The 57671-nt window shown below is 40.9% G+C and carries 53 protein-coding genes and 2 pseudogenes (1 of these 55 running past the window's edge); 17 read left to right on the top strand and 38 right to left on the bottom strand.

The features are described 5' to 3' along the window. The 6 genes from K4Z77_RS06620 to K4Z77_RS06595 all read right to left on the bottom strand — a co-directional run. On the bottom strand, positions 1 to 664 hold the 5' portion of the coding sequence (locus K4Z77_RS06620; RefSeq protein WP_033679879.1) for a glycosyltransferase. Its footprint begins 287 nt before the window's first position; only the first 664 of its 951 coding nucleotides appear in the window; the start codon lies at positions 662 to 664; the stop codon falls past the left edge of the window. Position 665: 1 nt separating this feature from the next. Further along, on the bottom strand, positions 666 to 1685 hold the full coding sequence (gene galE, locus K4Z77_RS06615; protein ID WP_033679878.1) for a UDP-glucose 4-epimerase GalE: 1020 nt from the start codon (positions 1683 to 1685) through the stop codon (positions 666 to 668). 101 nt (positions 1686 to 1786) lie between these two features. Next, a complete protein-coding gene (locus tag K4Z77_RS06610) occupies positions 1787 to 2890 on the bottom strand; it encodes an NAD(P)/FAD-dependent oxidoreductase (RefSeq protein WP_033679877.1) in 1104 nt (367 codons plus the stop codon). 16 nt (positions 2891 to 2906) lie between these two features. Next, a complete protein-coding gene (locus K4Z77_RS06605; RefSeq protein ID WP_224218832.1) occupies positions 2907 to 3704 on the bottom strand; it encodes a Nif3-like dinuclear metal center hexameric protein in 798 nt (265 codons plus the stop codon). Then, positions 3691 to 4368, bottom strand: a complete 678-nt coding sequence (locus K4Z77_RS06600) for a tRNA (adenine(22)-N(1))-methyltransferase (protein WP_224218831.1) — start codon at positions 4366 to 4368, stop codon at positions 3691 to 3693. The genes K4Z77_RS06605 and K4Z77_RS06600 overlap by 14 nt, the downstream gene beginning before the upstream one ends. A gap of 101 nt (positions 4369 to 4469) precedes the next feature. Next, positions 4470 to 6806 (bottom strand): cation-translocating P-type ATPase, encoded by a 2337-nt coding sequence (locus K4Z77_RS06595; protein ID WP_224218830.1) that lies wholly within the window; start codon positions 6804 to 6806, stop codon positions 4470 to 4472. 132 nt (positions 6807 to 6938) lie between these two features. On the opposite strand from K4Z77_RS06595, the gene K4Z77_RS06590 reads away from it, so the two are divergent. Then, on the top strand, positions 6939 to 7688 hold the full coding sequence (locus K4Z77_RS06590; RefSeq protein ID WP_224218829.1) for a lysophospholipid acyltransferase family protein: 750 nt from the start codon (positions 6939 to 6941) through the stop codon (positions 7686 to 7688). A gap of 43 nt (positions 7689 to 7731) precedes the next feature. Here K4Z77_RS06590 and K4Z77_RS06585 read toward each other — a convergent pair whose 3' ends face one another. From K4Z77_RS06585 to rpsO, 6 genes are all read right to left on the bottom strand, one after another. Continuing rightward, entirely contained in the window at positions 7732 to 8424 is a 693-nt protein-coding gene (locus K4Z77_RS06585; RefSeq protein WP_224218828.1) for an alpha/beta hydrolase-fold protein, read from the bottom strand. Continuing rightward, complete coding sequence (locus K4Z77_RS06580; protein WP_224218827.1) at positions 8405 to 9415, bottom strand: ABC transporter substrate-binding protein; 1011 nt, start codon at positions 9413 to 9415, stop codon at positions 8405 to 8407. The genes K4Z77_RS06585 and K4Z77_RS06580 overlap by 20 nt, the downstream gene beginning before the upstream one ends. Before the next feature lie 19 nt (positions 9416 to 9434). Then, positions 9435 to 10190, bottom strand: a complete 756-nt coding sequence (locus tag K4Z77_RS06575; RefSeq protein WP_224218826.1) for an ABC transporter ATP-binding protein — start codon at positions 10188 to 10190, stop codon at positions 9435 to 9437. Between the two features lies 1 nt (position 10191). After that, positions 10192 to 11238 (bottom strand): FecCD family ABC transporter permease, encoded by a 1047-nt coding sequence (locus tag K4Z77_RS06570; RefSeq protein ID WP_224218825.1) that lies wholly within the window; start codon positions 11236 to 11238, stop codon positions 10192 to 10194. A 233-nt stretch (positions 11239 to 11471) separates the two neighbouring features. Next, complete coding sequence (locus K4Z77_RS06565) at positions 11472 to 12092, bottom strand: CadD family cadmium resistance transporter (protein ID WP_000531713.1); 621 nt, start codon at positions 12090 to 12092, stop codon at positions 11472 to 11474. 568 nt (positions 12093 to 12660) lie between these two features. Next, positions 12661 to 12930 (bottom strand): 30S ribosomal protein S15, encoded by a 270-nt coding sequence (rpsO, locus tag K4Z77_RS06560; protein ID WP_001018251.1) that lies wholly within the window; start codon positions 12928 to 12930, stop codon positions 12661 to 12663. Between the two features lie 503 nt (positions 12931 to 13433). On the opposite strand from rpsO, the gene K4Z77_RS06555 reads away from it, so the two are divergent. Both K4Z77_RS06555 and thrS read left to right on the top strand, forming a co-directional pair. Then, a complete protein-coding gene (locus tag K4Z77_RS06555; protein ID WP_033683301.1) occupies positions 13434 to 13757 on the top strand; it encodes a MazG-like protein in 324 nt (107 codons plus the stop codon). A gap of 53 nt (positions 13758 to 13810) precedes the next feature. After that, entirely contained in the window at positions 13811 to 15754 is a 1944-nt protein-coding gene (gene thrS / locus K4Z77_RS06550) for a threonine--tRNA ligase (protein ID WP_224218824.1), read from the top strand. Between the two features lie 150 nt (positions 15755 to 15904). On the opposite strand, the gene K4Z77_RS06545 is transcribed toward thrS, so the two are convergent. The 8 genes and pseudogenes from K4Z77_RS06545 to K4Z77_RS06510 form a co-directional block, all read right to left on the bottom strand. After that, positions 15905 to 16963, bottom strand: a complete 1059-nt coding sequence (locus K4Z77_RS06545; RefSeq protein WP_224218823.1) for a DUF389 domain-containing protein — start codon at positions 16961 to 16963, stop codon at positions 15905 to 15907. Continuing rightward, the gene (locus tag K4Z77_RS06540; RefSeq protein ID WP_001253404.1) at positions 16960 to 17283 is read right to left on the bottom strand and encodes a potassium channel family protein; all 324 of its coding nucleotides are present in this window, start codon (positions 17281 to 17283) and stop codon (positions 16960 to 16962) included. Before K4Z77_RS06540 ends, K4Z77_RS06545 begins: the two co-directional genes overlap by 4 nt. A 13-nt stretch (positions 17284 to 17296) precedes the next feature. After that, a complete protein-coding gene (locus K4Z77_RS06535; RefSeq protein ID WP_000397556.1) occupies positions 17297 to 17638 on the bottom strand; it encodes a hypothetical protein in 342 nt (113 codons plus the stop codon). Continuing rightward, positions 17563 to 17796, bottom strand: a pseudogene (locus K4Z77_RS06530) (TMEM175 family protein); the annotation flags it as partial. The gene K4Z77_RS06535 and the pseudogene K4Z77_RS06530, both read right to left, overlap by 76 nt. After that, positions 17795 to 18205: pseudogene (locus K4Z77_RS06525) on the bottom strand (DUF389 domain-containing protein); the annotation flags it as partial. The pseudogenes K4Z77_RS06530 and K4Z77_RS06525, both read right to left, overlap by 2 nt. 290 nt (positions 18206 to 18495) lie before the next feature. Next, positions 18496 to 20007: an ATP-binding cassette domain-containing protein gene (locus K4Z77_RS06520; protein ID WP_004242726.1), complete on the bottom strand. Its 1512-nt coding sequence runs from the start codon at positions 20005 to 20007 to the stop codon at positions 18496 to 18498. A gap of 798 nt (positions 20008 to 20805) precedes the next feature. After that, on the bottom strand, positions 20806 to 21780 hold the full coding sequence (locus K4Z77_RS06515) for a sensor histidine kinase (protein ID WP_224218822.1): 975 nt from the start codon (positions 21778 to 21780) through the stop codon (positions 20806 to 20808). Continuing rightward, positions 21773 to 22450: a response regulator transcription factor gene (locus tag K4Z77_RS06510; protein WP_084375216.1), complete on the bottom strand. Its 678-nt coding sequence runs from the start codon at positions 22448 to 22450 to the stop codon at positions 21773 to 21775. The genes K4Z77_RS06515 and K4Z77_RS06510 overlap by 8 nt, the downstream gene beginning before the upstream one ends. 415 nt (positions 22451 to 22865) lie before the next feature. Between K4Z77_RS06510 and K4Z77_RS06505 the strand changes: the two genes are divergently transcribed. From K4Z77_RS06505 to K4Z77_RS06495, 3 genes are all read left to right on the top strand, one after another. Next, entirely contained in the window at positions 22866 to 23435 is a 570-nt protein-coding gene (locus K4Z77_RS06505; RefSeq protein WP_101776789.1) for a TetR/AcrR family transcriptional regulator, read from the top strand. 88 nt (positions 23436 to 23523) lie between these two features. Beyond that, entirely contained in the window at positions 23524 to 24300 is a 777-nt protein-coding gene (locus K4Z77_RS06500) for a ferredoxin reductase domain-containing protein (RefSeq protein WP_224218821.1), read from the top strand. Positions 24301 to 24423: 123 nt separating this feature from the next. Continuing rightward, positions 24424 to 25497 (top strand): DUF2974 domain-containing protein, encoded by a 1074-nt coding sequence (locus K4Z77_RS06495; protein WP_224218820.1) that lies wholly within the window; start codon positions 24424 to 24426, stop codon positions 25495 to 25497. An 88-nt stretch (positions 25498 to 25585) separates the two neighbouring features. On the opposite strand, the gene K4Z77_RS06490 is transcribed toward K4Z77_RS06495, so the two are convergent. The 3 genes from K4Z77_RS06490 to K4Z77_RS06480 form a co-directional block, all read right to left on the bottom strand. Further along, positions 25586 to 26605, bottom strand: coding sequence for a YdcF family protein (locus tag K4Z77_RS06490; RefSeq protein WP_224218819.1), 1020 nt, complete (start codon positions 26603 to 26605; stop codon positions 25586 to 25588). A 68-nt stretch (positions 26606 to 26673) separates the two neighbouring features. Next, a complete protein-coding gene (locus tag K4Z77_RS06485; protein ID WP_224218818.1) occupies positions 26674 to 27111 on the bottom strand; it encodes an Rrf2 family transcriptional regulator in 438 nt (145 codons plus the stop codon). 75 nt (positions 27112 to 27186) lie between these two features. Further along, positions 27187 to 28029 (bottom strand): metallophosphoesterase family protein, encoded by an 843-nt coding sequence (locus tag K4Z77_RS06480; protein WP_224218817.1) that lies wholly within the window; start codon positions 28027 to 28029, stop codon positions 27187 to 27189. A 111-nt stretch (positions 28030 to 28140) separates the two neighbouring features. Here K4Z77_RS06480 and K4Z77_RS06475 point away from each other — a divergent pair, with 111 nt between their 5' ends. The 4 genes from K4Z77_RS06475 to K4Z77_RS06460 all read left to right on the top strand — a co-directional run bounded on the left by K4Z77_RS06475 (position 28141) and on the right by K4Z77_RS06460 (position 30586). Further along, on the top strand, positions 28141 to 28791 hold the full coding sequence (locus tag K4Z77_RS06475) for a metal-dependent transcriptional regulator (RefSeq protein ID WP_224218816.1): 651 nt from the start codon (positions 28141 to 28143) through the stop codon (positions 28789 to 28791). A 119-nt stretch (positions 28792 to 28910) separates the two neighbouring features. Next, on the top strand, positions 28911 to 29621 hold the full coding sequence (locus K4Z77_RS06470; protein WP_224218815.1) for a nicotinamide mononucleotide transporter: 711 nt from the start codon (positions 28911 to 28913) through the stop codon (positions 29619 to 29621). 119 nt (positions 29622 to 29740) lie between these two features. Continuing rightward, complete coding sequence (locus K4Z77_RS06465; RefSeq protein ID WP_224218814.1) at positions 29741 to 30154, top strand: hypothetical protein; 414 nt, start codon at positions 29741 to 29743, stop codon at positions 30152 to 30154. Between the two features lie 18 nt (positions 30155 to 30172). After that, the gene (locus K4Z77_RS06460; RefSeq protein WP_224218813.1) at positions 30173 to 30586 is read left to right on the top strand and encodes a hypothetical protein; all 414 of its coding nucleotides are present in this window, start codon (positions 30173 to 30175) and stop codon (positions 30584 to 30586) included. Between the two features lie 38 nt (positions 30587 to 30624). On the opposite strand, the gene dtd is transcribed toward K4Z77_RS06460, so the two are convergent. Beyond that, positions 30625 to 31068 (bottom strand): D-aminoacyl-tRNA deacylase, encoded by a 444-nt coding sequence (gene dtd / locus K4Z77_RS06455; RefSeq protein WP_004255596.1) that lies wholly within the window; start codon positions 31066 to 31068, stop codon positions 30625 to 30627. A 29-nt stretch (positions 31069 to 31097) separates the two neighbouring features. Then, positions 31098 to 33320, bottom strand: coding sequence for a RelA/SpoT family protein (locus K4Z77_RS06450; protein ID WP_224218812.1), 2223 nt, complete (start codon positions 33318 to 33320; stop codon positions 31098 to 31100). Positions 33321 to 33664: 344 nt separating this feature from the next. Between K4Z77_RS06450 and K4Z77_RS06445 the strand changes: the two genes are divergently transcribed. Together K4Z77_RS06445 and K4Z77_RS06440 are read left to right on the top strand one after the other, a co-directional pair. Next, entirely contained in the window at positions 33665 to 33928 is a 264-nt protein-coding gene (locus K4Z77_RS06445) for a hypothetical protein (protein ID WP_000750447.1), read from the top strand. 123 nt (positions 33929 to 34051) lie between these two features. After that, positions 34052 to 34681, top strand: coding sequence for an MBL fold metallo-hydrolase (locus K4Z77_RS06440; protein WP_224218811.1), 630 nt, complete (start codon positions 34052 to 34054; stop codon positions 34679 to 34681). A gap of 128 nt (positions 34682 to 34809) precedes the next feature. Here K4Z77_RS06440 and pepO read toward each other — a convergent pair whose 3' ends face one another. After that, on the bottom strand, positions 34810 to 36702 hold the full coding sequence (gene pepO / locus K4Z77_RS06435) for an endopeptidase PepO (protein WP_224218810.1): 1893 nt from the start codon (positions 36700 to 36702) through the stop codon (positions 34810 to 34812). A 177-nt stretch (positions 36703 to 36879) separates the two neighbouring features. On the opposite strand from pepO, the gene K4Z77_RS06430 reads away from it, so the two are divergent. The 4 genes from K4Z77_RS06430 to tpx all read left to right on the top strand — a co-directional run bounded on the left by K4Z77_RS06430 (position 36880) and on the right by tpx (position 40321). Beyond that, the gene (locus K4Z77_RS06430; RefSeq protein WP_101782551.1) at positions 36880 to 37602 is read left to right on the top strand and encodes a metal ABC transporter ATP-binding protein; all 723 of its coding nucleotides are present in this window, start codon (positions 36880 to 36882) and stop codon (positions 37600 to 37602) included. Next, positions 37599 to 38447: a metal ABC transporter permease gene (locus K4Z77_RS06425; RefSeq protein ID WP_049524593.1), complete on the top strand. Its 849-nt coding sequence runs from the start codon at positions 37599 to 37601 to the stop codon at positions 38445 to 38447. The genes K4Z77_RS06430 and K4Z77_RS06425 overlap by 4 nt, the downstream gene beginning before the upstream one ends. A gap of 31 nt (positions 38448 to 38478) precedes the next feature. Further along, positions 38479 to 39408 carry a metal ABC transporter substrate-binding lipoprotein/adhesin PsaA gene (gene psaA, locus K4Z77_RS06420; protein WP_045611179.1) on the top strand — a complete coding sequence of 310 codons (930 nt, stop codon included), beginning with the start codon at positions 38479 to 38481 and terminating at the stop codon, positions 39406 to 39408. A gap of 421 nt (positions 39409 to 39829) precedes the next feature. Next, positions 39830 to 40321, top strand: a complete 492-nt coding sequence (tpx, locus tag K4Z77_RS06415; protein ID WP_224218809.1) for a thiol peroxidase — start codon at positions 39830 to 39832, stop codon at positions 40319 to 40321. A gap of 95 nt (positions 40322 to 40416) precedes the next feature. On the opposite strand, the gene K4Z77_RS06410 is transcribed toward tpx, so the two are convergent. The 4 genes from K4Z77_RS06410 to K4Z77_RS06395 all read right to left on the bottom strand — a co-directional run bounded on the left by K4Z77_RS06410 (position 40417) and on the right by K4Z77_RS06395 (position 47115). Further along, positions 40417 to 43125: an FtsX-like permease family protein gene (locus K4Z77_RS06410; RefSeq protein ID WP_224218808.1), complete on the bottom strand. Its 2709-nt coding sequence runs from the start codon at positions 43123 to 43125 to the stop codon at positions 40417 to 40419. A 1-nt stretch (position 43126) separates the two neighbouring features. Then, the gene (locus K4Z77_RS06405; RefSeq protein ID WP_000323357.1) at positions 43127 to 43828 is read right to left on the bottom strand and encodes an ABC transporter ATP-binding protein; all 702 of its coding nucleotides are present in this window, start codon (positions 43826 to 43828) and stop codon (positions 43127 to 43129) included. A 130-nt stretch (positions 43829 to 43958) separates the two neighbouring features. After that, a complete protein-coding gene (locus K4Z77_RS06400; protein ID WP_224218807.1) occupies positions 43959 to 46370 on the bottom strand; it encodes a glycoside hydrolase family 95 protein in 2412 nt (803 codons plus the stop codon). 52 nt (positions 46371 to 46422) lie between these two features. Then, positions 46423 to 47115 carry a phosphoglycerate mutase gene (locus tag K4Z77_RS06395; RefSeq protein WP_000240129.1) on the bottom strand — a complete coding sequence of 231 codons (693 nt, stop codon included), beginning with the start codon at positions 47113 to 47115 and terminating at the stop codon, positions 46423 to 46425. Positions 47116 to 47343: 228 nt separating this feature from the next. Here K4Z77_RS06395 and K4Z77_RS06390 point away from each other — a divergent pair, with 228 nt between their 5' ends. Continuing rightward, a complete protein-coding gene (locus tag K4Z77_RS06390) occupies positions 47344 to 48135 on the top strand; it encodes a nucleotidyltransferase domain-containing protein (protein ID WP_224218806.1) in 792 nt (263 codons plus the stop codon). A 341-nt stretch (positions 48136 to 48476) separates the two neighbouring features. On the opposite strand, the gene ileS is transcribed toward K4Z77_RS06390, so the two are convergent. The 8 genes from ileS to ftsA all read right to left on the bottom strand — a co-directional run bounded on the left by ileS (position 48477) and on the right by ftsA (position 57337). Then, positions 48477 to 51269 carry an isoleucine--tRNA ligase gene (gene ileS, locus K4Z77_RS06385; RefSeq protein ID WP_224218805.1) on the bottom strand — a complete coding sequence of 931 codons (2793 nt, stop codon included), beginning with the start codon at positions 51267 to 51269 and terminating at the stop codon, positions 48477 to 48479. A gap of 252 nt (positions 51270 to 51521) precedes the next feature. Beyond that, the gene (locus K4Z77_RS06380) at positions 51522 to 52403 is read right to left on the bottom strand and encodes a DivIVA domain-containing protein (protein ID WP_343236529.1); all 882 of its coding nucleotides are present in this window, start codon (positions 52401 to 52403) and stop codon (positions 51522 to 51524) included. 8 nt (positions 52404 to 52411) lie between these two features. Continuing rightward, positions 52412 to 53197, bottom strand: a complete 786-nt coding sequence (locus K4Z77_RS06375; protein ID WP_001032421.1) for a YlmH family RNA-binding protein — start codon at positions 53195 to 53197, stop codon at positions 52412 to 52414. Then, complete coding sequence (locus K4Z77_RS06370; protein ID WP_000576507.1) at positions 53194 to 53457, bottom strand: YggT family protein; 264 nt, start codon at positions 53455 to 53457, stop codon at positions 53194 to 53196. The genes K4Z77_RS06375 and K4Z77_RS06370 overlap by 4 nt, the downstream gene beginning before the upstream one ends. Further along, positions 53457 to 54002 (bottom strand): cell division protein SepF, encoded by a 546-nt coding sequence (locus K4Z77_RS06365; protein WP_000053376.1) that lies wholly within the window; start codon positions 54000 to 54002, stop codon positions 53457 to 53459. Before K4Z77_RS06365 ends, K4Z77_RS06370 begins: the two co-directional genes overlap by 1 nt. 9 nt (positions 54003 to 54011) lie before the next feature. Next, a complete protein-coding gene (locus tag K4Z77_RS06360; protein ID WP_224218804.1) occupies positions 54012 to 54683 on the bottom strand; it encodes a YggS family pyridoxal phosphate-dependent enzyme in 672 nt (223 codons plus the stop codon). Positions 54684 to 54687: 4 nt separating this feature from the next. Beyond that, complete coding sequence (gene ftsZ / locus K4Z77_RS06355; RefSeq protein WP_224218803.1) at positions 54688 to 55947, bottom strand: cell division protein FtsZ; 1260 nt, start codon at positions 55945 to 55947, stop codon at positions 54688 to 54690. A gap of 16 nt (positions 55948 to 55963) precedes the next feature. After that, a complete protein-coding gene (gene ftsA, locus K4Z77_RS06350) occupies positions 55964 to 57337 on the bottom strand; it encodes a cell division protein FtsA (protein ID WP_224218802.1) in 1374 nt (457 codons plus the stop codon). Between the last annotated feature and the right edge of the window lie 334 nt (positions 57338 to 57671).

Here is a 57671-nt window from a genome sequence, read left to right as displayed (position 1 = left end):
TAACAATCCCTTCAATAGAGTAGAAAAAGAGTTGCCTAAAACTCCAACTGGTCTTGCCAGCCTGCCTTTCGACATTTGGATAGTCCAGATAGTGGGTTTTAAAGCCGATCCAGGCAAAAAGCCCCTTAGAAAAACGATTGGACTCAGTCAAGCTTAAAATAGCATCGACTACAGGCCTTCTCATCATGCGAAAATCACGAACACCTGAGGGCAAGGCTACTGGGCTAATTTTTTGCATAAGGCGGTAAAATATATTAGCACAGAAACTGCGAAAGAAGGGTTCCCCTTCTCGGCTGGTTCTCCGTGTTCCAACACAGTCCAAGTCTGCATTTTGGTCTAGTAAAGCTTTCATCTCAAGCAGCATACTAGGAGGATCTTGGAGGTCTGCATCCATCACCACCACCAGGTCTCCTGTCGCATATTGTAAGCCTGCATAGAGGGCTGCTTCTTTGCCAAAATTTCGCGAGAAAGAAATATAATGAACTGCCGGATTTTGCTCCCGATAGGTCTTTAAGAGTTCCAAAGTCCCATCACTTGATCCATCATCGACAAAGACATACTCGATTTCCGATCCCAAGTCTGGAAGTAAAGCTTCCAAAGCCTGATAAAAAAGAGGAAGTACTTCCTCTTCGTTTAAACAGGGGACAATGATTGACATCACCATCTTAGTCTTCAAATCCGTTTGGATGCTTGCTTTGCCAACGCCACGCGTCTTCACACATTTGGGTGATGCCGAGTTCTGCTTCCCAGCCGAGTTCTGCTTTGGCTTTTGCAGGATCTGAATAGCAGGCTGCAATATCACCTGGGCGACGGTCTACAATGCGGTAAGGAATTGGACGTCCAACCGCTTTTTCCATGTTTTGGATAATTTCAAGAACTGAGTAGCCTTTACCTGTTCCAAGGTTATAAATGTTTAGACCTGAGCCTTTGTGGATTTTTTTCAGAGCTGCAACGTGACCTTTAGCCAAATCGACAACGTGGATATAGTCACGAACACCAGTTCCGTCTTCAGTATCGTAATCATCTCCAAACACTTGCACTTGCTCTAGTTTTCCAACGGCTACTTGAGTCACATATGGCAAGAGGTTGTTTGGAATACCGTTTGGATTTTCTCCCAAATCACCACTCTCATGTGCTCCGATTGGGTTGAAGTAACGAAGCAAGACCACATTCCATTCTGAGTCTGCCTTGTAAATATCCGTCAAAATTTCCTCTAGCATGAGTTTAGTACGGCCATATGGATTGGTCACTGACAGTGGGAAATCTTCCAAGATTGGCACTGTATGAGGATCTCCGTAAACTGTCGCAGAAGAACTGAAAATGATGTTTTTACAGTTGTTTTCTTCCATGGCTTTTAGAAGACTGACAGTTCCAGCGATATTATTGTCATAATAAGCAAGAGGAATACGAGTAGATTCACCGACAGCCTTCAAACCAGCAAAGTGAATGACACCTGTTGGTTCTTCTTGCTTGAAAATATCTCTGAGGGTATCTGTATCACGGATATCAGCCTCATAGAAAGGCACTTCAACTCCTGTGATTTTCTCAACAACTTCTAAACTTTTTCGATTGCTGTTGACAAGGTTATCCACCACAACAACCTGATGACCTGCTTGGATTAACTCAATAACTGTGTGGGTTCCGATAAAACCTGCTCCACCCGTTACCAAAATCTTTTCTTGCATATTCTTTCCTCAATTCTTGGATTATTTTTTCTTATTTTACCATTTTTGATAGGGAATGTCATTTGCCATCCTAGAGGGTAGATAAAATTTCAGTAAAATTCTTATTCGCTTTTTACTCGTTTGACATAGTTTTCAATTGGGTAGTTTAGAGGGTCCAAGGTCAACTCCTTGTCTTGGATCAGTTGAGCTAGATGATAGCCAATGATAGGACCAGTTGTGAGACCTGATGAACCTAGTCCACTAGCAGCATAGACACCTGCCAATTCTGGCACCTGCCCAAAAAAAGGAGAGAAATCACTGGTATAAGCACGGATTCCCACACGCTCAGTTCTTGAAGTCGCTTTAGATAAAACTGGATAATGGGGTAAGGCTGCCTCCTCCATTTGTTGGAGCAAGGTTTCATCTACGGTCAAATCAAACCCCATGTCATTTTCATGAGTAGCACCTAAGGACAATTTCCCACCTGCAAAAGGAATCAAATCCCACTCCCCTTCTGGCATAACAACAGGGTAAGCTTCCATGTCTTGGCCAAGCTGATAATCTCGGAGTTGTCCTTTTTGAGGACGGACATCCACAGCATAACCCAAGGGTTCTAACAAGTCACCTAACCAAGCTCCAGTCGCCAAAATAACCTGATCAAACACCTCTTCGCCAATCTGGTAACCTGATGCTAAAGGTGTCAGAGTCACTTTTTCTTTGACCAGCTTGACTTGACTGGCTTCTAGCAAACGAGTCACTAAGAGTTGGCCATCTACTCTCGCTCCACCAGAAGCGTAGAGCAGGTGGTCAAATCCTTTCAAACCAGGGAATAATTCATTAGCTGATGCTGGGTCCAGAATGGCTAATTGCCCTATCAAGGGAGACTCTTCTCTACGCTGGAGGGCTAGTTGATAGAGTTCTTCTAGCTTGGATTCATCCTTTTTCAGGAGAAAAACTCCCGAACGCTGGTAAAAGTCGATTTCTTGTCCTGACTTCTCTAAATCAGCTAATAAATCCACATAAAAGTCAGCCCCCAAACGTGCCATCTTGTACCAGGCCTTATTGCGGCGTTTGGAAAACCAAGGGCTGATAATTCCTGCTGCGGCCTTGGTAGCCTGACCTTGTCCATGGTCAAAGACGGTTACCTCTAGGTCACTTTCTTTAGAGAGGTAGTAGGCTGCTGTTGCTCCCACAATTCCTGCTCCGATAATGGCAACTTTTTTCATTGTTTTCACTTTCTAACTAGATATGGTGGAAAGGATTAGTCGATGCTTGACTAGGTACAATATCGATTGTCCAGCCTTTTTCCTCTTTCCATTGAGTAAGGAGTGCTGCTATTTTTTCCACAAAAAGCACTTCAATATAGTGACCTGGGTCCAATGCTAGCAAGCCATCAGACAACATATCCTGGGCAGTGTGGTAGTAAATATCACCAGTGATATAGACATCCGCTCCTTTAGCTAAAGCATCCTTATAGAAAGACTGCCCGCTCCCACCACAGATGGCCACTCTTGAAATAGACTTCTGCAAATCACTCTCTTGATAATGCACCATTCGAAGGCTATCTAAACCAAAGACTTGCTTGACATTCTGGGCCAATTCCCCAAATGTCTGAGGCTGAACATTTCCAATACGACCAATTCCACGTTCTGGACCTGTCTCCTGTAGATAAGTCGTCTCCTCGATTCCTAGCATCTGACAGAACCAGTCATTGAGACCATTTTCAACGATGTCAATATTGGTATGGCTAACATAAACTACAATGTCATGCTTTATCAGATCGATATAAATCTGATTTTGCGGACGGCTAGCTACCAAATCCTTAATGGGACGGAAAATCGGTGCGTGCTTGACGATAATCAAATTCACACCCTTTTCAATAGCTTCAGCCACCGTCTCTTCACGAATATCCAGAGCCACCATGACACTTTGGATATCCTTGTCCAAAGTTCCAATTTGCAGGCCACGACTGTCTCCCTCCATTGAAAATTCCTGAGGGCAAAATGCTTCATATGCGTTAATTACTTCACTTGCTAGCATGGAGAACCTCCTTGATGGCTTGAATTTTATCTACTAGAACTTGACGTTCCTCCAGATTTTTTTCTGGGATTTGTCCGAGGGCAAACTCTAGCTTAACAACTTCTTTTTGCCATTTTTGGACAAAGACTGGGCTGATTTCTTTGGACAAGAAGGGACCAAAGCGGACATCACTGGCTGATAACTTCATTTGTCCCGCTTCCACCACCAAAATCTCGTAGAACTTGCCAGCTTCTTCTAGGATGCTTTCAGCTACAATCTGAAAACCATTGTCTTGCAACCAGATACGCAAGTCGTCTTCACGATTATTTGGCTGGAGGATCAAACGCTCTACATGCGCTAGCTTGTCCAAGCCTTCTTCTAAAATCCTAGAAATCAAACGGCCTCCCATACCGGCAATGGTAATAACCGATACTTGGTCAGCCTCTTCAAAAGCTGCTAGACCATTAGCTAAACGGACTTGGATTTTCTCCTTTAGGCCGTGAATCTCAACATTTTTAACCGCAGACTGGTAAGGACCTTCCACCACCTCCCCTGCAATAGCTCCTTCGATTTGGCCTTTCTCAACCAACTCAATTGGCAGATAAGCATGGTCACTTCCCACATCTAGTAAAATGGCCCCCTGTGGCACAAAGGACGCCACTAATTCTAATCTCTTTGAAATCATCTTCTCTCACTTTCCAAAACTCTGTTACCTCTTATTATACCACATTTCAGCTGGCAATCTTGTACCTAAAAAGACCGCAATCCACAGATTGCAGCCTTTCTTTATTTTCTGGCTTGATAGCGACTAGTCAGGATGAAAATCAAGGTAAAGACCAACATCATGACACCATAAATAGGTAGTGTTTGTCTTGTTAAGGTTGATATTTCAAGCAGTTTTTGAATTCTTGGGAAGAGAGTTGTGGCTAGGAAGCCTCCTACTGACCAAACAATCAAGAGGACACGCCAGAGGGTAAATGGCATGCAGGCTCTAAATACAGATAAGAAACCGATAGACCCAAGTAGATAATAGAGGAGGGTTGAAATTTCTAACTCAGACCAACCTTGGCTACTTCCAAATATTTTCACAAAAAGAACGCTGAACACAACCATGAGAGCACTTGGTAGGGCACGAAGCATGGATCTTCTGAGGAAGTTTGGCTCAACAGGTTTGATATTTCGCTCAAAAGTCAGAACGAATGGTGGGAAACCTTCCACAAACTGGTCAATCATGGTAATCTGGATCGGAATGAAGGGGAAAATCAAGATCCACTCAGACCGTCCCAGAAGAGCACTGGCGATACAGATAACTGCGAGCAAGAAAGAATAGATGGTCTTTATCAAGAAAATAGGGGCGATATGGGCGATGTTATTGACCACACGACGACCTTCAAAGAGAATCTCAGGAACATCATTAAAGTCAGAGTTCAAGAGAACCAGATTGGCAATCTGACGAGTCGCAGGATCCCCCTCAGCCATCACGATAGAACAATCCGCCTCACGAAGGGCCAGGATATCATTAACTCCATCCCCTGTCATGGCTGTTGTATGCCCCGCTTTTTTCAGTGTTTGGATGATGAGTTTCTTTTGATGAGGGGAAACACGACCGAAAATCGCTGTCTTCTCCGCCATAGCAATCAATTCCTCATCCGTAATTTTCGAGCAATCTACATAACTGTCATAGTCCGCAAAACCAGCCTTCTGGGCAATGCTGGATACCGTAACTGGATTGTCACCAGAGATAATCTTGAGCCCCACTTCCTGAGAACGGAGATAGTCCAGCGTCTCTGCTGCTCCCTCTCGAATGGGGTCCAAGATTTCCAACAAGGCTAGAGCCTGAATATCAGATGGTTTTTGTGGTTTGTGATGGTCTAATTTCTCCTGACTGAGAGCTAAGACCAAGACACGTGAACCTCGTTCAAGAGCTTCTCTAGCTTCAGGAACTTCAGCATCCAACAACATCTCAGGTGCACCTAAGAAAACTGTTCCCAAACCTTCTAACTCCATTGCTCCCCATTTTCGATCACTTGAAAATGGAAGGCTTGAAATCATCGGATATGCTACCTCTCCCACAAAACGCTGGCGAATAGCTTGAGCTGTTGGATTTTTATCCTCACTATGGGCCATATAGCTGGCCAAGATGCTAGCAAGCGCTGACTCTCCATACTCTTCGGTCAAAGGAAGAACAGCCTCCACCTGCATCTTTCCTTGGGTGATGGTGCCTGTCTTGTCCAGACAGAGCATATCCACGCGCGCCAAGGTCTCAACAGAGTACATCTCCTGCACCAAGACCTTTTTCAAGCCCAACTTAATCACCGCAGTCAAGAGCGAAGTAATGGTCAAAAGGGCAATTCCCTTAGGCAACATTCCCAAAAGGGCTGTCGACGAGTTTACAACGGATGACTTAAGAGGCAAGCTTTTTAAAAGCAAGGCTTCTAGCAAGAGAGCCAGACCAAAGGGAATGATAATCTTCCCAGTAAAACCAGCTAACCTGTCCAGCGATTTCATGATACGGGAGTTAATAGGTTTAACAGTCTTGGCTTCCAGCATGAGCTTGGCAGCATAGTTGTCTGCACCTACATGGTGAACTTGAGCTAAAACTGACCCACTAGCTAGGAAACTTCCTGACAAAAGCAAGGCATCCACTTCCTTTTGCACCAAATCACTTTCCCCCGTCAACATGGCTTCATTGACTTCCGCAAAGCCTTCCAAAACCAAGGCATCACTAGGAATCTGCTCTCCAGCAGACAGACGAATGACATCTCCTAGAACTAATTCTTCAGGATTCAGAGCCACTTCTTGGCCATCACGAATAGTCTTGACCTTTTCCTTGGTCATGAGATTGAGCTTGTCCACCATGTGTTTAGCCCGTAGCTCGGTCACAATTCCAGAAAAAGCGTTAAAGCAGATAACAGCAAAGAAGACCAGATTACTCCAAGCCTGCACAAAGGCAAGGGCCAAAGCAATGGCAAAGTTCAAAGCGTTAAAAAGGGTAAAGACATTTCGTTTAACGATTTGCCAAGTGCTGGTACTGGCCGAAGCAGTAAAATCATTGACCAAGCCCTTAGTCTGTCTTTCCTTGACTTCTCTTTGGGTTAATCCCATAATCTTATTTTTATCCATAAGTTCTATCATATCATTTTTTTTAACAGAATTCTAATCTCACCCCAAATATGCACCTAGTCAAGGGAAAAGTTTGCCAGCCCTCCTTTGATAAGGTATAATAATAACAAGAAAAGAATCGAAGGAGATCGCATGTTTTATACTTATTTACGTGGATTGGTTGTCTTGCTCCTATGGTCCATCAATGGCAATGCCCACTATCATAATACTGATAAAATTCCTAATCAAGATGAAAATTATATTCTGGTTGCACCTCACCGCACCTGGTGGGATCCTGTTTACATGGCCTTTGCGACCAAGCCAAAACAATTTATCTTTATGGCAAAAAAAGAACTCTTTACCAACCGTATTTTTGGTTGGTGGATTCGTATGTGTGGCGCTTTTCCTATCGACCGTGAAAATCCTAGCGCTTCTGCCATCAAATATCCTATCAATGTTCTCAAAAAAAGTGATCGCGCTCTCATCATGTTTCCAAGCGGGAGCCGTCACTCAAACGATGTCAAGGGTGGCGTAGCTCTGATTGCCAAGATGGCCAAGGTCCGTATCATGCCTGTTACCTATACAGGTCCCATGACTTTAAAAGGCTTGGTTAGCCGTGAGCGTGTTGATATGAACTTTGGAAATCCAATCGATATCTCAGATATCAAGAAAATGAATGATGAAGGTATTGAAACAGTCGCCAATCGCATCCAAGCAGAATTTCAACGTTTGGACGACGAAACGAAACAATGGCACAATGATAAAAAACCAAACCCACTCTGGTGGTTTATCCGCATCCCTGCCCTCATCCTTGCCATTATCCTTGCTATCTTAACCATCATCTTTAGCTTTATCGCAAGCTTCGTATGGAATCCAGATAAAAAGAGAGAAAAACTTGGTTAAATAAATACAACAATCCCTTGGCAAAAGCCAAGGGATAAATCTTTTATTCGATTTTCCATTTTTGGGCCAACCAGCTGGAAAAAGCTAGGAATCGTTCAGCTACTTGTTCATGATGCCCATAAGGGTCAAAGACAAACTGACCGTTCGGATAGCATTTCTGAAGACTGGTATGGATCTGCTCAGCATAGACTGGTGCTTGAGCCAAGCGATTGCTATGATTGACTCCTTCTGTTTGACCGTTCTGTAAATACAGCAAACAGTCCAAATTTTTCACATTTTCTTCCTTGCAGTAAGTCACAAAATCAGGATACCAAAAGGAACCGCAGATGGAAAAGACACAGGAAACCTTGTCAAAGCTGAAAAGACTGTAGACTGCCGCCAAACCACCTAGTGAGTAGCCTCCATAAGCAAGGCGTGCTTCATCCAGGCGATAAAGCGACTGCAACTTGTCTAAAAGACCTCCAAATAAATGTTCATGATAGACGTTGGCCTGACCTCCAAAATCTGGAGCTCCATCTCTCAGAGCCGATGTCGCCCAGGGAGTGTAGTCGTCTAAGCGATTTTTAGAGGTCAAGCCCACTAAAATCATAGATTCGGAAAGGGACGATAGGAAGTCCAAGTTTCCATCATTCAATAAAATAGCCGGATAGGTTTGATTGGGGTCGTAGTTAGAGGGAAGGCTGATTTTGACTTGAATTCCTTCCCAATCAAACTCATTATTTATTGATAAAGTCATTGATTTTCTCAAGGGAATCAATCACTGCTGGACCATAGTCCATCAATTCATCGTAAGAGATGGTCATGATTTTTTGATTCTTAATAGCAGGAACGCTTTCCAAAACAGCATTTGCCTTCATCAACTCTACTGCTTTTTCATCCAATTTTTTATTGCGGTCGCTGGTTACATAGATAATCAATTCAGGATCCATTGACACGAGATTTTCCAAGGTCAAGCCTGATGTCCCCGTAGCAACGTTTGTATAACCAAGTTGGTTCAGCAAACTTTCTTGCAAAGCAGACTTGTAGGCACCAAAGGTTTGATCATTATAAGCAACCATAATCAAAGCCTTCTTCTTTTCACCTTGGCTTGCTGGATTTGCTTTCTTAACAGCGTCAATTTTAGTTTGTAATTGGGCTGCGTATTCATTGGCCTTGTCCTGCACATTAAAAATCATTCCAAGATTTTTGACATCTTCTACGATATTTCCCAAATCTTGCTGAATCGTTGAGAGAGAAGCTTTTTGAGTATAAACTGGGATTTTGTTTTCATTCCAAGTGCTAACTGTCCCCAAGGATTTTTCAGAAAACATCATGTTTCGACCCATCACAGCGTCTGGCTCATAAGAAAGGACTGTCTCTTGTGAGACTGTTTTTTTATCCCCAATTTGAGGAATATTCGCAATCGCGTCCTTGTATTTGTCCGTCACAGCATTGTCTGGATTGAGCATACCAGCAATTTTATCCTTCAACCCCAACTCCAATAAGATTTCCGTGGTTGAAAGATTGTTGGTGATAACTTTTTCAGGTGCCTTGTCAAAGACTTGTTCGACTTCATTCCCTTTCGCGTCATAGGTTTTGACCGTTAGTGGATAAGTCGTCTCTGTGCTCGCCTTTTGACTTGTTTCTGTGCTAGATTGTGTCGTAGATTTTTCAGTGGTAGTGTTAGCACAAGCTGCCATGGTTAGGGTAGCTACTGTTACCAGTAAAATGCTTAGTGTTTTTTTCATCTTGTTTTCCTTTTCATTCTTATAAATAGTGAATCATAGCTTGCTGATCCTCGGTCCAAGTCACCTGACTTTGAACTCCGTATACAGTTTGCAATGACTCAGGGGTGATGGTCTCCTTTGGAGTCCCTTGGTAAAGGATTTCTCCCTCTTTCATCAGATAGAGATAATCCGAATAGCGACAAGCAAGTTGAATATCATGTAGGACAGCTAGAACATTGACCTTGAGATTTTTCACAATGGCCAACAAGTCTAGCTGATACTTGATATCCAGGTGATTGGTTGGTTCGTCCAGGAGCAAGAGAGTCGGTTCTTGCGCCAAGGCTCGGGCTAGTAAGACTCGCTGTTTCTCTCCCCCTGACAGAGACGAATAGAGACGAATTTTCTTCTCGAGCATATCCACCTTAACGAGAGCATCTTGAACGAGGGCATAATCCCTTTCCTTTTCCTTCTCTAAAAAAGAGAGGTGGGGAGTTCTTCCCAGCAAGACGATTTCCTCAACTGTACAATCAAACTGCAATTGATTAAACTGGGTGACAACTGCCATTTGCTTGGCTGTTTCTTTGAGTGACCAATGCTCTAGCGGCTTTCCATCTAGGCTTATCAAGCCTTTGTCCGCCTTTTCCTGACGATAGAGGAGTTTAAGTAGACTGGTTTTCCCGCTTCCATTTGGTCCTAATATCGTGTGAAATTGATTCCCTTCAACCTTAAGAGAAACTCCTTTGAGGATTTTTTTCTCTCCTAGTCCAAAATGGATGTCCTGACAAATCAAGTCCATATCAGACCCTCACCTCCCTTCGTCTACCTCCAACAATGTAGATAAAGAAGGGAGCACCTACTAAGGCTGTGAAAATACCAATAGGAAGCTCTGCGTTTGGAATGATGATACGAGAGAGTACGTCTGCCCAGATGACAAAGAGGGCACCTAGCAAGGTTGCAACAGGAAAAAGCCTCTTGTAATTCGTTCCTACTAACCCTCGAGCTAAATGTGGAGTAATCAGACCGACAAATCCAATAATCCCACAGGTTGCCACTAAGACTGCTGTCAGCACAGCCACCATGCTCACATAAAGATACCAATAAAAGCGTAAGGGAATCCCCAAAGTTAAAGCAGCCTCATCTCCCATCATCATCGCATTGAAAACACGATACTGGGTAGAGAAAAATAGAAAGGCTATTCCTACTACTATAGTTGGCAGAACCAAGTCTGCCCAGGAAGTCCCAGCGAGCGATCCCATGGTCCAAAACTTAATGGTCATCACACTATCCGCATTAGCTCCAACTGAGATAATAAAGTTGGAAAAAGCCAGAAAGAGAGCGTTGACCACCGTTCCTGATAAGATCAGACTGGAAGTCGTCATCCTTCCCTGCATAGAGGCAATGATGAGGACAGCAATTGTTGCCAAAATAGCGCCAAGAAAAGCTCCAAGGCTAATCATCACTTTTAAACCAAGAATGATGCTCAAGGTTGCCCCTAAAGTTGCACCAGCAGAGATTCCTAAGACATAAGGCTCAGCGATGGGATTGTTCACTGTAGACTGCATCACACTACCACACATAGAAAGGCCTGCTCCTACTATCAGACCTAACAATACTCGAGGAAATCTCATGTTCCATACAATGGCAAGAGTGGACTTGGAAACCTCTCCTATCTCAAGAGGAAATCCTAACCTGCTCAAAATAATCCGATAGGTATCTCCTAGATCAACTGCAACAGATCCCATTGAAACTGCTAGAAAGAGAGAAATCCCTAAAATACCTAGCAAAATAACTAAAAGTAACAGAAATTGCTGGTCTTGTCGGCTTCCAGAAAATTTGGAAAGCATGAAAACCTCCTTTGATAGAATCTTAAAAATTTAGAAAATTCTCATGAAAAGTATACCATATTTTCAACAATGGAACAAGATGAGAAAAATAAATATAGTTGGTCTTACAGTGCTAATAATCATAACCGAAGATTATACTTGAGTATATCGAGGTAAGGTGACAACATAAAAAGCTCTCTGAAGTCAGAGAGCTGATTTGAGCTCGGGCTAAAATCCTAGTGAAACAAAAAAATCTACACGGTCAGAAAAGTCTCTATCGTGCCATTTTCATACATGATATATAGTCCAAGTAGAATGAATACTAAGGGCACAATGATTCGCTCGTATTTTTCAATTGTCTCGAATATTAAGGGAATAGAGGATAACACCCGACTAATCTCGCATAAGATAATTATGCCGATTACAAACACAAGCAAGGCCACGAGGGTCTGTGACCAATCTAATGAAGCAAAATAAGGTATATAGATACCTAAATTATCTCCGCCAGACGCAATTGTTAGCAATGTAACTGTCCAAAACAGTTGATTTGCCTTGCTTTGTTCTAATCTTTCAATAATTTCTTCCTCTTCTTCCTCTTCTTCCTCACCTTCTCCAACAATTGCAAAGCGAATCCCTAAATAGATAGGGATTAAACCAAGCAATCCAACCATCCATTCTTCAGGCACGAAATTAACGACATAAGCAGCAACTAAACTCGCCCCTACAAGTAAGCCTGTGCCTAGATATTGCCCTGCATAAATATGCCATTTTTGTTTATTCTGTGATAGCTGTGCAAATAAAATAAATAAAATAATTAAATAATCGATACTGGTGGAAATATAAACACCAATAGCAGATATGATTGTCTGTCCCATAAAAAACCCTCCTGTATTAGTCAGTAATAAATCAGCAGATTTTAGGAGAGCACAGACACATTAATTTAGCTATCGCTAGTGGGTAATTTCGAACATAGGAAAGCATTTTACTCCTCCTCAAAACGTAGTTACAAAGTAATTTCTAACTGGAATTCGGTGACTACTTCCATGTAAAGTATAACATACTATACTTTACTTCGTAAAGTGTGGGCTCTCCGAAGGGGCTTGCAGACAGCTACTCGGCTTTTCAAGCCGAGTAGCTACGCACCCTTATGGTGTAATTAGCTGATACCATTTGAGGTTTTTGTAGTCTCCAAAATTGTGATCGATAAAACCTCAATGAAAAAGCTCTCTGAAAATCAGAGAGCTCCAGTCTTGCTGGATAAACCGTTTATAGACCAGGCGACGAGGCGAAGGTTGTACAAAATTTTAGTGAAACAAAAAAATCTCCCCGAAGGGAGAATATCTGGTTTATTTTACCTTACAGTGCTGGGAACCGTAACCGAAGATTATACTTGAGTATATCGAGGTAAGGTGACAACGCAATGTAAGTGGAAAATAAAGCAGATTAGCGACGAAGTCCTAGAGAGTTGATTAACTCACGGTAACGGTTAACGTCGTTTTTACGCAAGTATGCAAGCAAGTTACGACGGCGACCGATTTTTTTCATCAATCCACGGTAAGTAGCGTGGTCTTTTTTGTGTTGTTTGATGTGTTCGTTAAGGTGGTTGATTTCCCAAGTAAGGACAGCAACTTGAACCTCTACTGAACCTGTATCACCTTCGTGACGTGCATATTGTGCGATGATTTCATTTTTTTTCTCTTTTGAGATTGCCATGATGTTTCTCCTTTTTATTTGGCTTCATCCGAGTGACAGGTTGGCATGCCTGTAACCAAGAAGAAGTTATTTGTCTTTACGACAATCCCTATTCTACCAATAACTAACATCTTTGTCAACAGATTTACTTTCTTTCTCTTTGCTTCACTAACACAATTAAGATTGTCAATTTCTGCTAATATTACCATAGCTGATTACCAACGCCTTTCCAACAAGGAAATTCAAAAAAATCTACAAATATCTTGAAAATTTTCACAATCATGCTATAATAATCCATAGAGACAAGTCACTTAGTCCCTTTCTACTAGAGAGTGCGTGGTTGCTGGAAACGCATAGGAAGCCTAAATTGATACTACTCTTGAGTTTTTTTATGAAAACATAAAACGGTGGCCACGTTAGAGCCAATCAGAGGTGTCCCTCTTTTTTGAGGAACATAAATGAAGGTGGAACCACGTTGCGACGTCCTTTCGAGGATGTCGCAATTTTTTATGAGGAGGCTAACTATGGAGTTGCAAGAATTAGTGGAGCGCTGTGGGGCAATCCGACAAGCTTATTACGATCTGGAAGTTAAGCATCATGATTCCAGGTGGACGGTAGAAGAAGACCTCTTGGCTTTATCTAATGATATTGGAAATTTCCAACGATTAGTGATGACCAAGCAAGGACGCTACTACGATGAAACACCTTACACACTGGAACAAAAACTTTCAGAAAATATCTGGTGGCTAGTAGAACTTTCTCAACGTCTGGATATAGACATTCTGACGGAAATGGAAAACTTCCTCTCTGATAAAGAAAAGCAATTGAACATTAAGACTAGGAAGTAGTCTGCAAAAAAGTCAATGCTTAGAAACTGTGAAATAATAAAAAGGAGAACATCATGATTAACATTACTTTCCCAGATGGCGCTGTTCGTGAATTCGAAGCTGGCGTAACAACTTTTGAAATTGCCCAATCTATCAGCAATTCCCTAGCTAAAAAAGCCTTGGCTGGTAAATTCAACGGCAAACTCATCGACACTACTCGTGCTATCACTGAAGATGGAAGCATCGAAATTGTGACACCTGACCACGAAGATGCTCTTCCAATCTTGCGTCACTCTGCTGCCCACTTGTTTGCCCAAGCAGCTCGTCGTCTTTTCCCAGACATTCACTTAGGAGTTGGTCCAGCCATCGAAGACGGCTTCTATTACGATACAGATAATACTGCTGGTCAAATCTCTAACGAAGACCTTCCTCGTATCGAAGAAGAAATGCAAAAAATTGTCAAAGAAAACTTCCCATCAATCCGTGAAGAAGTGACTAAAGATGAGGCACGTGAAATCTTCAAAAATGACCCTTACAAATTAGAATTGATTGAAGAACACTCAGAAGACGAAGGTGGTTTGACTATCTACCGTCAGGGTGAATACGTGGACCTTTGCCGTGGTCCTCACGTCCCATCAACAGGCCGTATCCAAATCTTCCACCTTCTTAACGTAGCTGGTGCTTACTGGCGTGGAAATAGCGACAACGCTATGATGCAACGTATCTATGGTACAGCTTGGTTTGACAAGAAAGACTTGAAAAACTACCTCCAAATGCGTGAAGAAGCTAAGGAACGTGACCACCGTAAACTTGGTAAAGAGCTTGACCTCTTTATGATTTCACAAGAGGTTGGTCAAGGACTTCCATTCTGGTTGCCAAATGGTGCGACTATCCGTCGTGAATTGGAACGCTACATCGTAGATAAGGAGTTGGCTTCAGGCTACCAACACGTCTATACTCCACCACTTGCTTCTGTTGAGCTTTACAAGACTTCTGGTCACTGGGATCATTATCAAGAAGACATGTTCCCAACTATGGACATGGGTGACGGGGAAGAATTCGTCCTTCGTCCAATGAACTGCCCGCACCACATCCAAGTCTTCAAACACCATGTTCACTCATACCGTGAGTTGCCAATCCGTATTGCCGAAATCGGTATGATGCACCGTTATGAAAAATCTGGTGCCCTGACTGGTCTTCAACGTGTACGTGAAATGTCTCTTAACGACGGTCACCTCTTTGTGACTCCAGAACAAATCCAAGAAGAATTCCAACGTGCCCTTCAGTTGATTATCGATGTTTATGAAGATTTCAACTTGAATGAATACCGCTTCCGTCTCTCTCTTCGCGACCCTCAAGATACTCACAAGTACTTTGACAACGATGAGATGTGGGAAAATGCCCAAACTATGCTTCGTGCAGCTCTTGATGAAATGGGCGTTGACTACTTTGAAGCCGAAGGTGAAGCAGCCTTCTACGGACCAAAATTGGATATCCAGGTTAAGACTGCCCTTGGTAAAGAAGAAACACTTTCTACTATCCAGCTTGACTTCTTGCTTCCAGAACGCTTCGACCTCAAATACATCGGAGCTGATGGCGAAGAGCACCGTCCAGTTATGATTCACCGTGGGGTTATCTCAACTATGGAACGCTTCACAGCTATCTTGATTGAAAACTACAAGGGTGCCTTCCCAACATGGCTTGCACCACACCAAGTAACCCTCATCCCAGTATCTAACGAAAAACACGTGGACTACGCTTGGGAAGTGGCTAAGAAACTCCGTGATCGTGGTGTCCGTGCAGATGTAGATGAACGCAATGAAAAAATGCAGTTCAAGATCCGTGCTTCACAAACAAGCAAGATTCCTTACCAATTGATCGTTGGGGACAAGGAAATGGAAGACGGAACTGTTAACGTTCGTCGCTATGGCCAAAAAGAAACACAAACTGTCTCAGTTGATGACTTTGTTCAAGCTATCCTAGCTGATATCGCCAACAAATCACGCGTTGAGAAATAAGAGATAAAACCTAGGATAAAATCCTAGATACCTAAAAAGCAACAACTGAAACAGCTGTTGCTTTTTATATTTTATTTAATCTGAGCTAGTAGTAATTGGTCAAACCACCACACAAGATTTGCTTTCATGAGTTAGACAAGGTCAATATCCTCATTCCTTGTCTGCTTCATTTTCTTTTACTTCTTTTACGAGATCTTTTTGTGGATCTTTTTCAGAGAGTTTTTGATCGATATACTTGTTAATGTTTTCATAAAATTCCTTGGTCGTATCACTGTCTAATTTTGTCGAATTATGAACTTGATTGACTTTCAATTGAACAGATTGAATACCGTAAGAGGCTTGTTTTTGATGGAGCGTTTCTAATTCTTCTTCTGAAATCGGATCTCCAACAACCGTCAAGATCAATTCATTGTCCCTTGACTTGTAGACTTGATTGATAACCGTATAATTGGCGAACTCTTTTCCTACAAACTGTTTGATCCCTTCTTTGCGCGCTTGTTCTATTGTCAGAGTAACTGCCGAATAGCTAGCTGGAAGAATCAACAATACAATCAAAGAAATCAAGCCAATTCTCATTTTAATGCTCAGCTCTTTAAATGAAGTTAAAGGAGATTTTCTCATCAAAATTCTTGTTCCAACAATGTTGGCTAGCATGATAAAGACACAGTTGATCAAGAAAAGATAGAGAGCCCCCAATAAAAATCGTACATTCCCATTAGCTAAACCATAGCCAGCAGTACAGATAGGCGGCATCAAAGCTGTAGCAATGGCTACTCCTGGCACGATATTGTTTGCTTCTTTTTTCCTTGAACCGATCACACCAGCAATCCCACCAGCAATAGCAATGAGAACATCCCAAATGGTTGGAGAGGTTCGTGCGATCAACTCGCTACTTGCATAAGACAAGGGAGAAATCCAGAAATACAGAGTCGAGACAAGCAAACTGACCAACACTTGAGTCAATAAAACCTCTAGAGATTGCTTGATTAAACGCGTATCAAAAATAGCTAAACCGAATCCCAGTCCAACAATCGGTGTCATGAGAGGTGAAATTAACATGGCTCCAATAATAACAGCTGTTGAATTCATATTTAGACCGATAGAGGCAATAAAAATTGCACACATCAAAATCGCTGTATCTCTCAATCGAACATGAAGGTCATCGTATAATTTCTCACGGTATTCCCGTGTTGAATAATTGGCAGTCATTTGTCCTCTCCTCTTTCCTTATTTAAATCGGTATAATAATTAATAATAACAGCTGATAAACAGCCAAAAAATATGAGCCCATAAATCGTCAAGAAGACACTGGTAATCCTTCCAATCAAGGTCACAGCTAGGAGATCCCCGTAGCCGACAGTCGTCGAAGTCACAAAAGCATACCAAAGACCGTCTCCGTAATTTGTGATAGCAGGTTCAACTAGGAAAAGCACGCCTCCTGACCCAAAAACAAAGGTCACAAAACTCAGAGCAAACCGAGTAAAACCCGTAACCTGTATAATATGCCATAACATTTTTAAACGTCTCATTTGTTCTCCTTATTCATACTAGCTCCTGACCGAGCCGTTTTTTCCAATAATCAAAGTGAAGATAGGACATGATCTCCATCAGAGAAAGATAGACAAACTGATAGATCTGATTTAAGCTGATTATCAACTGATATTGTTTGAAAAATGACTGGAAGAAAGACCAGATATGACTGTCTTGAATCAGTCCCTTCTTAACATCAGACAGGATATTAGCTAAAGCTCCCAAGGACTGAAACGGTAAATCCTTGACATTTATATAGATCCGGTCCACCACATCATTCAGACTGGTATCTTGGATGGCATGAAATTCTCCAAAGAGAACTCCTGCCGCTCCAAGAGTAGAAACAAATTCCACCAAATAATTTCTGAGGAAATTTTCTCAACCTTTTCCCATAATGTGTTTAGTGCCATCCATAACGATCCCAACCAGAAAAAGGAAAGAAAACAAGCAAAGAAATTTTGCCGTAAATCCCAAAAAGCTTCAAGACTTGGTGTTGTTGGTTTTTCTAACTCTTTTCCTTGAACCGATCACACCAGCAATCCCACCAGCAATAGCAATGAGAACATCCCAAATGGTTGGAGAGGTTCGTGCGATCAACTCGCTACTTGCATAAGACAAGGGAGAAATCCAGAAATACAGAGTCGAGACAAGCAAACTGACCAACACTTGAGTCAATAAAACCTCTAGAGATTGCTTGATTAAACGCGTATCAAAAATAGCTAAACCTAATCCTAGTCCAACAATCGGTGCCATGAGAGGTGAAATTAACATAGCTCCTATAATAACAGCTGTGGAATTCATATTTAGTCCGATAGAGGCAATAAAAATTGCACACATCAAAATCACTGTATCTCTCGATCTAACATGAAGATCATCGTATAATTTTTCACGGTATTCACGTGTTGAATAATTTCCGTTCATTGGTTACTCCTTTTATTTCATATAATCTTGTTTCTGCATGGATGATGGTAGAGAGACTTCTGTCCAATCTTACATATTTTTCTTCTCACCTGTTATTCTTTTGAACATTATCTTTTAAATATCCGTCAGTCTATCCTTAACATTATATCAAAAATTTTACGGTCTTTCTCTGACGAAATCTATCAATTGAATAGATAGATGAAGCAAAAAATTTTTGTTTCCTTATCCGAAGAAGGAAAAACGGTATCTCCTGAACCTTGATACTATGCGTTTTATTCTTTATAATTTAGCTATTTCAAAATTACAAGTTCTCCATTCTTAATTTCCCAAACTTGGTCAAACTTACTTAATAATTCGTTTTGGCGATGTAAAGTAACAATGACGGCACTTGGTAGTTCCAGAACTCTTTCCAATTCCATTTTAAACTGATTAGTATCCAAGGCAGAGAAAGGTTCGTCTAGGATAAGCAATGGATTTTTACGATTTTTCTCACGATTTAAATACATTCGTTGTTGCTGACCACCTGACAGGGATTGTGGTGGAATTTTTTCAAAATCTTCTTCTCTGAATTTTTCATTGAAACTATTGAATAGCGTTACATTATTTTCATAACTCGAAATAAATGTATGTTCTTGTTGCAGAATCATACCGAATCTTCCCCAAAGATGGTCCAAAACAAGCCCATCTAGCACAATTTGTCCTTCAAAATCTTCATCTGTTCCATTTAAAATGTTGAGAAGACTACTTTTTCCAGAACCATTCTTACCAATAAGCGCAATTTTATCCCCTTTTTGAATCGTAGCAGAAGTAATTATCAATTTTGATTCTCCCAGTTGTTTGGAAATGTTTTTCAAAGTAATCGTATCAAAAGAATGTTGAGGTGCTTGAACTGAAACGGGTCTCCCAACAATGTTTTGAAAACTCTTGATTACAGGCTTTACGGACTCTAACATTTGTAAATCATAAAGGATTTCCTGTATTGGTTCAGAAAAAGCATTAATATATCCGAAACTCGCCACCACCTCAGGAATACCGAGTTGCTGGTGAGATAGAGAGTAGGCTAAATAAATAAACAGAACAAGACTAATGAATTCAAAAGAAACACCTGTCAATAAGATGCCTGTAATTTTTGTCAAACCATACTTAAAATACTTATCCTGCAAATTCTTTAGAGAACTCTTTTGTTGATTCAAAAAATGCGACATAGTTAGTTTATTTACCAAATGATGTCCCATGAGCAAATCCTCCAAAGTTCGATAGTAATCTCCTTGTTTTTTCAAGTAAACCTGTCTACGATTAGCGGTCAACTTCCCAACGATTTTAGGAATTTGAATACTAATTCCAGTGGAAAAGATTAAAATCAGTGATACAATAGGATTAATTGTTCTGCTAATAATGAAAGCGTAAATGATGATACGTAAAATTTGTTTGATAAAACTCATCAATGGAGGAAGGTAATCCTTTTCCAACGAATCTAGGTCATTAGATTGATAGGAAATATACTCTGCTACTGTTTTCTGCTTGAAATCGTGGTGACTGAGTCCCAGAAGTGAACGAAACCACTCATTTTTCAAAGTAGTCGAAAAGATAATCCCCTGCTTCCAATCAAGTATCATTTGGATATAGTTACAACTCAAATAGCCTGCCACTGACATAGAGTAACCATATAGAGCTACTTGATAATCCCCTTTGATTAATGCCTGCGTGAAATACGGTAACAAAGCTGTGCAGATATTCGATACTACACCAAAAAGAAAATTAAAGAAGAGATACCATCTAATAGTTTTAAGATATGGTAGCATATACGATACTCCTTGCTAATGCGTTTTTTTACATATCGCAGAACAATCTCTACTATTCCCTATTTCAGATAGTGCGATACTCGGACATTGAGTGCAATAATTGTAAATCACACAAGTACTGCAGTTTTTACTATCATTCAAAATATAATTTGCTATTTTGTAAAATATAGGTCTATCCCATGTTTCTTTGATAGATGTAAAATGAATATTTCCAATACTTCTATTGAAAGTAAGCTTTTTCAGTTTTTCTAACGATTTAGGCTATTTCGTGACACACCCACAATCCGTGAAAATTCTGGTTATATCAGATTATGTGATTTTCGTAAGAATTTTATATTGTCTCCAATCATGGCAGTCTCCTTTTACTTGATAAAACTATTATAACATTTAGAAATTAAAAACTGGTTCAAAATCAATAGAATGTGTGTATTCGATACATTCAATAAATTCTTGGAAACAGTTCTACACCAGTTACACAAATCTATATACACCTATCTCATTCAAAATAAAAAGAAAGCTGCAGTTCTTTTAATCCTGTATCAACGATTCATTCTGAAATCGAATAGGAGACATTTCCCAAGTCTACAATTCACTTCATCTCAAATTAATTTTTGTAATTCACCCTTACTTTATAGATTTTATACTCAACAAAAGTATAAAGCATACAAAACTTCACTTTGAACCAGTATTTATACTATATCCCGTATCAAGAACTCTATTATTATTTTTCTAAAATACAATTTTCAAATATCCTGAAATATAGCAAAAAGAGATTGGGTAAAAATTCATTGTCTCTGCTCACTCAATTATCAGATTCATATCGGAAAACTTAATTCTTACTGTCGTTCCTTTTCCAATCTCAGACTCAATACGAATCTGGTGCCCCAGTTCTTCAGAAATTTTCTTAGATAGGTAGAGACCAAGTCCAGATGACTGCTGGGTTAGGCGTCCATTATATCCTGAGAAACCACGTTCAAAGACTCGGAGGACATCACTGTTTTTTATCCCGATTCCTGTATCCTTGATACAGAGTTCCTGGCCTTCCATATAAATCTCCAGACCACCTTCCTTGGTGTACTTGAGACTATTTGAGATAATTTGTTCAATGACCACTAGTAGCCACTTCTTATCCGTCACGATTTCTTTATCAAGGTCATGTAGATTGACATTTAAGCCTTTTTGAATAAAGAAAAGAGCATATTTACGAATTATTTCCTTGACCAAGTCCTCGATTTGCACCTGCTTCAAGACCAAATCATCATGGAAACTTTCTAAACGCAGGTACTGTAAGACTAGATTGGTATAGGAGTCGATTTTGAAAATTTCCTGTTCTAATTGCTGCTTCAGTTGGCGGTCGGCTACTTCTGCAACTAAGAGTTGACTGGCTGCAATGGGGGTCTTTATCTGATGGACCCACAAGGTATAGTAATCCAGCAAATCCGTCAGTTTTCTTTCTGAATCTGACCTCTGCTGATAGAGTTCCATCTCACGCGCCTCTAATTTTTCTGCTAAAGCTATTTCCAAAGGAGACTGAGCTTCCCTCTCTCCGTAGAGAACTTCCTTGCGATAGACCTGCATTTCCACCAATATATCCCAAGCGAAAAATAAAATAGTTACAAAGCAACACAGCAGGAAAAAGTAGAGAAAGTAAATTCCTAGACTGGCAAATAAAAACTGAAAGAGCAAAACCAGAAACGTCAAAGAAATCAGATAGACAAAAAGACGACTACGGGAGCGCAGATAGGCTAGAAAAAATTGTTTCCAATCAAGCATGCTTTAATCCGTACCCTATCCCTTTCTTGGTCTCGATAAATCCTACCAAGCCCTGCTCTTCCAATTTTTTACGCAAACGAGCCACGTTAACTGAGAGGGTATTATCATCAATGAAAAAGTCACTGTTCCAAAGTTCCCGCATCAGGTCATCACGCGCTACGATGTTGCCTGCATGCTCAAACAAAACGCGTAAAATCTGAAACTCATTCTTAGTCAAATTTAAGACTTGCCCTTGATAATGTAAATCCATGGATTTTGTATTGAGGATAACACCGGCATATTCCAGTAAACTCTCGTCACGCCCGAACTCATAGGAACGGCGCAACAATCCCTGAACCTTGGCTAAAAGAACCTGCTGGTCAAAAGGCTTGGTCACAAAGTCATCCGCCCCCATATTGATTGCCATGACGATATCCATAGCCTGGTCTCTCGAAGACAGAAACATGATGGGCACCTTGGAAATCTTGCGGATTTCCTGACACCAGTGATAGCCATTAAACAAGGGCAAACCAATATCCATGAGAACCAGATGAGGCTCCGACTGAACAAACAGACTCAACACTTCCATAAAGTCTTCTACCAGAACCACTTCAAATCCCCATTCAGAGAGAATTTTCCCGACCTGTTGACGAATAACCTGATCATCTTCTACTAATAAAATCTTATGCATGCGCTTCTCCTTTGCTAATTCTAGGAGTCTTAAATCCTTTATTATAAATAAAGGGGCTGGTATCTAATACTTTTTTGACATTTCCTTGTCACAACAGCTCAAAAACAAATAGCGAATAACCCCATTGATATCATACCTTATTTTCATACATAGTGCCAGCCCTACCCTTTTATTTTTTATCTTTAATTTTTTCAACCTTCATTACAGTTCTTTTATCCATCTCCTTAACCAAAATTTATATCTATTCTTCCAAACCTTGAGTGTAGTTAAAACGACACTCTATACTCTTCTAACATTGAAAAGCTCCTTATCGAGTGGTATCCGTAAAAAATTCTAGCTTTCAGATTGACAATCTGAAAAAGATTTGTTAAGATATGAATGAATATGATTTAATATTCATTCATAAAAGAGGTGAATCAAATTGGACAAAAAACAGGCTTTGAAATCCGCAGCTTATGAAGTTTTTTCAAAAAAAGGATACAAGGCGACAGGAATTTCAGAAATTGCTAGACAAGCTCATATGGCAGTCGGATCTTTTTATAACTATTACGAAAGTAAAGAAGCTATTTTTTTAGATATCTATATTGATGAAAACAATCGTGTTCGCCAAACTATGATCGAAGAACTGGATTGGGAAATTGATATGATTGATCTTATTAGTCAACTCTTTGCTCAATCCAGAGCACTCGTTTCTTCCAATAAAATCCTTGCAGAATGGTACAATCCTGCCATAGCAGATGAGTTGCATAGCTACTATTCCTCAGAAGAAGGGAAAGTCACGAATCCATTTCATCAATTTCTCGTGAAAACCTTTACTCATCGTTTACAGGCTGAAGGCCATTCTCCAGAAAAAATTCAAGATATTTTACAAGTTTACAACCTATTTTACTACATGGATATGCATATCACAGAAAATGATTTTCCAGATATTAGCAAAACTGTAGAAATACTAGCAACCAACTTCATTAAAGGAATACTGAAATAAAGAAATCTTTTCTTTATTTTTTGAAAATTCTTGAATGAAGAAAAATATTATTCATTCATAAAAATTATTACACTATAGGAGCTTAAAAATGAAACGAGGGAAAAAAATGTTCATGATTATTCTAACTACACTTGGAGTGCTCGGCTTTATATCTTGGGGAATCATTGCCTACCTTGGACGAAGTCAGACATTATCGATAAAATCTATCGAAAATCCCGGCGGAGATTTGTATTTAATTCATATCACAAAGCCGAGTCATCAAATCTGGAAAGCTGGGGCTTTTGCTAAATTTACACTCCCTGATACGTCGTCCGCTGCTAGGAAAAACGAAGCTAAGGGAGAGCAGACCAGTCGATGGCTAACCATTGCCTCCACACCTGATGAAGATGAAATTCTCATTCTAACGCATAATAGTGGTAGCCACTTTAAAGAAACCTTAACACATTTACCAGCTGGTAGTGAAATTGAGATGAGTTGGCTGGAGTCATCTTTATCTGTTGAAGACAATGACCAAGCACTGGTTTGTTTTGCCTCTGATGTCGGTATTTCTACTCTACGTTCAGTTGTGAAAGAGTGGGCTGGTAAGCGCTCCATCATTCTTAATCATTTAGACAAAGGAGTAAGCATTTTTGATAATGAGTTAAGAGAGCTTAGTCAGAACAATCCGAATCTAACTTATAAAACTAGCGAAACCTTTTCTCAAAGCCAAGCATTTCTAAAAAATGCGGTTGAGAAATACGGCAACCAAGCTATTTATCTCTTGACCGGCCAACCTGATGATATAAATGAGATGAAAAATTTCTTAAAAGAGAATGGGATTGACGACAAACAGATACAAACAAGTATGTTTAGAGGTTTGAAATAAAAGCAAACTGTCTTCTATGTATCTGAATTATACCATTATAGGTCGGTATGTAGAGAGCTCGTACAAACCAACTAGTAAATTCTATGTGATTGTGATAAGATAAATAAAAAGAAAGGAGCCCTTATGGCCAATATTTTTGACTATCTGAAAGATGTAGTGCACGATTCCTTTTACAACCTTCCATTGAATGAATTAGATGTTTTAGCCTTAACAGAAACCACCTACCTCTCCTTTGATAATCTAGTCTCCACAACTCCTCAGCGTCTTTTAGCCCTTGCACCTCAGGTTCCAAGAGAATCGAACATGTTGACCAATAAAAATCGGCTCCAGTTGTTGGATGAATTGGCTCGACACAAACGCTTCAAGAATTGCAAACTCTCCCATTTTATCAACGACATCGACCCTGAACTGCAAAAGCAATTTGCGGCTATGACCTACCGTCTCACTCTCGATACCTATCTGATTGTCTTTCGTGGGACAGATGACAGTATTGTTGGCTGGAAGGAAGATTTCCACCTGACCTATATGAAGGAAATTCCTGCTCAAATGCATGCCCTCTCCTATTTAAAGAACTTTTTTGCCCATCATCCTAAGCAAAAGGTCATTCTGGCTGGACATTCCAAAGGAGGAAATCTAGCTATCTATGCTGCTAGTCAAATTGAGCAAAGCTTGCAAAATCAGATCACAGCAGTTTATACCTTTGATGCGCCTGGTCTCCACAAAGAACTGACACAAAGCGAGGGCTATCAAAGAATAATGGATAGAACCAAGGTCTTTATCCCACAAGGTTCTATTATCGGTATGATGCTAGAAATTCCTGCCTACCAAATCATCGTGCACAGTACTGCCTTGGGTGGTATCGCCCAGCACGATACTTTTAGCTGGCAAATTGAGAACAAACACTTTGTCCAACTGGATAAGACCAATAGCGAGAGCCAACAAGTCGACACGACCTTCAAAGAATGGGTTTCCACAGTCCCTGATGAGGAACTTCAGCTCTACTTCGATCTCTTCTTTGGCACCATTCTTGATGCTGGCATTAGCTCCATCAATGACTTGTCTTCCTTCAAGGCTATTGAACACATTCATCATCTCTTTGTCCAAGCGCAATCCCTCACTCCAGAAGAAAGGGAAATCATGGGTCGCCTTACCCAGTTATTGATTGATACCCGTTACCAAGCCTGGAAAAATAGATAGTACCTTTCAAAAATCAAATGAATACAAAACAAAAGACCTAGAATACATACTTTCATGTGCATTCTAAGTCTTTTTAAATAAAATCTAACTACCAAATAACCCCTTTATAGGCTAGCAAAATGATAACTAATATCGGAACATAAAAGGCGAGGAAGAGCCATTTCATTTTAACACAGAGAGCCACGTACTCCCGAATAAAAGCAGATGGTATGTAGTAGCCGGCTGTCCTACATCCGAGTCCATCTCCCTTCATATTTAACTTACGAGCATAGGTACTAGTTCTAAAGACATGATAGTCATTTGTAACAAAGAGGAATTGAGGTTGGGCTACCAGTTTCTCTCCAAGTTCCTTAGAAAAGAGAAGGTTCTCGTAGGTAGTCCTTGACTGATCCTCCAGAATAATCGCATCTTGGGGAACATCTGTCTCCGTAAGCAGATAGTTTATAATGGCCTGCGCTTCAGAAATCTTTTCATCTGCTCCTTGACCACCACTGGCAATAATTTTTATGTTAGAATTCTTAGACTTGTGGTAAGCTTCTACTGCCTTATCAATTCTCCTCTTTAGCAAAGGTGTTACCTTTTCTCCGCCTAATAAACCAGCACCGTGAATGATAATAAAATCATAATGCTTCTTCTTAGGAATAAAGAGATATAAAATAGAGTACAACATAAAACCCACGAAAGCAAAACCAAAAATAAAGTAAGAATAAACGATTAATACAAATAAAATGTTTAGAAAGTGATGTGTATAAAATAATTCATTTCGATCTCCTAATCGAAATGAAATCAAGGGAAAAAATACTAAAATGACTATTCCAAAAAGCGTTGAGAGATAATTGGCTTTTGAACGTCCTTCTCGCTTCAGCAGGATAATACCATTATAGATTAAAAAGATACCACTCAAAAAAATCAGAAACGGGAGTAAAATAAAGGCAACTACATAAAAAGCTAACTGAACATTCTCATACCCATTTTTATAAAAAAGGTGGGATAGAGAAATATAACTTGAAATGAGGGATAATAAAAATAATACTGGATTCCACAAACTTCTGTTATCTTTCCAAAATGACACTATAAAGGCTAATACAATTCCTATAACGAGATACATTTCTTCCTCCTTTAATAACTACATTTTATCATAATTATCCGGCGTAAAAAAGAGGGCATTTATCCCTCTTAATCCTTCATTTGACTCTCTGCGTCAGCTACGACTTGTTCTAGACTGGTCTGACCAAGTTCAGCCTCCATAGCCAGCTGAATTCTATCCAATTTTTGATCCAAAATATCATGAATATGAGCTCCAACTGGGCAATTTGGATTTGGATTATCATGGAAACTGAAGAGTTGACCGGTCTTACCAAGACATTCGACCGCCTGATAAACATCTAAAAGACTAATGTCCTTAAGATCCTTGACAATCTCTGTTCCCCCTGTTCCGCGCGCGACTGAAATCAGCTCTGCCTTCTTCAACTGGGACAAGGTCTTTCTGATAATGACAGGATTGACCCCGACACTAGCAGCCAGAAAATCACTGGTCACCTTGCTTTCCTTCCCCTCGAGGGCAATGATTATCAGCATATGAGTCGCAATGGTAAATCTACTTGGAATTTGCATCCTCTTCTCCTTTTTACGAGGCTCCCCTGCCTCTACTCTTCTTTTTCTTTTATTATACCCTTTTTAGTTGTAATGTCAATCGTTACCACTTTTCAACCAAGCATCTAATTCCCTATCATAGCCCTCTTTCTGGGCTAATTTTCTCAAAAATTCCTGATTGTGAGTATGGTGGATCCCATTGACCAGACTTTCATAGTAAACCTCAAAATAGGGAAGTTTAAGATCTTTAGCCAGCTGCAATTCAGCTGCCACATCGTAGTCCACCCGTCGAAAGTCCATATCTACCAAGCCCTTGTCATCAAACTCCAAAATCATATACTGGGCCCGCAAGTCCTTCCGCAACTGGGCATCTAGAAAGAAAGGTTGCCCAATCGAACCCGGATTAACAATCAATTGCCCACCAGTCCCGTAACGAAGCAACTGCTGGTGAATATGACCATAAACAGCAATATCACAAGGCGGATTGGTCACCAAGCGGTCAAAGTCCTCTTGCGCTCCAGTGTGAATCAGCTCTCTCCCCCAGTTCTTATCAGGAAGATGGTGGCTAATTCCTACCGTCAAATCACCAAACTGACGATGAATATGGAGTGGTTGATTGTGGAGCAGTTCAATTTCTTCTAGAGAAATTTCCGCTAAAACATACTGGCACTGGCGCAAGAGATAGCGTTGACTGGGACGAGTACTATCCAATTCCTTGCGGACACCATGCCAAAGACTGTCTTCCCAGTTTCCCAAAACTCTAGCTGTAATCGGTAGTTGAGCCAACAGGTCCAAAATCCTTCTACGCCCTGTCCCTGGCATGAGAATATCTCCCAAAAGCCAGTATTCATCCACTCCTCGCTGCCGAGCATCTGCCAAAACAGCCTCCAAGGCGGTGGTATTTCCATGAATATCTGAAAGAAGAGCTATTTTCGTCATATCCATCTCCTCGTTTTTTCTCTTGCAATAAGTATAACATAAAAAGTCACAGCTAGAGAAATCTAGCTTTTTTTGATATACTAGATAAAGATATTAGACAAGAGGAAACGAATGACCCCGAATAAAGAAGATTATCTAAAATGTATTTATGAAATTGGCACAGACCTGCATAAAATCACCAACAAGGAAATTGCGGCTCGTATGCAAGTCTCTCCCCCCGCCGTAACTGAAATGATTAAACGGATGAAAAGTGAAAATCTCATTCTCAAGGACAAGGAATGTGGCTATCTACTGACTGACCTCGGCCTCAAACTGGTCTCTGAGCTCTATCGTAAGCATCGCTTGATTGAAGTTTTTCTAGTTCATCATTTAGACTATACGAGTGACCAGATTCACGAGGAAGCTGAGGTATTGGAACATACTGTCTCTGAGCTATTCGTGGAGAGACTAGAAAAATTACTTGGATTCCCCAAGACCTGCCCTCACGGAGGAACTATTCCTGCCAAGGGAGAACTCCTAGTTGAAATCAATAACCTGCCACTAGCTGACATCAAGGAAGCTGGATCCTATCGCCTAACTCGGGTGCACGATAGTTTTGACATTCTCCATTATCTGGATAAGCACTCACTTCATATCGGTGACCAGCTCCAAGTCCAGCAGTTTGATGGCTTCAGCAATACTTTCACTATCCTCAGTAACGAAGAGGATTTACAAGTAGGTATGGACATTGCCAAACAACTCTACGTCGAGAAAATCGACTAATTTCTCAAGTACCCCAACCAACCCTGAAAGTTTTATTTTCAGGGTTTTATTTCTATCATTTGATTTTACTTTCATTTAGTTGTAGAATATTTGTAAAAAAAAGAAATATATTTTAACATATGAAAAAATCACTAAAAATTTTTGCGACATCCAAATGGTTTGACCTCTTCGGGGTTGCTTTGGTCGTTGGGATTGCGATTGCATCTGGTTACCTCAACTCACGTCTCGATAAATTCGTAGACTGGGGACCCTGGACTGCTCTTGTTCCCTTTGGATTGATTTCCGTAACCAACGTTGGGATTTCCATGTTGTCCACTCGTTTTACGGGAAAATTAAGCAAATGGGGAAATTACTTTGGCATTGTCAATACCATTTTGTCTGGTACCATTGATTATATCCTTGGAAATAAGGCGGCCATTATTACCTATCCTGTCACCTTCCTCATTTACACCTTTGCTATTAAGAAATGGGAAGCTTCGCAGGAAGGCAGACCTAACCAAATGAGCCAAAAACAGGTAAAATTAGCGGCCATCATCATTTCCATCATCGCCTTCCTCTTTGCCTTTGTGACCAACTATATCGGCTATGGAGGTAAGATGAATCTCCTTGCCTATGTGACAACTATTGCCTTTGCACTGTCCCTCATTGCCAATGCTTTGAATGCATTGAAACTAACAACTCAGTGGGGCTTTTGGTTGATTTACAATTTCGTTCAGCTGGCAAAGGCTGGTATTCAAGGAAATTTTGCCAATATCGGAAAATACATCTTTTATATCCTCAATGCAATTGGAGCTTTATTTGTCTGGAACGATGAAGAGGTGGAACAATAAGAAGGAAATCAAATAAAGAAATCTAACAGAATTTCCTTACTAAAATTTTTTACCATTTTACTTGTAACTCCCATTCTTTTGGAGTAGAATGAAGCTAGATAAAAGAGGGAGGTATTGTCATGAAAAAACTCTTTAGAATCCATTTTGCAGCCATCGTAGTCAGCGATTTGCTACTGTTGGTAACTTTCAGACCCCGATACGAACTTTCTTTGGAGAGAGGCCTGATTTTTTGCTTCATTTTCATCCTTGCTCAAGGACTACTGCTATTTCGCTTGGTCAATCGACTCAAAAAACATTTCTCTGAGATTTATCCTCAAATCAACAAAAAAATTCGCCTTTACTATTTAGAGATTCTCTCCGCCGACCTACTATTATTTGTCTTTTTAGCCATCACTGGCCCTCAACATTTTTACTCTCTTACTCCAGTCTTTACTTCCTGTCATTCTACTTTTTATTATATGACAGCTGACCACCTAAGAGAAAACTATCCTGACTTTTACAACAAACATATCTCTTTGTGGGAATGTCTCTAAGGAAAAGGAGGTCTTAGCATGAAAAAAATCATCTACACCAAGACCATTGAGCTCCTTGTCATTGATGGAATTATGCTGGCATTTTTGACATTTAAAGAGAGACTTACTTGGGATTGGATTTTAATTTATAGCGGTTGGCTCATTTTCTTTCATCCTGTGCTATTGACCTATCTTTCTAACCAGCTTTGTGACCACTTTAGTCAACTCTATTTCCAGATTAGACCAAGATTCTGGCGTTTTGCCTTACAAATCCTCCTATGGGATAGCCTGATCATTCTCTCCTTGATATATTTAAGTGGTATGCCACTTTTCCTTCAGGGCACTCTCCTCATCCTAGGACATCTCATCCCTTCCTATCGCATAAGCCAAAGCCTGAAAAGAGACTTTCCCCAAGCCTATCAAGAACAGATTTCATTTTGGAGTATTTTGTAATAGATGAGAAAAACCAAGCCGGCTGGGCTTGGTCTTTCTTATCTATTTTTAGTATCAAGGATAATGGTAACAGGTCCGTCATTGACCAGCTCAACCTGCATATCCGCTCCAAAGATACCTGTCTGAACGGGTACTTCTTGCGCTAATTTTTGATTGAAAGCGTCATAGAAGTCTGATGCCATATCTGGTTTGGCTGCACCTGTGAAAGCTGGACGATTGCCTTTCTTAGTATCCGCAAAGAGGGTAAACTGAGAAATAGAGAGGATTTCTCCTTCAATATCTTTGACAGACAGGTTCATCTTGCCTTCTGCGTCTGAAAAAATCCGCATATTGACAAGCTTTCTCACGGCATAGTCCAAATCTTCCTCTTGGTCCTCTGGTCCAACACCAACCAGCAATAAGAGTCCCTGATTGATTTTTCCCTGAACCTGACCTTCAATACTGACTTGGGCTTTTGTAACCCGTTGGATAATGATTTTCATAATAGCCTTTCTAGTAAGAGCTAGGTCAATTAGCCGTTAGTCCGTTTGACAGAGTAAACTTCTGGCACACTCTTAATCTTGTCCACGACCGTGGTCAATGTAGAGAGGTTGGCAATACCGAAGGAAACATGAATATTGGCAAACTTCATATCCTTGGTTGGTTGGGCATTGACCGTTGAAATATTCTTGGTTGTGTTTGAAAGAACTTGCAGTACATCATTCAACAGTCCTGTACGGTTGAGGCCGTAAATATCGATATGGGCCATATACTCCTTATTTGAGCTAGAGTACTGATCTTCCCACTCCACATCAAGAAGTCGTTGCTCGTAGTTTTCTTGGGCACGCAGGTTCATACAGTCCACACGGTGAATAGCCACACCACGCCCCTTGGTAATGTAGCCAACAATATCGTCACCAGGAACAGGATTACAACACTTGGCAATCCGCACTAGGAGACCCGAGGCTCCTTCAATGACCACACCACCCTCATGCTTAACCTTGAGGGTTTCTTTGTTTTCAACCTTGACCTCTCCACCTTTGACAAGTTCTTCTGCTTCAGCCTTGGCCTTGGCACGTTCTTCTTCACGACGTTCCTTTTCAGTCAGACGGTTAAAGACAGTAATAGCACCGATTTCTCCAAAACCAATGGCCGCAAAGAGTGATTCTTCTGTCTTGTAGCTGGTCTTTTGCAGAACTTGGTCCATGTGACGCTTGTCCATGAATTTATTTGCTACATAGCCATTTTCTTGGAACTGAGCCATCAACATCTCACGACCCTTGTTAACAGACAATTCCTTATCTTGATTTTTAAAGAACTGACGAATCTTGTTACGCGCCTTGCTAGTCTTGACCATATTGAGCCAGTCACGGCTCGGCCCAAAGGAGTTCGGGTTGGTAACAATTTCAACCTGATCTCCTGTCTTGAGCTTAGTTGTCAGTGGAACCATACGGCCATTGACCTTGGCACCAGTCGCTTTTTCACCAACTTTAGTATGAATTTCATAGGCAAAGTCAATCGGTCCTGAATCTTTTGGAAGAGAGCGGACAGCCCCATCTGGAGTAAAGACGTAAATCTCCTCAGCCAGATAGTTTTCCTTAACTGAATCGACAAATTCCTTGGCATCATCAGCTTGGTCTTGGAGCTCCATCATCTCCTTGATCCAGTTCATCCCAATAGCTGATTCCTTGCTGTTAACCTGCCCCTTAACGCCTTTCTTATAAGCCCAGTGAGCCGCAACCCCGTACTCAGCCACCTCGTGCATGGCCTTGGTCCGAATCTGGAATTCGATCGGCCCTTTGGGCCCATAAACAGTCGTATGGATAGACTGATAACCATTGGCCTTGCGATTGGCGATATAGTCTTTGAAACGACCAGGCATGGGTTTCCAAAGTTCATGAACATAACCAAGCATGGCATAAACATCACTTTGGGTATCTAAAATACAACGAATGGCAATCAGGTCATAGATTTCCTCAAACCGTTTTCTCTTATCCTGCATTTTGCGGAAAATAGAGTAAATATGCTTGGGACGACCGTAAATCTTCCCTTTCAAGTGATGATCCGTCGTATATTCCTCTAATTTTGTAACTACCTCATCCACCAAGGCTTCACGCTCTCTGCGCTTTTCCTTCATCATATGGGTAATCTTATAAAACTCCGTAGGATTGAGATAACGGAAAGACAGGTCTTCCAATTCCCATTTGACACTGGAAATCCCCAAACGATGGGCAAGCGGGGCATAGATTTCCATGGTTTCTTTGGAAATACGCTCCTGCTTGTCTTTTCGAAGGTGTTTCAGGGTCCGCATATTGTGCAAGCGGTCTGACAGTTTGACCAAGATAACACGGATGTCCTCAGACATGGCCATAAGCATCTTGCGATGATTTTCTGCCAACTGCTCTTCGTGAGACTTGTACTTAACTTTACCAAGCTTAGTAACTCCATCTACGATTACCCGCACATCAGGACCAAACTCTCTTTCCAAATCGTCCAAGGTCGCATCTGTATCTTCTACCACATCATGCAAGAAACCACAAGCTACCGTTACAGCATCCAGCTTGAGTTTGGCTAAAATCCCTGCCACTTGGATAGGGTGAATGATATAAGGCTCGCCTGATTTGCGGTATTGACCACTATGGCAATCCACTGCATAGACCAAGGCCTTATGGACAAAATGGACATCCTCTTCCGTTAAATATTCTTTTGTTAAAGCGACAACTTCTTCGCCTGTTAAATTCACTTCTTTTGGCATCTCTACTCTCCAATTCTTCCTACCATTTTATCACTTTTTTAAGAATATGAAAACTAGATTGGAACAGAATAAGAAAAAAATAATTCAGAATTGCTTGATAATTCTGAATTATTATTCTATAATATATTACGAAGTTAGATTTTAAACTTAGGTGATAGAAGGAGAGATAGAAGAACGGAAACTATATTGTAACCGAAAGACTGTCTGACTTCCCCAATTCCATTGAAGATACAAAAGATAAACGATGGAACTCGTGTCACATACACTGGTACCTTGACTGGATTTTGGAATTAAAAATCCTCAAGATACTTTCTTTTATCCTCTAGTTTATAAGGAGAACACCTATGAAAAAAACTGCTATTTCTATCTTTGCTCTCCTAGTGTTAGGAGTTAGCTGCCTGTTTCTATTCAGCCAGCAAAGCTATAAAAAAACAGTCGTTCAATACTATGCTAACGACCAAAACCTGCCCAATAGGATAACTTATAGTGAATATAGCGATAAACGAGAAGCCAACTACGGTGGCACTCTAAACATCACATCTATCAAACAAGCTAATGACGGAGTTTATGCAACCTATGAAGGGCAATTGACACCTCTCCAATATTGATAAATTGATAACCAGCCTGTCTTCATCTAGTCATGCTGGTTTTTAAGTTCATTCTAAATCCTTACCTATTCTTCCTAACTGTGCTATACTTAATTTACTACATTCTTTGAGATTGGAGCTAATATGAAAATCCATAAAACCGTGAATCCTGTTGCCTATGAAAACACCTATTTCCTAGAGGGCGAAAAGCACCTCATCGTTGTCGATCCTGGTAGCCATTGGGAAGCTATTCGTCAGACCATCGAGAACATCAATAAACCGATCTGCGCTATTCTCCTTACCCACGCCCATTATGACCATATCATGAGTCTGGACTTGGTTCGCGAGACTTTTGGCAATCCTCCGGTCTATATCGCAGAGAGCGAAGCCAGCTGGCTCTATACTCCCGTCGATAATCTCTCTGGGCTTCCTCGTCACGATGATATGGTAGATGTGGTCGCAGAACCGGCTGAACACACTTTTATCTTTCACGAAGAATACCAACTAGAGGAATTTCGTTTCACTGTCTTGCCAACACCAGGTCACTCTATCGGCGGTGTTTCTATCGTCTTTCCTAATGCTCACCTAGTCTTGACAGGTGATGCTCTGTTCCGTGAAACCATCGGACGGACCGACCTTCCGACTGGTAGCATGGAGCAACTCCTTCATAGTATTCAGACCCAACTCTTCACTCTACCAAACTACGATGTCTATCCAGGACATGGTCCAGCTACAACCATCGCTCACGAAAAAACTTTTAATCCTTTTTTCTAGCAAAATGATGACAATCAATAGCACAATTTAAGTAAACTATCCAGCAAATCTTTCTATTACAAAAGGCATCCAGTCAAGGTTTTCACACCTGATTGGGTGCCTTTTTTCTGATGACTAAATTTTTTGCCTTACCAAATAATCACGCGCTCTTCTGGTGAACGCCACATACCGTCTCCTTCTTTGACATCATAGGTTGTAAAGAAATCATCGAAGTTTGGTACTTGTACATTGACACGGAGTTTGGCCGGTGCGTGCACATCGACGCTAGCCAAAAGTTTCATAAATTCTGGTCGACCTTTCATGCGCCAGATACGACCGAAGTTGTAGAAGAATTCTTCTGCTGAGAAGTCTGGTTCTCTCTTAGCTGCTTCAAGCGCTGCAGCGATCCCTCCCAAGTCAGCTACGTTTTCTGACACAGTCAATTTACCGTTGATGGTTGCACCATAAGAATCCTGTCCATCAAACTGGTCAATAACTTTTTGTGTTTTCTCTTTGAAGGCGGCATAGTCGCTCTCTGTCCACCAATCTTTTAGACTACCATTTTCATCAAAGGAAGCTCCGTTGGTATCAAAGGCGTGAGAAATTTCATGGGCAATAACCGCCCCAATACCACCGTAGTTAGCAGAAGATGACTGGTGCAAGTCATAGAAAGGCGCTTGTAAAATAGCTGCTGGGAAGACAATCAGGTTCTTCTGTGGATTGTAGTAGGCGTTGACCATATGAGCAGGCATGCCCCATTCCTTGTAGTCTACAGGCTGGTTCCACTTGCTCCAACTGTGCTTGATTTCCACACGCGCAAAGGCTAGAGCATTTTCAAAAAGACTAGCATTTTCATCCACTACTTTGTCCTTATAGCATGCTGGCAATTCTTCTGGATAACCAATATAAGGCTTGATGACATTGAGTTTGACGATGGCCTTGTCACGAGTTTCAGGAGTCAGCCAGTCATTCTTAGCCAAGCGTTCCTTATAGACATCAATCATGGTTGCCACTTTTTTCTCCACGTCCGCCTTAGCTTCTGGAGAGAATTTTTCATGGGCATACCAGAGACCCAAGGCTTGTTTGAAAGGACCTTGTGCTAGCTGGTAGGCTGCCTTGACCTTGTCTTTGGCTTCTGGAACTCCTGAAAGCGCACGGCTATAGGCACCTGACAAGACACGGATTTCTTCTGTTAAATAGCTGGTTGAGAGATTCACAACACTTAAAATTAAGGTTGCCTTGAGGAGAGGCCATGCCTCTTCACTATAGAATTGATCTGCTGCTTGCCAGAAGCGTTCCTCGTCTACAATAACCTTGTCTGGCACTTGTCCAAGAACCGCTTGGAAGAAGTCATCCAAAGGTAGAGCAGGTGCGAATTCCTTGAAGTCTTCGTAAGCATATGGATGGTAGAGCTTGGCATATTCTGAACTTTCTTCATTAGAAAGCACCACTGCCGCAACTCGACGGTCCAATTCAAGTCTTTTTTCTAGCAAATCTTCAATTTCTTCATCAGAGAAATCATATTTCTTGAGGAGATTTGCGCTGCTTTCTTTCCAAAGAGTCAAGAGCTCTTCGCGCTGAGGATGGTCTTCTGCATAGTAGGTCGTATCTGGCAGAATCGTGCTTGGAGCGCTAGCCCATAAAACGTTGATTCTGGCATCCATAAAGTCTGGCGATACACCAAAAGGAAGGAAGTTTGGTTTTCCTGCAAGCTCAAACTCTGCTAGTTTAGCTGTAAAATCCGCAAAAGTCTCCAATTCTTGGAATTCTTTAAGAAGTGGTAAGACAGGTGTGATACCGTCAGCTTCTCTCTTGTCAAAATCACGAACTAGGCGGTGGTATTTGACAAAGTTCGCCAAGATAGCATCCTCAGGCACATCTTCACCTGCCAACCACTTGTCTGTTGTCGCCAACATCAGGTCTTCAATTTCCTGGTCTAAATCAACAAAACCTCCCGTTTGAGACTTATCTGCTGGGATTTCTGCTGTTTTCTGCCATTCTCCATTGATTGCATCATAAAAATCATCTTGATAACGTGTCATCTTGTTCTCGCTTTCATTTGTACTTGTTTTTAGCTTAACAAAAATTAACTGGGAATGCAATTAAAAATGAACTTTCTCTTTCCATCATTTTTCAGTTATTATTTTAATTTTTTTAAAAATTAACTTGACTTAATTTTTTTTTTAATGTATATTAAGAGGCAGGAGGAATACAAGTTTATGATACGTATCGAAAACCTCAGTGTCTCCTACAAAGAAACGTTGGCACTTAAGGATATTTCACTAGTGCTCCACGGACCAACAATTACCGGTATCATTGGCCCAAACGGCGCTGGGAAATCAACACTAGTAAAAGGGATGCTGGGAATTATCCCACATCAAGGTCAGGCATTTCTCGATGACAAGGAAGTTAAAAAATCCTTACACCGAATCGCCTATGTCGAACAAAAAATCAATATCGACTACAACTTTCCCATCAAGGTCAAGGAATGTGTCTCGTTAGGACTCTTTCCCTCTATCCCTCTCTTTCGAAGTTTAAAGGCTAAACATTGGAAGAAAGTGCAAGAAGCCCTTGAAATCGTCGGTCTAGCTGACTATGCTGAACGGCAAATCAGTCAACTGTCTGGAGGTCAATTCCAGCGGGTCTTGATTGCCAGATGTTTGGTACAGGAAGCCGACTATATCCTCTTGGATGAACCCTTTGTTGGGATTGACTCTGTCAGTGAGGAAATCATCATGAATACGCTGAGAGATCTGAAAAAAGCTGGGAAGACGGTTCTCATCGTCCACCACGACCTCAGCAAGGTTCCCCACTACTTCGATCAAGTCTTGCTTGTCAATCGAGAAGTGATTGCCTTTGGTCCAACCAAAGAAACCTTTACCGAAGCCAATCTCAAAGAAGCTTACGGTAATCGACTATTTTTCAATGGAGGTGACCTATGATTGCAGAATTTATCGATGGATTGCAAAAATTCCATTTCTTACAAAATGCCTTGATAACAGCCATTGTCATCGGGGTCGTAGCTGGAGCTGTGGGATGTTTCATCATCCTACGCGGGATGTCACTCATGGGAGATGCCATTTCACATGCTGTCTTGCCAGGTGTTGCCCTCTCCTTTATCTTGGGCCTTGACTTCTTTATCGGAGCCATTGTCTTTGGATTGCTAGCTGCCATCATCATTACCTACATCAAGGGGAACTCGATTATCAAAAGCGATACCGCCATCGGCATTACCTTTTCTTCTTTCTTAGCCCTCGGTATCATCTTGATTAGTGTCGCTAAAAGTTCAACTGACCTGTTCCATATCCTTTTTGGTAATATCCTGGCCGTCCAAGATACGGATATGTTTATTACTATGGGTGTGGGGGCAGCCATTCTCTTGTTAATCTGGATTTTCTTCAAGCAACTCTTGATAACTTCCTTTGATGAACTCTTGGCTAAAGCCATGGGAATGCCTGTCAATTTCTATCACTACCTTCTCATGGTACTCTTGACTCTCGTGTCTGTGACAGCCATGCAAAGTGTCGGAACTATCCTGATTGTAGCCATGCTGATTACCCCAGCTGCAACTGCTTATCTGTATGCTAATAGCCTGAAAAGCATGATTTTCCTTTCCTCAACCTTTGGAGCGATAGCTTCAGTTTTGGGGCTCTTTATCGGCTATAGCTTTAACGTTGCGGCAGGTTCTAGTATCGTGCTCACAGCTGCTAGTTTCTTTCTCATTAGCTTCTTTATCGCTCCAAAACAACGATATTTGAAACTGAAAAATAAACATTTGTTAAAATAAGGGGCAAAACCCCAATAAATTGGAGGATCTAATGAAAAAATTAGGTACATTACTCGTTCTCTTTCTTTCCGTCATTGCTCTTGTAGCATGTACTAGTGGAAAAAAAGATGCAGCTTCTGGTCAAAAACTAAAAGTTGTTGCTACAAACTCAATCATCGCTGATATTACTAAAAATATTGCTGGTGACAAGATTGATCTTCACAGTATCGTTCCTGTTGGCCAAGACCCACACGAATACGAACCACTCCCTGAAGACGTTAAGAAAACTTCTCAAGCTGATTTGATTTTCTATAACGGTATCAACCTTGAAACAGGTGGCAATGCTTGGTTTACAAAATTGGTAGAAAATGCTAAGAAAACTGAAAACAAAGACTACTTTGCAGTCAGCGAAGGCGTTGATGTTATCTACCTTGAAGGCCAAAACGAAAAAGGCAAAGAAGACCCACACGCTTGGCTTAACCTTGAAAACGGTATGATCTTTGCTAAAAATATCGCAAAACAATTGAGCGCTAAAGACCCTAGCAACAAGGAATTCTACGAAAAAAATCTCAAAGAATATACTGATAAGCTAGACAAACTTGACAAGGAAGCTAAAGAGAAATTTAACAACATTCCTGCTGAGAAAAAACTCATTGTAACCAGCGAAGGATGCTTCAAATACTTCTCTAAAGCCTACGGTGTCCCAAGTGCCTACATCTGGGAAATCAACACTGAAGAAGAAGGAACTCCTGACCAAATCAAGACCTTGGTTGAAAAACTTCGCCAAACAAAAACTCCTTCACTCTTTGTAGAATCAAGTGTGGATGACCGTCCAATGAAGACTGTTTCACAAGACACAAACATCCCAATCTACGCACAAATCTTTACTGACTCTATCGCAGAACAAGGTAAAGAAGGCGACAGCTACTACAACATGATGAAATACAATCTTGATAAGATTGCTGAAGGATTGGCAAAATAATCTAGATATTAGTTTATCTATTACTAGGTTCTTGTCTCTCTTTACATTACTTCTAATATTAGCTTTGTTAGTTCTATCTCTAGCTAAAAAAAGCGTTTATAAGAATAAAGATTTCTTAAATCAGTACGAACGAAGTGAGTTTTTACCAGATATTTCTCACTGTAGTGGTATCCTAGATAAGAACTTTGATCTTATCTAGGACGGAATTTTTGAGACCTAAGGCTCAAAAATTAGGGATGAAATTCCGAAGGAAGTTGCTCCCGTCCGCACTACCTTCGAGAAATATCAAATAGATAAAAAATCTGAAAAACGTCATTCTCACATGAGCTGGCGTTTTTTTCTATGCTCATATTTTCGGTCAAATCATTGGAAAATTCTGACCGTTTCAGCTAAAATGGAAGAAAAAAGATTGGAGTATCTTATGGTAACTTTTCTCGGAAATCCTGTGAGCTTTACAGGTAAACAACTACAAGTCGGCGACAAGGCACTTGATTTTTCACTCACTACAACAGACCTTTCTAAAAAATCTCTGGCTGATTTTGATGGCAAGAAAAAAGTCTTGAGTGTCGTGCCTTCTATCGATACAGGCATCTGCTCAACTCAAACGCGTCGTTTTAATGAAGAACTGGCTGGACTGGATAATACGGTTGTCTTGACTGTTTCAATGGATCTACCTTTTGCCCAAAAACGTTGGTGCGGTGCTGAAGGTATTGAAAATGCCATCATGCTCTCAGACTATTTTGACCATTCCTTTGGACGTGATTATGCCCTCTTAATCAATGAATGGCACCTATTAGCACGCGCAGTCTTTGTCCTCGATACCGACAACACTATTCGCTACGTTGAATACGTGGACAATATCAACTCTGAACCAAACTTCGAAGCCGCAATTGAAGCAGCTAAAGCCCTATAGAAAAAATCCTCTGTCCCAAAGAGTTCCCTACTCTTTGAAACGGAGGATTTTTGCTTACGAGTAAATATAAATTCAATCAGATAAAAACAACTATCTTACTCTACAGATTTCAAGGCTTCAAGCATATCAACCTTTCTCAGATGATAATTGACAAAGAAACCAAGCAGGGTCAAAATGATGCTTACTGCTGCCACTGGGATTACATAGACCTCCCAGCCTACCTTCGGATAAAAGAGAATAGTCGCAGGCGAAATCATTTGAATCAAAAATTGGTGTAAATAGAAACCTGATACCAGACCAAGTAGGATTCCCACGAGAGACAAGACAATCGTCTCACGATAAATGTAGAGGGTGACTTCTTTATTATGAAAACCGAGCACCTTGATAGTAGAGAGTTCACGTATTCTCTCAGCTACGTTGATATTGGTCAGATTGTAAAGGATAACAATAGCCAATAGAACCGACACGATGACCAAGATGGTCATGGTCTGATTGAGTGAGCTAGCGACGGAGTCAAAGAGCCGAATAGCTGAAGCATTCTGGACGACGCTAGACACCGCAGCTTGATTCATAAGCAAGCCTGCCTGCCTTTCGATACTAGGCGCACTAGTATCCTTTAGCGTAACCAGATAAGTGTTGGCTTGGGGTAGCTGTCCATAAAGTTGCTCATAATTGGCTTGGTTCATATAAATAAAATGACCAACGTAGTTCTCAGCAATGGCAGCAACCTTTAGCTCCTTACCTTCAATTTCTAGAGTCTGCCCAACCTTGACACCTGCCAGCTGGGCAAGTTTAGCTGTAATAACGACGCCATCTTTTAATGTCAACTCTTGCTGATGGTCTTGCAGATGGATAAAGGGAGTCAAATCCTCCTTATCTGTCATCATAAGAGTAATGGTTTGAAGACCAGCCTTACCTTTGAAATCCTTGTCTAGCGTTTGTGAATAAATTTTCTGATAGGCTTTGATGTCCTGCCCTTTCAACACTTCTTCTAGATTTACCTTGTCCTGATTGGTCGCACTAGGATTTTCAGAAATAATCATCTGATACTGTTGGATTTGTTGGAACTGTTTAGACGGAACTCCTGCTACAGAGGATTGGATTCCCAAACCTGCAAAAAGCAGAGCGACTGAACCTGCCACACCAAAGATTGTCATCAACATCCGCTGCTTATAACGAAAGATATTGCGGGCTGTTACCTTATGAGTAAAACTGAGACGGCGCCAGATAAAACCGATACGCTCCAGTAAGATTTTAGCTCCTTTGACAGGTGGTTTAGGCAATAAAAGCTGGGCTGCTTCGTCATGAAGTTCCCTACGAGCCACCAGATAGGCTGGTAACACACTCGCCAACCAACTTAAACCAAGGGCCAGCAAACTATAGGTCCAATAAAACTGAATCTGGGTTTCTCCCACCACCATGCCTTTTGTAATGACACTTGAAATCACACTGGCTAGTAAATAATGGCCAAGTATACTACCTAGAGCTGTTCCGACAGTCCCAGCTACTAGACCGTAAAGGAGAAACTTGGCAATAATATCTTTGCTACGATAACCCAAGGCCTTAAAAATACCTGCATGTGTTCGCTCTTCATCCACAAAGCGAGTCATGGTGGTAAAGGTCACCATAGCTGCTACGGCATAAAGCACTACAGGAAAGATATTGCCCACTGCCCGAATACTGGATGAAGCATTGCTATACATGAGATAGCCCTGACCACCTGGTATGGTTTGCCGATTATAGATTTGATACTTGGGCTCAGCTAAATCATCCAAGGATTGCTGATGTTTTTCTAATTTTTCCTTTTCTTGGGCTAGATTTTCTTCAGCCTTCTTTAGTTTGTCTTCTTCCTTGCTCAATTCCTGCTTAGCTTGGGTAAGTTGAGCACGAGACTGCTCTCTCTGGGCTTGAGGAAGCAAGGCTAGTTGACTTTCCTGAGCCTGTAAACGAGCTTGGGCAGTTGCTAAACGACGCTTGCCTTCCTGCAAATTAGTCTCAGCTTTGTCAAGGGTCTCTTGGCCCTTGTCTAGAGACTCTTGTCCTTCTTTTTTCAAGAGTTGCAGACGTGCCTTACCATTATCTGACAAAGCTTGTTCAAGGTCTTCCTGATGTTGCTTGGATTTCTCTTCATAAGCTGCTGAAAAAGCATTTAAACCTGCTAAATCTTGATATTTCAAGCGTGCTATATTATAGACTTTTTGATCAAACTGGCTAGGCAAAATCACCCCGTAAGCTGTCAGAGTCCCACTTCCACTTCCTGCATAGCCCATATCTCGCTGGGAGAGGATTTCAGCCGAATCCACAAAACCAGTAATGGTATAAGTATAGTCTTTTAAAGAGGAATGACCCTCTTCTTTTTCTTTAAAACTAATCTCCTGTCCCACGCTGAATTGGCCCTGCAAATGACTGGCCAAAGCGATTTCCTGGTCTGACTGAGGAAGTCGTCCCTCTCTTAGCTGAAAGATTGAAATTCGCTCTGGTTTAGAATACAGCCGAATGGCATCCTGCCCATTATCCATAGTCACATCTGTCAAATAGCCAAACTCAACCTCTGCGCCCTCTATCTGTTCTAGTTCTTCTTGATCTGTTTGATCCAAACCATAATTAGACATAACTGCCAAATCCAAGGTTTGAGCAGTTGTTAAATAAGCATTAGCTGTCGCCTCCATGTTGGGGCTAGTCACTTTGAGGCCTACTAAGGCTAGAGAGCCCAACATCATCAAGGTCAAGATAGATAAAAAACGTCCCTTAGAGCCTGTGAAGGACTGAATTAAGTCCTTCCAATAGGTTTTTCGCTTGATCATACTAGTACTCCAAACTGTCGATATCCTGAGGATGCTGGTTCATCACCACATCCTTGACACTGGCATCGTGCATATGAATCACGCGATCAGCAATGGGCGCCAAAGCTCCATTATGAGTCACGATGATCACCGTCGCTCCCTTTTGACGAGACATGTCTTGGAGGATTTTCAAAACCTGCTTGCCCGTCTGATAATCCAAGGCTCCAGTCGGTTCATCACAAAGGAGAATTTTAGGATTTTTGGCTACCGCGCGTGCAATGGAGACTCGCTGTTGCTCCCCTCCAGAAAGCTGGGCTGGAAAGTTATTGAGACGATGAGCCAGACCTACATCTGTCAAGACCTGCTCAGGATTCAAGGCATCTGTCACAATTTCTGAGGCCAGTTCCACATTTTCCTTAGCGGTTAGATTGGACACTAGATTATAAAACTGAAAAACAAAACCGACATCATTGCGGCGGTAATTGGTTCTCTGGTGGGAACTATAGTCTGCAATATTGGCACCATCAATCCAGATTTCCCCCTCGTCATTGGTATCCATTCCCCCAAGAAGGTTAAGAACCGTTGACTTGCCTGCACCAGATGCACCTAGAATAATAACCAATTCACCCTTTTCAATCTCAAAATTCACATCACGATTGGCCACAATCTCCGTGTCCCCAACCTGATAACGCTTGTAACAGTGTTTCATCTCAATATAAGCCATCAGAGCCACCTTCTCTCAAACAAATTACTTCCTACTACCATTATAACGCTTTTTCAACTAGTTGGAAACTGCTTACATTCTCAAATCCTTCAAAAAAGGCAGCCTCAAATCACTGCCTTCTATTATCTTCTTAAAAATAAAATTGAACCAGATCGCCTTCTGCTGTCGTCACTGAAATACAATCTTTCTCTATGCATTTCACTTTTGCTTTTTCTTGATTCACTTCAATCACACTTTTTTCAATACCTGGATAAGAGACTCGCAAATTACCTACACTTCTTGATAAAATGGTCATCTGTAAGAGCTTTTTATCCTCCCACCGCATACTAACTTCAAAATGTCCACGTGCCATTAAGCCTGAAACGGAACCTCTTGACCATGCATCGGGTAGAGCAGCTAGGGGCACCAGATAAGCTGTATGAGACTGGAGCAACATTTCCGCCATACCACTAGTAGCACCAAAATTACCATCTATCTGAAAAGGAGGATGGGTGCACCAAAGATTGGGCAAGGTGGATGTCTTTAACTGCTCTGCTAATAATTTATGGGCTCGATTGCCATCTCCCAAACGCGCCCAGAGATTGATCTTATTGGCCTTAGACCAGCCTGTGCCGCCATCTCCACGATCATTGAGACTAGCACGCGCGGCTTCAAGATACTCCTGCCCCTTATAGCTAAAGAGATTTCCAGGATAGAGTCCCACTAGATGGGAAGCGTGCCGATGCTGGGCCTCCACTTTCTCATTTTGAAAATACTGCTCTTCCTCCTCATACCACTCCCTGATTCGACCAGATTGAGTGATTTGAAGAGGATTAAGCAAGTCAAACTTCTCCTTGACCTCAGTCAACAAAGCCTCATCCAGTCCCAATTCCTGAGCAGCCTGAATAAAATCATGGAATAATTGCCAAATCAGAGATTGGTCATAGGTATTGCCAATCGAAATCGGCCCATGTTCTGGAGAATAAGACGGAGAAGACACCCAACGCTGCGCCTGCTGATCCTTATGTAAAAAGGCATTCCAAAAACGAACCGTTTCCCTCAACATGGGATAAATTTTCTCCCTGAGATAGTCTTGATCCCTATAAAATGAATAGGCTTCATAAACGGTTTGCATCATCCACGCATTGGCAGCTGGTGACCAACCCCAATAGTAATCCCAACCAGGTGCCGTCCAACCAAAGGGAGTCGCTTGAGTATGAACCAACCAACCATTCTCCTCCCCTTCCTGAGAGACGATTCCTGCATACCTTGCAGCTGCTAGACGACCATAAACACGCAAATCATCTACATAGTTGATGACCGGAAAGGCCGTCTCTAGGAGATTGCTAACATAGGATGGCCAATAATTCATCTGCAGGTTGATATTCAAGTGATAGTCCGAATTCCAAGGAGGATTGTCGACCGCATTCCAGACCCCTTGCAAGTTGGCTGGTAGAGCATCTGGACAGTCTCTAGAAGAACTAATCAATAAATACCGCCCATACTGGAAGAACAATTCCTCCAAAGCCTGCCCCGCTTGTGGCTTATAATTTTTTAACAAATCATCTGTAGTGGAGGTGTCTACATCAGCTCCCAAATCCAATTGAACACGTTGGAATAAGGCTTGGTAGTTCTGAATATGCCTTGATTTCAATTGGGCATAGCCCTTTTCTTTAGCTATCTCCACCAAGTCTATCACCTGTTGCTCTAAATCTAGTTTCTTGCGATAATTACTAGCAGGATTTTGGGCAAAATCTGTCTTAGCCGCCAAGAAGAGATTGGCATAACTGGCTCCTGATATCTGAACCTTATCTGACCTGACTATAATGTCTCCATCCGTTTCCCAAGCTAGATAACTAGCAAACCGCAGATCATTATCCTTAACCCGCCCCTTCATCAAGATATGAGAAGAAGTGATATCCAGCTGGCACTCCTTGTAATCAGATTTTTCCTGCTCATACTTTCCATCAGAAGCCAAATCACGACTTAGCGACAGTTCTATAGTAAAATCTAGAGTTTCCAACCCTTCCTTAGTAAAGCGCTGAATCAAGAGATCATCTGGAAAACTTGCAAAGACTTCACGTTCAAATCGCGTTCCCTTATAGGCATAAGAAGTCATCGCAAGCGCCTTACTGATATTCAGCTGTCTCTGATAGTCCGTCACCTGAGACAAAGTCTTGCCTTGATTACTAAACTCAATGAAAATATCTCCAAAGGACAGATAGGTCCCATATTGACTCGTTTGGGGCCCAACTAGGTGCTGTTCAGCCAGTTCCTTAGCCCGATTGTAATCTCTCTTTTCCAAAGCCTGCCGAATCTCAGCTAAAAAACCATACTGATCCTGAAGATTTCCACCCTGATAATCTAAACTATCAGGAAGTGGACCTCCAGACCAAAGACTCTTTTCATTGAATTGAATCCGCTCAGCCCCTATAAGCCCAAAGATTTTAGCACCTAGAGAACCATTACCTATCGGTAAGGCCTCTTCTTCCCAGCCCTTATATGTTGTTGACGCTGGTTGCTTGTAGACCAATACATAATCTTGTTTTTTATTCCTTATCATACTACCATACTAACATAAAAAGCCTAGAAATCAATTCTAGACTTACAATTTTTTATTTTCCAAGGTAGTATTCAGAAACTACGTTCAATTTTTCGTCGAATTCGAATACCAATGGTGGGAAGTTAGGGATTTCCACGTCCATGATTTCGTCATCTGACAAACCTTTGATGTGTTTTACAAGGGCACGGATTGAGTTACCGTGAGCTCCTACGAATACGTTTTTGCCATCTTTAAGAGCTGGAGCGATTTTATCTTCCCAGAATGGAAGGGCACGTTCCAAAGTCACTTTCAAATTTTCAGCATCTGGGATAACTGAATCGTCAAGTGAAGCGTAACGACGGTCAGTGTGAGCTGAGTGCTCATCATCACGATCCATGTTTGGAGGCAATACATCGTATGAACGACGCCAGATGTGAACTTGTTCATCACCAAATTGTTCAGCAGCTTCAGCTTTGTTTTTACCAGTCAAACCACCGTAGTGACGTTCGTTCAAGCGCCATGATTTTTCAACTGGAACCCACAATTGGTCAGAAGCTTCAAGAGCCAAGTTCGTTGTTTTGATAGCACGTTTCAATACTGAAGTGTAAGCTTGGTCAAATTCGATACCAGCTTCTTTGATCAATTTACCAGCGTCAATCGCTTGTTGTGTACCTTTTTCAGACAAATCAACATCAGCCCAACCAGTGAAAAGGTTAGCTTTGTTCCATTCAGACTCACCGTGGCGAGCAAAAACCAATTTTACCATTAGATGGATTCTCCTTTAAATTTTCCGAGGTTTCCCTTCGTTTATCTATTCTATTTTACACAATTTTTCACAAAAAAGCTAGTCAAAACCAAAAAGGAAAGGACTGTTTGGCAGTTGGATTGCTTTGAACAAGATCAGCAAATATATGAGAAGAAATTTCCATTTCACTCTTGCTAGTCTCTTTACTTTTTGTTAGAATGATGTCAAAAAATAAAGAAGGTTAACATTATGCCACAACATCTCTTTAAAGAATTGGCTCAACTAGAGCAAGTAGAAGCTCTAGCTCTAGGAGGATCACGGGCTGGACAAGATTTTGACAAAGACTCTGACTATGATGTATATGTCTACCTCAGTTCTCCTCTCTCGCCAGACATACGAAAAGAAATCCTCAGTAAACACTGCTCCTATATGGAAATCGGTAATCAATTTTGGGAATTGGAAGACGATTGTGTTCTCAATAATGGTATCGAAATCGAGCTGATTTACCGCTCTTTAGACGAATTTGACAAAGATTTACAAGCCGTAGTTTTAGAGCACCAAGCCCAGAATTCTTACACTACTTGTATGTGGTACAATCTTCTCAACAGTAAGATTATCTACGATCAAGATGGTCACTATGCTGCCCTCCAGAAAAAGTACAATCTTCCTTATCCAGCTGAGCTGAAAAAGAATATCATCAACAAGCAATTCCTGCTTCTCGACCAAGCTATGCCAGCTTTTTCAAGACAAATCAAAAAAGCTCTCAAACGCCAAGATTTACTCAGCATCAATCACCGCAGTAGTGAGTTTTTCGCCTCTTATTTTGATTTGCTCTTCGCCTTCAATGAGCAGCTCCATCCAGGAGAAAAACGCATGCTCCAGTTCGCAAAAAACAATTGCTATCATCTACCTCAAAATTTTGAAAACGATATTCAAGACTACTTTCAAAATCTCTACCAACTAACTCACCAGCAGAAAACAGTCCTAACTTTGGAGCATCTCCTATCAAATCTTAAACACTTAATTGATGAATCCATTTAGAACGCCAACAGATAAAAGCTCATGAAATCTACTTTTCCGATGATTCATGAGCTTTTTGAAATTCAACAACAGACAACGATGTAAAGTTATACTCAATGAAAATCAAAAAGCAAACTAGGAAACTAGTCGCCTCACTGTGCTGAAGTACAGTGAGGCGACATTGACGTAGTTTGAAGAGATTTTCGAAAAGTATTAATTGAAACAAGAACAAGACAATAAACTTCTAACATGATAAAAACGCATCATATCAGGTATTCAAAAACGTGATACAATGCGTTTTATAGATTATAAAATTAGTTGTCTTTTCTTCTCAAATTGAGTTTTCCCTAGACTTTTCAACCTTATTTCTCTTCAAATCCTTCTGCGACAGCGTCCGCAAAGTTTTCTTCTACGATGCTTGCACAATGATCACAGATGACTGCCTGGTAGCTGCGTTCTGCTGTTGTTGGATCGATACGACGACAACGGTCACATACATCACCTGCAGCGCGTTCAACTGTGAAGGCTACATCTTCGAAGCTAACGGCAGCTTCTGGAGCTGGCCCCTCTGCGATAGTCAATTCAGACACAATCAAAAGTTGAGCTACATTGCTATTTACTGCTTCGAGTAGAGTTTTCACAACTTCATTTGGATAAACTGTCAAGTGTGCTTCAAGTGATTTACCGATAACTTTGGCATTACGAGCCTCTTCCAAGGCTTTTTGAGCTTGTCCACGGAAGTCCATGAAGGCTGCCCATGTATCCAAGATTTCTTCTTGGTTAGCAAAAGTTTCTGCTTCTGGCAATTCTGACAATTGAACAAAGTCTTCAGCTTCAAACTCAAGGTATGACCAGATTTCTTCCGCAGTATGAGGAAGGATTGGTGTCAAGAGTTTCGTGATTTTCACAAGAATATCATAGAAGACAGTCTGCATTTGACGGCGTTCCAATGATTTGGCACCTTCGATGTAAACAACATCTTTGGCAAAATCAAGGTAGAAGGCTGACAAGTCAACGTTGATAAAGTTCACCAATGCCTTGTAGATTGTCAAGAATTCAAAGTTTGCGTAAGCATCACGAATGGTCTTGACAAGCTGGTTAAAGCGGATAGTCATGTACTTGTCAACTGAACGTAGTTCTTCGTAAGCTACCGCATCCTCAGCTGGGTTAAAGTCAGATGTGTTAGCAATCAAGAAACGAAGAGTGTTACGAATCTTACGGTAAGTTTCAGAGACTTGGCTCAAGATATCCATAGAGATACGCACGTCGTTGCTTGAGTCTACACTTGTTACCCAGAGACGCAAGATTTCTGCACCAAATTGTTTTTCAACATCGCTTGGAGCAATGGTATTTCCAAGAGATTTAGACATCTTCTCACCTTTACCGTCAAGAGCAAAACCTTGTGACAAGATTTGTTTGTAAGGTGCTACGCCATGGTTGGCAACTGATGTGATGAGTGATGAGTTGAACCAACCACGGTACTGGTCAGAACCTTCTAGGTAAAGGTCTGCTGGGTAAGTCAACTCAGGACGGTTTACTACAACTCCATTCCATGATGAACCTGAGTCAAACCAAACGTCCATGATGTCTGTTTCTTTCTTGAACTTGCCATTTGGAGAACCTGGGTGAGTATATCCTTCTGGCAAGAGATCCTTGGCATCGCGTTCCCACCAAATGCTTGAACCATGTTCCTCAAAGAGTTGAGCCACATGTTCAATGGTTTCAGCAGTCATGATCGCTGTACCATCTTCAGCGTAGAAAATTGGAAGTGGAACACCCCAAGCACGTTGACGAGAGATAACCCAGTCGCCACGGTCACGAATCATATTGTAAAGACGGACTTTACCCCATTCTGAGTGGAATTTCACTTTTTCAATTTCATCCAAGATTTCTTGGCGGAATTTAGAAACTGAGGCAAACCATTGTGGAACTGCACGCCAGATGATTGGTTTCTTCGTACGCCAGTCAAATGGGTATGAGTGAGAAATTTCTTCTTGAGCAAGAAGGAGGTTGCCAAGTTTCTCGATGACAGTTGGAACCACTTTGTCATAGAATTGACCTTCAAACTCAGGACCAGCATTCTTCATCATGATACCACGTTCGTCAACAGTCACTGCGACTTCAAGACCATTAGCAATACCAACATTGTAGTCATCCTCACCAAAACCAGGGGCTGTATGGACAATACCAGTACCAGAGTCAGTTGTAACGTGGTCACCAAGGATAACCAACTCATCTACAGCTGTATCCCATGGGTGTTCTGTTACGATGTGGTTGAGTTCTTGACCACGATAAGTTGCCAAAACTTGAACATCAGCCCAACCAAATTTCTCAGACAAGCTATTCAATAATTCTGCAGCAACCACAAACTTACGAGTTTCACCAGCAGGTTGAACCAAAACGTAATCAATATCCGCTCCAACAGTCAAACCACGAGAAGCTGTGATAGTAAATGGAGTAGTTGTCCAAACGACGATATAAGTATCTGTATCTAGAACACCTTTGCCATCTTTTACCTTATTGGCATAGTAAAGGGAAGTTGAAACCAAGTCATGGTATTCAATCTCTGCTTCCGCAAGGGCAGACTCAGATGACCAAGACCAATAAACTGGCTTGGCACCACGGTAGATATAACCTTTGTTAGCCATCTCACCGAAGACACGGATTTGGGCTGCTTCATAATCAGGAGTCAAAGTCACATATGGATTTTCCCAGTCACCAGAAACACCCAAACGTTTAAAGTCTTCACGTTGTTTATCTACTTGAGAAAGAGCATATTCACGGCAAAGTTTCAAGTACTCAACCAAGTCCATTTCTTTACGTTTGACACCTTGTTTTGCCAAAACTTGCTCGATTGGCAGACCATGAGTATCCCAACCTGGGATAAATGGTGCGTAAAAACCTGACATAGATTTTGAACGAACAATGATATCTTTTGAAATCTTGTTCATAGCGTGTCCAACGTGGATATTTCCGTTCGCGTATGGAGGGCCATCATGCAAGGTGAAATGAGGTTTTCCTTGGTTCAATTCTTGACGACGTTGATAAAGTTTTGCATCTTCCCATTCCTTTTGCCAAACTGGCTCTTTGGTAGGAAGGCCTGCACGCATTGGGAAAGCTGTTTTCCCAAGATTAAGGGTATCTTTGAGTTTCATGGTATCTCCTTTATAAATAATAACAAATTAAAAACCACGACTGCCAAAAAGGACGAAAATCGTGGTACCACCTTTGTTCGGAAAAAGATCTAGTCTTTCTCCCTCTTTTCCCGTAACGTGGGGAACGTCAAATCTTACTAGCTTCAGACTTGAGTTTTTGAGAGGATAATCTTATCAATAGGGATTACAGGACTCACACCATCTCCTGCTCGCTGGAAATATAAAGATAAGATATTGTTCTCACATCGTTTCTTATAAAATTGTAACAGATTCTTGCGGTGCCACAAAACCTGGTTCTGAGTTCACAGCTTCAGTAGCTGGTGTTGGGCCTGAGTAATGGCTTGGGACTACTTCTGGCTCTTCATACATTGGACCAACTGGATGAGCAGGCTCTTCTTCAATTTGAGGACTCACTACAGGAGTTGGATTTTCCACTTCCTGTTTAGCCTGAGCTTCAAATTCAGCCAATTCTTTATTGGCTGCCTCAATACGAGCTTGTAACTCTGCCATTTCTGCCTGAGAGAATTGACGTGTCATATCAATTGGTTCTTCCTCAATTGGAGCTGGAATTGGTTCTCCAAGTACTTCGCTAACAACTTCTTTAAAGGCTTCATCACTGGTTTGAAGATAAGTAGCTGTTGGACGAAGAATATCTTCCCAATCTGAAGATTCAACAATAGCCAACTGACTCTCAATTGTAGATTTGAGACGCTGGTGGAAGACACGACTCTTGTTCTTCAATTCTTCTGTTTCAACAGCAACTTTCTTAGCATTATCAGTTGCGTGACGAAGAATTTCATTTGCCTTGTACTTAGCTTCTTCCAATAAACGTTGCGCATCTTGCTCTGCTTGATGGATAATATTGTTTGAACGTTCAGCTGCAGCTTGTTTTACTCGTTCAGCTGTATCTTGGGCAATCAATACAGACTGGCTCAATGAATCTTTCATCTCATCAAAGTAAGACAAACGATCTTCTAAACTCTTAATATGTAAATCCTTATCATGATTAGAGCGGACTAAATCTTCATAATCACGGACTACAATATCTAAAAATTCATCTACTTCTTCTGGATCAAAACCTCTAAAGCGTGTGCTAAAGGTTTTATCTTTGATTTCTAACGATGTAATTGGCATATTTTTCCTCACTTACTTAATAATAACTGGACTGTTATTTTTTTCTTCTCTTTTTTCGTTTGTCCCTTATCTTGAAGCAACCTCAGACGCCCAAATTTTCTAACACTAATCAAGTCTCCAACTTGAACAGTATAATCTGATTTGTCTACCATATGATAATTTACTTGGACAAGTTTCTTGTCAATCAACTGGTTTGCTTGATTTCTAGATAGTTTTAAAACATTTGATAAAAGAACATCTAATCTAAAACTAGACACACATAAATCCAGCTCTCTATACTGTTCTAGCTTATCTATTTTCTCGGTGAAAGGACGTTCCTCCAGCGAAACGGGTATACGGCCAATTTTCTTTAATCCATCTTGAAAGAGAAGAAGAAATTGCTGATTAATCATAATCTGCGCCCGTTCTTCATCTACTAGGATATCTCCAAAAAGTTTCCGTTCAATCCCTAATTGATTGATGACTGTCCCTAAAATCTTAGCATGCGTTAAGTGTTCAAATTTATTGGAATACACAATTTCCTGGAGAGACATTTCAAAATCTGAAAACTCTGGCTGGAAATAATCTGGGTATAATAAAACTCGAACATACTCACTTGAGACGAATTCCCCACTACTGCTACAAGCAAGACCATAGGTTTGGGCTAAAATTTTTAATAGTTTCTCCTGATGAGGATTGATAAAAGGAGTTAAAAAAGGAGCATAGCTATCTTCTACCTTCTTTATCCATTCCATTCCCTTATCAAGAAAGGGACGATCCTCTATAGAGAAATGCTGGTAAATCCCTTTATTCATCCTATCATCGCCAGAAAACGCACTAAGTTTTCCCCTAAAAATCGAACCAAAACAATCGCAACCCAAACAGATAAATCTAGACCTGCTATCTGTAAAGGCAGGCGTTGCAAAGGAGCAAGCACTGGTTTTACCAATGCTACAATCCAACGACCCAAACTTGATTCGTAGGCGCCTGGAAACCAAGACATGACAGCAAAGGCTACCAAAATCAGGGAGTAAATATCCACTGCATTATAAACCAGACGAATTAAAAAAATCATTATCGTCCTCTATTTCGTCTCATATCAAAATCAAACTCACCCTGTTGATCTTCATCTGGTAAACGAATATCTTCAACATTTACAATAACATTCACTGGTGTCAACAGGTACATGGTAGAAGCTACCTTTTTCAAATTTCCAGCTAGAACATGGCAAGCTCCATCCAGATAATCTAAACAACGACGAGCTTGCACTTCAGTCATATATTGAAAATCAATCAAAATACTTTCGTTTCCTGCTAATAAATCAACAATTTCTATCGCATCTTCATATTTTCTAGGGTAACGAACATCGATTGTTACTTTTTCAGTAGAATGCTGACTTTGCTTGGCTAACTCTTGTTGACGTGCATGCAGTCTAGTAATATTAGTTTCTTTTGTACTAGTTGTGCTTGTGCGTGGTGTTTGATTTGTTGAAAGAGCCTTGTCCTGTGTAGAATTTACTGGAGTTAAAATGGGCTCATCTCGTTTTTCATTAGGGAGACTTAAATCCTCATCCTCCGTAAAATAATCTATAAATCTATCGAATCTATCTTTTAAAGACATGGTTCTCTCCTACTTAAAAAATGCTGTACCTATACGAACAAAGGTGGAACCGAATTGAATCGCTTCTTTATAATCACGACTCATTCCCATACTTAACTCGGTCATAGGCATATTTGGAATTTGTTTTTCTTGGATTTCTCTTTGTAAATCTTGGGTCGCCTTGAAAATTTCTTTCAACTGCTCACTGCTAGCCTCAAAAGGTGCCATCGTCATTAAACCAACATATTCAATCTTATCTAGTTTGGCTAACTCTGGCAAAACTTCCAATAATTCTTCTCTCGAAAAGCCGTGTTTACTTTCTTCTTTAGAAATATTTACTTGAAGGAAACACTTGATGACTCTGTCGCTTCTTTTTTGAATTTCCTCTGCTAGCTTTACTGAGTCCAATGCATGGAAATAATCAACGTATTGAATGACATCTTTCACCTTACGTCTTTGCAAGGTACCAATCAAATGCCAAGTCACATCTCGATCTTTTAAAGCTTGATATTTCTCTAGAAACTTATCTACACGATTTTCACCGATATGATGAACCCCTAGCGGAAGCAAGGCTTCCGCTGTCGATACATCTACATACTTGGTAACTGCAATGACAGAGACTGAGCCACTCTCGCGATGAGCACTCAGACTTGCTTCTGCGACTTCTCGAAAAACACGTTCTGTATTTTCTTTTACATTCATTTACTTAACGATTTTTGAAAAATGGAGGTGTATCCAACTCATCTTCATCTTGTGAATTTGGAATTTCAAAACGTTCTACCGGTGACACTACTGAATCAGTCGGACGAACAATTGTCTCGCGACGTAAATCCCAATCACCAAAAGCAGATCCTTGAGCTTGTTCTGAGCGACGTTGATTTTGTTTTGGCAATTCAACCGTTTCTGCCATATCAAAATGACGATCAAATCCATGTGAATGAGCTGGTCTCACTGTCTCACGGTAGTTGGTAGTAGGTCTAGCTTGTGGAGTCACAACCTTTTCTACGCGGTCTTGACGAACACCCGTTGCAACAACTGTTACACGAATCTCATCACGCATACTTTCATCAATTGAAGTACCGAGCCAGATGTTTACTCCTTGTCCTGCTGCTTGGTTCACAATTTGTGAAGCCTCTTCTGCCTCAATCAAGGTTAAGTCAAGACCACCAGTTACGTTGACAATCACATCTTCTGCTCCATCAATTGTTGTTTCAAGAAGTGGAGAGTAAATTGCCTTACGTGCTGCTTCAACAACACGTTCTTCTCCACTACCGATACCAATACCCATAAGAGCATTCCCTTTATTTGCCATTACCGTTTTCACATCGGCAAAGTCAAGGTTAATCAATCCTGGATTGGTAATCAAATCGGTAATTCCTTGAACACCTTGACGAAGAACGTTATCTGCTTCGCTAAGAGCCTCCAAAAGCGGTGTCTTCTTATCAACAATTTCAAGCAAGTTGTTGTTTGAGATTATCAATAAAGTATCTACATGTTCACGAAGTTGATTGATTCCTTCTACAGCAAATTGTCCACGTTTGCTTCCTTCAAAACCAAACGGACGTGTTACAACACCAACTGTAAGAGCACCCAAATCTTTAGCGATACGAGCAATAACAGGGGCAGCTCCAGTTCCAGAGCCTCCTCCCATACCAGCAGTGATGAAGACCATATCTGCGCCACTGATAGCTTCAGTCAGTGTCTCTTCACTTTCTTCAGCAGCCTTACGACCAACCTCAGGTTGACCTCCTGCACCCAAACCACGAGTCAATTTAGGTCCTAACTGAATAACAGTCTCAGCTTTTGTACTGCTCAAGGCTTGCACATCTGTATTTGCTGCGATAAATTCTACGCCTGTAACACCTTCGTCGACCATACGGTTGATGGCATTGCCACCACCTCCACCGACACCAATTACTTTAATCACTGCACCTTGGGCAGCAGCTGTATCAAATGAAAATGTCATAATTTATTTTTCCTCTTTATTCGTCAAACATGCTTCCGATCAAGCCACGGAAACGATCTGCTAATTTCGGTTTATTTTGTGAAGTCTGTTGAAAATCTGCAACTTGTTCTGCAGGAGCTACAGGTTCTACTTCTGGAGCAGGAGCTGGTTGAACAGGAGTTGATTGAACAAACTGAGCTGTTTTCTGAATCATTCCCCCAAAACTGAGCGGTTGTTGGAATAATCCTTCATCACCCTTAACTGCTCGTTGAGCCAAGAGATGTACTTCTGTCAATTGTCCCGCAAATTCTGACAGACTAATCACATGCGCAAAGGCCGGATTACGAATTCCAACTTGGTTTGGAACATAGAGTTTCACACGAACACCAAAAACTTCTTGAGCAAGCTCCACAATACCCGGTAAAATAGCCGTTCCACCAATCAAAACAATGCCACCAGGAAGATCCAATAAATGTCTTCTGTCTAAGTCTTGTTTGATTTGTTCAAAAATATGCTTAATTCGTGCAGAAATAATCTCTGACAAGTAATTTTCTGTTACTTCAACAGGTTCTACTTCCCCAATCACTTCGACTTGGAATGTTTCTTTACTTGCGAGAGGAGGATAAGCCTCTCCATAGTTTAATTTCAAACCTTCGGCTAGTTTCTGTGATGTCTTCAAGACTTTAGAGATATCCTTAGTTACGTAATCTCCGCCTTCTTGGAGAATATTGGTGAACTGGAGTTCTTGGTTACGGATTGTGGCAACAGTTGTCTGTCCTGCTCCCATATCAATCACTGTAGCACCAAATTCACGTTCACCTTCATTCAAAATCGATTGAACCATTGCTAGTGGTGAAATAATAATATTTTCAACCTGAACACCTGCACGTTCAACTGTCTTACGTAAATTGTGAAGAATAGTACGTGGACCTGTGTAAAGCAAACCACGCATTTCAAGACGAACACCCATCATGCCACGCGGGTCACGAATACCTTGGAAACCATCTACGATAAATTCTTCTGGAATAAAAGTAATGACTTCACGATCTGGTGTCATACTCTTTGTCAAAGCTGATTTGACAACATTTTCGACATCTTGGTCTGTAATTTCTTTTGTATCAGATGTTACTGGAATCATTCCCTGAGTTGGTTCTACCTGTAAGAGATTAGCTGGTAAACCAACATTTACTGATTTAATTGAAATGCCTGCTTTTTCTTCCGCTTGGGAAATTGCTGATTTGATAGCAGTTGCTGCTGCATCAATATCAACAATAATTCCATCCTTTACACCTTTACTTTTGGCATTACTCACGCCAATTACATTTAATTCACCATTTCTCTGCTCAGCTACAAGCACCTTGACAGAGCTTGTTCCAATATCTAGACCTGTAAAAAAGCCTTCTCTAGCCATTACATCGCATCCTCTCTATCTTCCAAGTTTCTAACTTCGTAATATTCAATAGCTAAACGTAGGCATAGCTATTCACAGAATATTATAACACAAAAAATCTCATCGTGCTCAGTTTTTTCCTAAATTTACCAGCCAATTTTTTAGTTTTTCTGTTCAGAAATTCATTCACTGTAAACTTTGTCAACAATCTGTCTATTGTACAAAAAAGAAAGCTCATTTCTCAATGTCATTAAGTTAGTGATCTAACTACTTGAATAGGAGGTGTGATTGAGATCATCAAAGTGATTCTCTATCCTATCTTCTATTTTTTTGCATAACAAATAAAGGTTTTTTT

The organism is Streptococcus mitis subsp. hohhotensis, from assembly GCF_020089495.2.
GTDB lineage: Bacteria > Bacillota > Bacilli > Lactobacillales > Streptococcaceae > Streptococcus > Streptococcus hohhotensis.
Note: the sequence above shows the minus strand (reverse complement) of the source record. Positions and strands in the feature narration are given on the sequence as shown.

Coding starts and splice junctions, on each gene's coding strand:
- galE (WP_033679878.1), bottom strand. CDS start 1,685: ATGCAAGAAAAGATTTTGGTAACGGGTGGAGCAGGTTTTATCGGAACC.
- K4Z77_RS06610 (WP_033679877.1), bottom strand. CDS start 2,890: ATGAAAAAAGTTGCCATTATCGGAGCAGGAATTGTGGGAGCAACAGCA.
- K4Z77_RS06605 (WP_224218832.1), bottom strand. CDS start 3,704: ATGCTAGCAAGTGAAGTAATTAACGCATATGAAGCATTTTGCCCTCAG.
- K4Z77_RS06600 (WP_224218831.1), bottom strand. CDS start 4,368: ATGATTTCAAAGAGATTAGAATTAGTGGCGTCCTTTGTGCCACAGGGG.
- K4Z77_RS06595 (WP_224218830.1), bottom strand. CDS start 6,806: ATGGATAAAAATAAGATTATGGGATTAACCCAAAGAGAAGTCAAGGAA.
- K4Z77_RS06590 (WP_224218829.1), top strand. CDS start 6,939: ATGTTTTATACTTATTTACGTGGATTGGTTGTCTTGCTCCTATGGTCC.
- K4Z77_RS06585 (WP_224218828.1), bottom strand. CDS start 8,424: ATGACTTTATCAATAAATAATGAGTTTGATTGGGAAGGAATTCAAGTC.
- K4Z77_RS06580 (WP_224218827.1), bottom strand. CDS start 9,415: ATGAAAAAAACACTAAGCATTTTACTGGTAACAGTAGCTACCCTAACC.
- K4Z77_RS06575 (WP_224218826.1), bottom strand. CDS start 10,190: ATGGACTTGATTTGTCAGGACATCCATTTTGGACTAGGAGAGAAAAAA.
- K4Z77_RS06570 (WP_224218825.1), bottom strand. CDS start 11,238: ATGCTTTCCAAATTTTCTGGAAGCCGACAAGACCAGCAATTTCTGTTA.
- K4Z77_RS06565 (WP_000531713.1), bottom strand. CDS start 12,092: ATGGGACAGACAATCATATCTGCTATTGGTGTTTATATTTCCACCAGT.
- rpsO (WP_001018251.1), bottom strand. CDS start 12,930: ATGGCAATCTCAAAAGAGAAAAAAAATGAAATCATCGCACAATATGCA.
- K4Z77_RS06555 (WP_033683301.1), top strand. CDS start 13,434: ATGGAGTTGCAAGAATTAGTGGAGCGCTGTGGGGCAATCCGACAAGCT.
- thrS (WP_224218824.1), top strand. CDS start 13,811: ATGATTAACATTACTTTCCCAGATGGCGCTGTTCGTGAATTCGAAGCT.
- K4Z77_RS06545 (WP_224218823.1), bottom strand. CDS start 16,963: ATGACTGCCAATTATTCAACACGGGAATACCGTGAGAAATTATACGAT.
- K4Z77_RS06540 (WP_001253404.1), bottom strand. CDS start 17,283: ATGAGACGTTTAAAAATGTTATGGCATATTATACAGGTTACGGGTTTT.
- K4Z77_RS06520 (WP_004242726.1), bottom strand. CDS start 20,007: ATGCTACCATATCTTAAAACTATTAGATGGTATCTCTTCTTTAATTTT.
- K4Z77_RS06515 (WP_224218822.1), bottom strand. CDS start 21,780: ATGCTTGATTGGAAACAATTTTTTCTAGCCTATCTGCGCTCCCGTAGT.
- K4Z77_RS06510 (WP_084375216.1), bottom strand. CDS start 22,450: ATGCATAAGATTTTATTAGTAGAAGATGATCAGGTTATTCGTCAACAG.
- K4Z77_RS06500 (WP_224218821.1), top strand. CDS start 23,524: ATGAAACGAGGGAAAAAAATGTTCATGATTATTCTAACTACACTTGGA.
- K4Z77_RS06495 (WP_224218820.1), top strand. CDS start 24,424: ATGGCCAATATTTTTGACTATCTGAAAGATGTAGTGCACGATTCCTTT.
- K4Z77_RS06490 (WP_224218819.1), bottom strand. CDS start 26,605: ATGTATCTCGTTATAGGAATTGTATTAGCCTTTATAGTGTCATTTTGG.
- K4Z77_RS06485 (WP_224218818.1), bottom strand. CDS start 27,111: ATGCAAATTCCAAGTAGATTTACCATTGCGACTCATATGCTGATAATC.
- K4Z77_RS06480 (WP_224218817.1), bottom strand. CDS start 28,029: ATGACGAAAATAGCTCTTCTTTCAGATATTCATGGAAATACCACCGCC.
- K4Z77_RS06475 (WP_224218816.1), top strand. CDS start 28,141: ATGACCCCGAATAAAGAAGATTATCTAAAATGTATTTATGAAATTGGC.
- K4Z77_RS06470 (WP_224218815.1), top strand. CDS start 28,911: ATGAAAAAATCACTAAAAATTTTTGCGACATCCAAATGGTTTGACCTC.
- K4Z77_RS06465 (WP_224218814.1), top strand. CDS start 29,741: ATGAAAAAACTCTTTAGAATCCATTTTGCAGCCATCGTAGTCAGCGAT.
- K4Z77_RS06460 (WP_224218813.1), top strand. CDS start 30,173: ATGAAAAAAATCATCTACACCAAGACCATTGAGCTCCTTGTCATTGAT.
- dtd (WP_004255596.1), bottom strand. CDS start 31,068: ATGAAAATCATTATCCAACGGGTTACAAAAGCCCAAGTCAGTATTGAA.
- K4Z77_RS06450 (WP_224218812.1), bottom strand. CDS start 33,320: ATGCCAAAAGAAGTGAATTTAACAGGCGAAGAAGTTGTCGCTTTAACA.
- K4Z77_RS06445 (WP_000750447.1), top strand. CDS start 33,665: ATGAAAAAAACTGCTATTTCTATCTTTGCTCTCCTAGTGTTAGGAGTT.
- K4Z77_RS06440 (WP_224218811.1), top strand. CDS start 34,052: ATGAAAATCCATAAAACCGTGAATCCTGTTGCCTATGAAAACACCTAT.
- pepO (WP_224218810.1), bottom strand. CDS start 36,702: ATGACACGTTATCAAGATGATTTTTATGATGCAATCAATGGAGAATGG.
- K4Z77_RS06430 (WP_101782551.1), top strand. CDS start 36,880: ATGATACGTATCGAAAACCTCAGTGTCTCCTACAAAGAAACGTTGGCA.
- K4Z77_RS06425 (WP_049524593.1), top strand. CDS start 37,599: ATGATTGCAGAATTTATCGATGGATTGCAAAAATTCCATTTCTTACAA.
- psaA (WP_045611179.1), top strand. CDS start 38,479: ATGAAAAAATTAGGTACATTACTCGTTCTCTTTCTTTCCGTCATTGCT.
- tpx (WP_224218809.1), top strand. CDS start 39,830: ATGGTAACTTTTCTCGGAAATCCTGTGAGCTTTACAGGTAAACAACTA.
- K4Z77_RS06410 (WP_224218808.1), bottom strand. CDS start 43,125: ATGATCAAGCGAAAAACCTATTGGAAGGACTTAATTCAGTCCTTCACA.
- K4Z77_RS06405 (WP_000323357.1), bottom strand. CDS start 43,828: ATGGCTTATATTGAGATGAAACACTGTTACAAGCGTTATCAGGTTGGG.
- K4Z77_RS06400 (WP_224218807.1), bottom strand. CDS start 46,370: ATGATAAGGAATAAAAAACAAGATTATGTATTGGTCTACAAGCAACCA.
- K4Z77_RS06395 (WP_000240129.1), bottom strand. CDS start 47,115: ATGGTAAAATTGGTTTTTGCTCGCCACGGTGAGTCTGAATGGAACAAA.
- K4Z77_RS06390 (WP_224218806.1), top strand. CDS start 47,344: ATGCCACAACATCTCTTTAAAGAATTGGCTCAACTAGAGCAAGTAGAA.
- ileS (WP_224218805.1), bottom strand. CDS start 51,269: ATGAAACTCAAAGATACCCTTAATCTTGGGAAAACAGCTTTCCCAATG.
- K4Z77_RS06380 (WP_343236529.1), bottom strand. CDS start 52,403: ATGCCAATTACATCGTTAGAAATCAAAGATAAAACCTTTAGCACACGC.
- K4Z77_RS06375 (WP_001032421.1), bottom strand. CDS start 53,197: ATGAATAAAGGGATTTACCAGCATTTCTCTATAGAGGATCGTCCCTTT.
- K4Z77_RS06370 (WP_000576507.1), bottom strand. CDS start 53,457: ATGATTTTTTTAATTCGTCTGGTTTATAATGCAGTGGATATTTACTCC.
- K4Z77_RS06365 (WP_000053376.1), bottom strand. CDS start 54,002: ATGTCTTTAAAAGATAGATTCGATAGATTTATAGATTATTTTACGGAG.
- K4Z77_RS06360 (WP_224218804.1), bottom strand. CDS start 54,683: ATGAATGTAAAAGAAAATACAGAACGTGTTTTTCGAGAAGTCGCAGAA.
- ftsZ (WP_224218803.1), bottom strand. CDS start 55,947: ATGACATTTTCATTTGATACAGCTGCTGCCCAAGGTGCAGTGATTAAA.
- ftsA (WP_224218802.1), bottom strand. CDS start 57,337: ATGGCTAGAGAAGGCTTTTTTACAGGTCTAGATATTGGAACAAGCTCT.